Origin of the sequence: Kitasatospora sp. NPDC088548, from assembly GCF_044753005.1 — a bacterium.
In the GTDB taxonomy this organism is placed as follows: Bacteria; Actinomycetota; Actinomycetes; order Streptomycetales; family Streptomycetaceae; genus Kitasatospora.
The window spans coordinates 111081-153239 of the sequence record NZ_JBIVMI010000020.1; the positions used below are offsets into that span (position 1 = coordinate 111081).

At 71.8% G+C, this 42159-nt stretch carries 44 protein-coding genes and 2 pseudogenes; 30 read left to right on the forward strand and 16 right to left on the reverse strand.

What is annotated here, in order from left to right; translation table 11 throughout:
- Positions 1–82: 82 nt before the first annotated feature.
- Positions 83–307: a hypothetical protein gene (locus tag ACIP82_RS24625; RefSeq protein ID WP_400656252.1), complete on the reverse strand. Its 225-nt coding sequence runs from the start codon at positions 305–307 to the stop codon at positions 83–85.
- Between the two features lie 149 nt (positions 308–456).
- Between ACIP82_RS24625 and ACIP82_RS24630 the strand changes: the two genes are divergently transcribed.
- On the forward strand, positions 457–738 hold the full coding sequence (locus ACIP82_RS24630) for a hypothetical protein (RefSeq protein WP_400656255.1): 282 nt from the start codon (positions 457–459) through the stop codon (positions 736–738).
- A 155-nt stretch (positions 739–893) separates the two neighbouring features.
- Positions 894–1688 carry a hypothetical protein gene (locus ACIP82_RS24635; RefSeq protein WP_400656257.1) on the forward strand — a complete coding sequence of 265 codons (795 nt, stop codon included), beginning with the start codon at positions 894–896 and terminating at the stop codon, positions 1686–1688.
- A gap of 264 nt (positions 1689–1952) precedes the next feature.
- Here ACIP82_RS24635 and ACIP82_RS24640 read toward each other — a convergent pair whose 3' ends face one another.
- Positions 1953–2546, reverse strand: coding sequence for a hypothetical protein (locus ACIP82_RS24640; RefSeq protein WP_400656258.1), 594 nt, complete (start codon positions 2544–2546; stop codon positions 1953–1955).
- 74 nt (positions 2547–2620) lie between these two features.
- Here ACIP82_RS24640 and ACIP82_RS24645 point away from each other — a divergent pair, with 74 nt between their 5' ends.
- Positions 2621–3256: a Tn3 family transposase gene (locus ACIP82_RS24645; RefSeq protein ID WP_400656259.1), complete on the forward strand. Its 636-nt coding sequence runs from the start codon at positions 2621–2623 to the stop codon at positions 3254–3256.
- A gap of 30 nt (positions 3257–3286) precedes the next feature.
- Here the strand turns inward: ACIP82_RS24645 and ACIP82_RS24650 are convergent, their stop codons facing one another.
- The gene (locus ACIP82_RS24650) at positions 3287–4450 is read right to left on the reverse strand and encodes a hypothetical protein (protein ID WP_400656261.1); all 1164 of its coding nucleotides are present in this window, start codon (positions 4448–4450) and stop codon (positions 3287–3289) included.
- A 227-nt stretch (positions 4451–4677) separates the two neighbouring features.
- On the opposite strand from ACIP82_RS24650, the gene rfbB reads away from it, so the two are divergent.
- The 3 genes from rfbB to ACIP82_RS24665 are packed head-to-tail and all read left to right on the forward strand — an operon-like array spanning position 4678 to position 8019.
- Positions 4678–5667: a dTDP-glucose 4,6-dehydratase gene (rfbB, locus tag ACIP82_RS24655; protein WP_400656264.1), complete on the forward strand. Its 990-nt coding sequence runs from the start codon at positions 4678–4680 to the stop codon at positions 5665–5667.
- A complete protein-coding gene (locus ACIP82_RS24660) occupies positions 5660–6886 on the forward strand; it encodes an ATP-grasp domain-containing protein (protein WP_400656266.1) in 1227 nt (408 codons plus the stop codon). Before rfbB ends, ACIP82_RS24660 begins: the two co-directional genes overlap by 8 nt.
- Positions 6883–8019: a DegT/DnrJ/EryC1/StrS family aminotransferase gene (locus ACIP82_RS24665; protein WP_400656268.1), complete on the forward strand. Its 1137-nt coding sequence runs from the start codon at positions 6883–6885 to the stop codon at positions 8017–8019. Before ACIP82_RS24660 ends, ACIP82_RS24665 begins: the two co-directional genes overlap by 4 nt.
- A gap of 30 nt (positions 8020–8049) precedes the next feature.
- On the opposite strand, the pseudogene ACIP82_RS24670 reads toward ACIP82_RS24665, so the two are convergent.
- From ACIP82_RS24670 to ACIP82_RS24680, 3 genes and pseudogenes are all read right to left on the reverse strand, one after another.
- A pseudogene (locus ACIP82_RS24670) lies at positions 8050–8355 on the reverse strand (glycosyltransferase); the annotation flags it as partial.
- A gap of 157 nt (positions 8356–8512) precedes the next feature.
- Positions 8513–9703: a UDP-N-acetylglucosamine--N-acetylmuramyl-(pentapeptide) pyrophosphoryl-undecaprenol N-acetylglucosamine transferase gene (locus ACIP82_RS24675; protein ID WP_400656270.1), complete on the reverse strand. Its 1191-nt coding sequence runs from the start codon at positions 9701–9703 to the stop codon at positions 8513–8515.
- A gap of 185 nt (positions 9704–9888) precedes the next feature.
- Entirely contained in the window at positions 9889–10134 is a 246-nt protein-coding gene (locus tag ACIP82_RS24680) for a hypothetical protein (RefSeq protein ID WP_400656272.1), read from the reverse strand.
- A 346-nt stretch (positions 10135–10480) separates the two neighbouring features.
- On the opposite strand from ACIP82_RS24680, the gene ACIP82_RS24685 reads away from it, so the two are divergent.
- Positions 10481–10846, forward strand: a complete 366-nt coding sequence (locus ACIP82_RS24685) for a hypothetical protein (protein ID WP_400656274.1) — start codon at positions 10481–10483, stop codon at positions 10844–10846.
- Positions 10847–10946: 100 nt separating this feature from the next.
- On the opposite strand, the gene ACIP82_RS24690 is transcribed toward ACIP82_RS24685, so the two are convergent.
- Complete coding sequence (locus ACIP82_RS24690; protein WP_400656276.1) at positions 10947–11828, reverse strand: hypothetical protein; 882 nt, start codon at positions 11826–11828, stop codon at positions 10947–10949.
- A 756-nt stretch (positions 11829–12584) separates the two neighbouring features.
- On the opposite strand from ACIP82_RS24690, the gene ACIP82_RS24695 reads away from it, so the two are divergent.
- Positions 12585–13259: a hypothetical protein gene (locus tag ACIP82_RS24695; protein WP_400656278.1), complete on the forward strand. Its 675-nt coding sequence runs from the start codon at positions 12585–12587 to the stop codon at positions 13257–13259.
- Between the two features lie 352 nt (positions 13260–13611).
- Here ACIP82_RS24695 and ACIP82_RS24700 read toward each other — a convergent pair whose 3' ends face one another.
- The 7 genes and pseudogenes from ACIP82_RS24700 to ACIP82_RS24730 form a co-directional block, all read right to left on the reverse strand.
- Positions 13612–14412 (reverse strand): hypothetical protein, encoded by an 801-nt coding sequence (locus ACIP82_RS24700; protein WP_400656349.1) that lies wholly within the window; start codon positions 14410–14412, stop codon positions 13612–13614.
- Positions 14413–14661: 249 nt separating this feature from the next.
- Positions 14662–14787: pseudogene (locus ACIP82_RS24705) on the reverse strand (helix-turn-helix domain-containing protein); the annotation flags it as partial.
- Between the two features lie 80 nt (positions 14788–14867).
- Positions 14868–17504 (reverse strand): hypothetical protein, encoded by a 2637-nt coding sequence (locus ACIP82_RS24710; RefSeq protein ID WP_400656280.1) that lies wholly within the window; start codon positions 17502–17504, stop codon positions 14868–14870.
- A gap of 1032 nt (positions 17505–18536) precedes the next feature.
- Positions 18537–19421: an FAD-dependent oxidoreductase gene (locus ACIP82_RS24715; protein WP_400656282.1), complete on the reverse strand. Its 885-nt coding sequence runs from the start codon at positions 19419–19421 to the stop codon at positions 18537–18539.
- Positions 19418–19999: a cysteine hydrolase gene (locus ACIP82_RS24720; protein WP_400656284.1), complete on the reverse strand. Its 582-nt coding sequence runs from the start codon at positions 19997–19999 to the stop codon at positions 19418–19420. Before ACIP82_RS24720 ends, ACIP82_RS24715 begins: the two co-directional genes overlap by 4 nt.
- Positions 19996–21159 (reverse strand): XRE family transcriptional regulator, encoded by a 1164-nt coding sequence (locus ACIP82_RS24725; RefSeq protein ID WP_400656287.1) that lies wholly within the window; start codon positions 21157–21159, stop codon positions 19996–19998. Before ACIP82_RS24725 ends, ACIP82_RS24720 begins: the two co-directional genes overlap by 4 nt.
- Positions 21160–21364: 205 nt before the next feature.
- Positions 21365–22114, reverse strand: a complete 750-nt coding sequence (locus ACIP82_RS24730; RefSeq protein WP_400656289.1) for a GntR family transcriptional regulator — start codon at positions 22112–22114, stop codon at positions 21365–21367.
- Between the two features lie 346 nt (positions 22115–22460).
- Here ACIP82_RS24730 and ACIP82_RS24735 point away from each other — a divergent pair, with 346 nt between their 5' ends.
- The 22 genes from ACIP82_RS24735 to ACIP82_RS24840 all read left to right on the forward strand — a co-directional run bounded on the left by ACIP82_RS24735 (position 22461) and on the right by ACIP82_RS24840 (position 40553).
- A complete protein-coding gene (locus ACIP82_RS24735) occupies positions 22461–22847 on the forward strand; it encodes a hypothetical protein (RefSeq protein WP_400656291.1) in 387 nt (128 codons plus the stop codon).
- Complete coding sequence (locus ACIP82_RS24740; RefSeq protein ID WP_400656294.1) at positions 22844–23008, forward strand: hypothetical protein; 165 nt, start codon at positions 22844–22846, stop codon at positions 23006–23008. Before ACIP82_RS24735 ends, ACIP82_RS24740 begins: the two co-directional genes overlap by 4 nt.
- Positions 23009–23978: 970 nt before the next feature.
- Positions 23979–24230 carry a hypothetical protein gene (locus ACIP82_RS24745; RefSeq protein ID WP_400656296.1) on the forward strand — a complete coding sequence of 84 codons (252 nt, stop codon included), beginning with the start codon at positions 23979–23981 and terminating at the stop codon, positions 24228–24230.
- 206 nt (positions 24231–24436) lie between these two features.
- A complete protein-coding gene (locus ACIP82_RS24750) occupies positions 24437–24715 on the forward strand; it encodes a WhiB family transcriptional regulator (protein WP_400656347.1) in 279 nt (92 codons plus the stop codon).
- 36 nt (positions 24716–24751) lie between these two features.
- A complete protein-coding gene (locus ACIP82_RS24755; protein ID WP_400656298.1) occupies positions 24752–25327 on the forward strand; it encodes a hypothetical protein in 576 nt (191 codons plus the stop codon).
- A gap of 447 nt (positions 25328–25774) precedes the next feature.
- A complete protein-coding gene (locus tag ACIP82_RS24760; protein ID WP_400656301.1) occupies positions 25775–26194 on the forward strand; it encodes a hypothetical protein in 420 nt (139 codons plus the stop codon).
- A complete protein-coding gene (locus ACIP82_RS24765; RefSeq protein ID WP_400656304.1) occupies positions 26191–27975 on the forward strand; it encodes a DUF2637 domain-containing protein in 1785 nt (594 codons plus the stop codon). The genes ACIP82_RS24760 and ACIP82_RS24765 overlap by 4 nt, the downstream gene beginning before the upstream one ends.
- A gap of 189 nt (positions 27976–28164) precedes the next feature.
- Positions 28165–28665, forward strand: coding sequence for a hypothetical protein (locus ACIP82_RS24770; protein ID WP_400656307.1), 501 nt, complete (start codon positions 28165–28167; stop codon positions 28663–28665).
- Positions 28662–28967 (forward strand): hypothetical protein, encoded by a 306-nt coding sequence (locus tag ACIP82_RS24775; protein ID WP_400656309.1) that lies wholly within the window; start codon positions 28662–28664, stop codon positions 28965–28967. The genes ACIP82_RS24770 and ACIP82_RS24775 overlap by 4 nt, the downstream gene beginning before the upstream one ends.
- A 133-nt stretch (positions 28968–29100) precedes the next feature.
- A complete protein-coding gene (locus tag ACIP82_RS24780) occupies positions 29101–31656 on the forward strand; it encodes a hypothetical protein (protein ID WP_400656312.1) in 2556 nt (851 codons plus the stop codon).
- A gap of 22 nt (positions 31657–31678) precedes the next feature.
- Positions 31679–32212: a conjugal transfer protein TraB gene (locus ACIP82_RS24785; RefSeq protein ID WP_400656314.1), complete on the forward strand. Its 534-nt coding sequence runs from the start codon at positions 31679–31681 to the stop codon at positions 32210–32212.
- A 77-nt stretch (positions 32213–32289) separates the two neighbouring features.
- Entirely contained in the window at positions 32290–34419 is a 2130-nt protein-coding gene (locus ACIP82_RS24790; RefSeq protein ID WP_400656316.1) for a chromosome segregation protein ParM, read from the forward strand.
- Between the two features lie 192 nt (positions 34420–34611).
- Positions 34612–34806: a hypothetical protein gene (locus ACIP82_RS24795; RefSeq protein WP_400656318.1), complete on the forward strand. Its 195-nt coding sequence runs from the start codon at positions 34612–34614 to the stop codon at positions 34804–34806.
- A gap of 161 nt (positions 34807–34967) precedes the next feature.
- Positions 34968–35711 carry a hypothetical protein gene (locus ACIP82_RS24800; protein WP_400656320.1) on the forward strand — a complete coding sequence of 248 codons (744 nt, stop codon included), beginning with the start codon at positions 34968–34970 and terminating at the stop codon, positions 35709–35711.
- A 56-nt stretch (positions 35712–35767) separates the two neighbouring features.
- Entirely contained in the window at positions 35768–36094 is a 327-nt protein-coding gene (locus ACIP82_RS24805; protein ID WP_400656322.1) for a hypothetical protein, read from the forward strand.
- Positions 36095–36216: 122 nt separating this feature from the next.
- On the forward strand, positions 36217–36894 hold the full coding sequence (locus tag ACIP82_RS24810; protein ID WP_400656324.1) for a hypothetical protein: 678 nt from the start codon (positions 36217–36219) through the stop codon (positions 36892–36894).
- Positions 36861–36986: a hypothetical protein gene (locus ACIP82_RS24815; protein WP_400656326.1), complete on the forward strand. Its 126-nt coding sequence runs from the start codon at positions 36861–36863 to the stop codon at positions 36984–36986. Before ACIP82_RS24810 ends, ACIP82_RS24815 begins: the two co-directional genes overlap by 34 nt.
- A gap of 121 nt (positions 36987–37107) precedes the next feature.
- Positions 37108–37383, forward strand: a complete 276-nt coding sequence (locus tag ACIP82_RS24820; RefSeq protein ID WP_400656328.1) for a hypothetical protein — start codon at positions 37108–37110, stop codon at positions 37381–37383.
- A 2-nt stretch (positions 37384–37385) separates the two neighbouring features.
- A complete protein-coding gene (locus ACIP82_RS24825) occupies positions 37386–38189 on the forward strand; it encodes a DUF6919 domain-containing protein (protein ID WP_400656330.1) in 804 nt (267 codons plus the stop codon).
- 87 nt (positions 38190–38276) lie between these two features.
- Complete coding sequence (locus ACIP82_RS24830; protein WP_400656332.1) at positions 38277–38939, forward strand: hypothetical protein; 663 nt, start codon at positions 38277–38279, stop codon at positions 38937–38939.
- Between the two features lie 97 nt (positions 38940–39036).
- Positions 39037–39747, forward strand: coding sequence for a hypothetical protein (locus ACIP82_RS24835; RefSeq protein WP_400656334.1), 711 nt, complete (start codon positions 39037–39039; stop codon positions 39745–39747).
- 545 nt (positions 39748–40292) lie between these two features.
- Positions 40293–40553 carry a hypothetical protein gene (locus ACIP82_RS24840; protein WP_400656336.1) on the forward strand — a complete coding sequence of 87 codons (261 nt, stop codon included), beginning with the start codon at positions 40293–40295 and terminating at the stop codon, positions 40551–40553.
- A gap of 188 nt (positions 40554–40741) precedes the next feature.
- Here the strand turns inward: ACIP82_RS24840 and ACIP82_RS24845 are convergent, their stop codons facing one another.
- Positions 40742–41239, reverse strand: coding sequence for a hypothetical protein (locus tag ACIP82_RS24845; RefSeq protein WP_400656338.1), 498 nt, complete (start codon positions 41237–41239; stop codon positions 40742–40744).
- 63 nt (positions 41240–41302) lie between these two features.
- Entirely contained in the window at positions 41303–41794 is a 492-nt protein-coding gene (locus tag ACIP82_RS24850; protein ID WP_400656340.1) for a hypothetical protein, read from the reverse strand.
- Positions 41795–42159 lie beyond the last annotated feature (365 nt).

Below are 42159 nucleotides of genomic sequence, written 5' to 3' on the forward strand. Positions count from 1 at the left end.
CCGCCGACGCGAACGGCCGGGTGCCCCGCCGTGAGGGTGGGGCACCCGGCCGTTCGTAGTACGGCAGCCTGGCTGGCCGGGCTCAGTACCTGATGGTGGTGTGCACCGTGTACGCGCCGTCGGGTCGGCAGAGCGTCCACTCCGTGCCGCCGGGAGCGGAGACCAGGAAGGGGTCGCGCAGGTCGCCGCACACCCAGAGCGTGCCGATCCCGTCGGTCATCGAATCCCACAGGCCAGGCCGGTGGCGCTGGCCGGGGCTTCCGCCGCCCGGGTGCAGCGCCGCGGTGTCCTTGCCGTCGGAGTCCACCAGCTGCTGGATGTAGGCCGCGAGCGCCCCGGGGCCGCCGCCGCTGTAGCCGACGTTGCAGCCGTTGGCGCGGTGCTGGGGGAGGAGGGACAGGACATCGCGGCTGGTCCTGGTCCAGAAGGTGCCGCGGATTCGACGACGGCCTCGGGATGGAGAGCTTCCAGGGGGTGCTCCACACCCCCTCCATCGGCTGGATCGCGGTCGACTGCCCGAACCCGGAGGACGAGGAGGAGGAACTCCCCGAGCCGCAGATGTGGACGTCGCCGACCCTGGCCGGCCTGGTCGCGGCCGTCGGCGAGGGCCTGGCCGGGCTGCGCCCAGGCCCGGAGGACGCGGGCGACGACGGGTTCGGGTGCCGCTGGATCAGCGACTACCTGCGCGGCGCGCTGGCGGTGTGGCCCGGCTTCGGACAGGGCGTCGGACCTCGCTAACGGGCGCCGGGGACGAAGGGGCCCCGGCACGGCCCGGCCTGAGAGGCGGGTCGGTGTGGTCTGCATCATGGTCGTACTGCCCAGTGCTGGGCAGCACGCGGCACGCGGAAGCGGCACGATCTGGGTTCCACCGACTCGGGAGGACCCCCATGGCCATGACGCTGCGCCAGCTCACCACCTGCTCCTCGCCCGCGACCCACGTCCTCGAACGCCGCGGCCGGCGCCGCGACCGTACGTACGACTACGTCGTGCACGCGTGCGCACGCCACCGCTGGCTGACCGACAGCTGGAAGGGCAGCCGCAGGGTGGTGGAAGAGGGGCAGCTGCGCTGCGGGGTGGTGTTCGAGCACCGGGACTACGCGGAAGTGCTGCGCTCGCACAGCTGGGAGTGGGTGGGACGCCTGACGTTCCACGACCTGGAGGACGACCACCAGGGCGACGTCGTCGGGTGGCTGCGGGCGGCGTTCGCCGAGCTCTCCGCGCCGGGGCGCTCGGCGCACGAGGGCGTGCGGGTCGCGCTCGGCCACGCGGTCCTAGCGGCCACGGTGGAGCAGGACCCGGCGGTCACCGAGGCCGCAGTGCTCACCGCTCTGGCGGTCGCGGAGACCGCCCGTTCTGCCACCGGTGGTGACCTGCCCCGGCCTCTGGCGGATGGGCACAGCGCGAAGGCCCGGACCGGTTTCGGTCCGGGCCTTCGCGCTGTCGGCGCTCCGGGGGCTGCGGTCCGGCGCGCGGTGGCGCCTTCGGTGTTCCGACCGGCACGGCTGGGTGCTGCCGGCTCTGCCTGGGCGATTCCCCGGGGCGCCGCCGGGCCGGCTCAGCGCTGCGGGGCCTGCGGGCCCGGCACGGGGGCGCGGCGCCGATCGGCGATCCCCTGCAGCATCCGCGCGGATTCCGCGCGGGCCAGGGCCGGGGCGAGTTCCAGGGCCTGGGCCTCGGTGAAGCGGTAGGCCTGCCGGGCGCCGACGTCGCCGAGGTACTGCCAGCGGCTGCCGGTCCAAACGTTCTCGCCGCCTTCGGGCCAGACCGGGTTGACGATGCACCAGGCGTCACGGTGGTCGCTGTGGCGGCGGCGCAGGATCAGGGCGGCGTGGTCGCCGAGCGGGTGGCCGGGGCAGGGGATGCGGTACTCGGTGGGCATCGGGCGCCCGGTGGCGCCGGCCGGGGCAGTGTTCTCGTCGGCCGGGAGGTCGTCGGGGGTGAGGGCGGGGGTTTCAGGCACGGTGGTCTCCTGGCCGGTCGGGCTGGCGGACGTGGCGGGCGGTGCTGCGGGAGGTGCGGATCTGGTCGCGTATGCGGGCGGCCATCCGCTGCTGGTGTTCGGGGGTGGACGGCGGGGCGAGGGCGGGGGCGAGCGTGACCTCGATGCGGCGGCGCCGGCAGCGCGGGCAGCCGCCCGCGGCGTCGTCCTGGTCGAGCAGCCAGCCGTCCTCGCAACGGGGGTCGGGGCAGCCGGGGGCCGCAACCAGGGCGAGGGCGATGTCGTCCGCCCGCTCGGCGACCGCGCCCGCGGGCAGGTGGCCGAAGTCCGCCCACCAGCGCCGCTCGATCCTCTCCCGCAGGGCGGCGGGGGAGCGATACCGGAGCTGGTCGAGGACGGCTTCGCGTACCGCGACGGGGATGCCCCCGCGCCGTCCGAGCGCGGCCGCCAGGACCGGCGGGTAGGCCTGGGTGACCCAGACTCCGGGGTGCAGGCCCTGCGGGCCCGCCGCAGGCCTGCCGTTCGCGGCTGGCTGCCCTCCCTGGGCGCCGGGGCCGGCCGCGGGCACGGACCGGCTCCGGACGTGGTTCGCCCGCACGTCCGTCATGGCGTTCTCCTTGCGATGGGTTCGATGGAGCAGCGCGGGGCGGACCGCCCCGCGCTGCTGAGTCCGGCGTTGCCGTGGGTCTCGGTGGTCAGGACGGTGCGCGAGCGCGCGGCCTCAACGCGGGAGGTCGGCTCCTGGGCCCGGACGGCGGCGACGGCGCCGTCGGTCACCTGCTCCGGGGGGACGCCGACGGGGCCGAGCAGGTTCTTCGGCGGTTCACCAAGGGCGGCCCCAAGCACCCGACCTACCAGGCCATCGAGGAGCTGGGGCGGGTCGTGCGCACTGCCTTCATCTGCGACTACCTCAGCGATGAGGAGATCCGCAAGGAGATCCACGAGGGCCTGCAGGTCGTCGAGAACTGGAACTCGGCCAACGCGGACTTCTTCTACGGCAAGGACGGCGACCTGACCGGCGACGACAAGGAGAGCCAGGAGGTCTCCATGCTCGCCCTGCACCTCCTGCAGAGCAGTCTCGTCCACGTCAACACCCTGTTGATGCAGCAGGTCCTGGCCGAGCCGAAGTGGGCCGACCTGCTCACCGAGGCCGACCGGCGGGCCCTGTCCCCGCTGTGGTGGACCCATGTGAACCCGTATGGCCGATTCGAACTCGACATGACACGTCGCCTGGACCTCGGCCTGGCCTCAACCGCCGCCGATGAGGCTGCGGCGGCAGGTGGGGCGGGGTTCGCCGAAGAGGTGCCCACCGGGTGAGGGGAGGCCCCGGCGGATCGGCTCTGACACTCACCGTTCCCCCATCTCGCCTCTCCTCGCATTCCGCATTTCAACAAGAGCGGATTGCAGACGAGCAGAGCGGACGGTCGTGGCGGCTTCGGCTGCGGCGGCAGCCCAGTGATCGGCCTCATCACGTTCTCCCCGGCGGTAGAGAACCGTCGCGGCGCGGGCGGCCCCCAGCGCCCTGGCGCGGGGCTGGCGGGTGGCGAGAGTCTCGGCGGCGGTGCGCAGCTGGGAGAGGAGCTGGGGGGCGTAGCGGTCGGTGGCGTTGGCGTGGAGGTACAGCGCGAAGCCGATGTCGCTGGTGAGCTTGCCGGGGTTGATGGTGCGCATCCAGTCGGGGCCGTCTTCCAGGTCGGTGACGCGGGCGTAGAGGGCTTCGGCGTCGTGGATGCAGCGCAGCATCTGCGGCTCCTCGCCCTTGAGGGCGTGGGCCTGGGCGCGGATGGCGGAGATCACCGCGAGGGCCTGGTTGGGCAGGGTGCCCTGGGCGGCGACTTCGGTCAGCGCCAGGGCGGGTTCGGGGTTGCGCTGGTTGATCTCCTGGCGGGCGAGGTTCGTGGCGAGGTGGCACAGGGCGGAGGGGTCCTGGGCTTCGCGGGCGGCTTGCATGCCGAGCTGGAACAGCGGCCGGGACTCCTTGGTCTTCCCGGCGTCGAACGAGGACCACGCGGCGAGGTCGGCCAGCTCGGCGATGGCGCCGTGGAGACGCGCGCGCACCTGCGGGCCCATGGACGCCTCCGTGAGCTGGACGACAGCGCGCAGTTCCGTGAGGGCGAAGTGGCGGGCGGCGGCGCCGCCGTTGTAGCGGTCGAGGTCTTCCAGGACGCGGATGCGCTCGGTGACCTCTCCGAGGTAGCCGAGGGTCAGGCGCCGGGGCGGCCCGGCGATCTGCGGCGGCAGGGCGGCGGCGAGGGATGCGGTCATGAGGGTTCGGCGGCGCGAGGGACTCAACTCCTGGGTCGTCGGGCGGACCTTCTTGCAGTGCAGGCCGATCTCGGCGGGGACTTCCACGCCGAACACCCAGCAGAGAGCTTCCCGGTAGTCCTGGCCGGGCCATGTGACAGCCCCGCGCTCAAGGCGCCCCACGGCGCGCCCGTCTATCGAGGTATCACGCCCGTGCTGCTCCTTGATCCGCTTCCGTACGGCCTCCGCTATCTGTTCGTGCGTCATTCCCGACGCCAGCCTCAGCTGGCGAAACGCTTCGTTGCCCATACCCGCCCCTCCATCGTGAGGCATCTACTGCCGGGGCCGGCAATCCTAAACCGCCGCGTCGCCAACCGCCGCGTCGCCAACTTGCCCCCCAAATTGGCCTGTTACGCGCAGATCAGCGGCGGTTTGCTTGTCGTCCACCCGCCAGTAGGCGGGTCGCACGATCGAGTGAAACCAGGAGGTTGAGCATGGGTGCTCAACGTGGTCAGGTGCTTGTCACGGGTGGGGCCGGGTTCATCGGCTCGCACTTCGTCCGGCGGCTGCTCAAGGCCGACGACGTGGCCGGGGTGACGGTGCTCGACGCCCTCACCTATGCCGGGAACATCAAGAACCTCAGTGACGCGGTGCTGTCCCCGAAGCTGTCGTTCGTGCCGGGGAACATCCTCGACAAGCAGCTGGTCGATGACCTCGTGCAGGCGCACAGCTCGGTCGTCCACTTCGCGGCGGAGTCGCACGTGGACCGTTCGCTCTCCAATGCCGGGGCGTTCCTGGAGACGAACGTGCTCGGCACGCAGAACCTGCTCGACGCCGCGCGGCGCTACGGCGTCAGCAAGTTCGTCCACATCTCCACGGACGAGGTGTACGGGCCGCTGGAGAGCGGCAGGGCGGATGAAGACGCCACACTGCGGCCGACTGTCCCGTACGCGGCGAGCAAGGCCGCGAGCGACATGGTGGCGCTGTCGCACTTCCACACGTTCGGCGTGCCGGTGTGCGTGACCCGGTCCTCGAACAACTACGGCCCCCGCCAGCACGCGGAGAAGATCATCCCGCTGTTCGTCACCCGGCTCCTCAAGGGCCACGCGCTGACGCTGCACGGCCAGGGCCAGCACGTGCGCAACTGGCTGCACGTCGAGGACAACTGCCAGGCGGTCGAGCTGGTCCTGCGCGACGGCGTCCCCGGCGAGGTCTACAACATCGGCGGCGGCACCGACCTGACCAGCAAGGACCTGACGGCGGTCCTGCTGCGGATCTTCGGTGCGGACTGGGACTGCGTGCAGTACATCCCGGACCGCACCTCCAACGACATCCGCTACGCCATGGACTGGTCGAAGGTCGCGGCGCTGGGCTTCCGGCCGGCGCGCGACCTGGAGGAGGGCCTGGCGGAGACCGTCGACTGGTACCGCAGCAACCCCGACCGCTGGGCGCCCCTCCCACGCAAGGAGATGCAGCATGCCTGAGAACTGGCCGCAGACCGCGCTGCTCGTGCTCGGCGCATCAGAGGAGCACATCCCTCTCTACCGGGAGGCGCGAAGCCGAGGAATCCCGACCATCGCCGTCGATATGCGTTCGGACGCCTCCGCGTTCCCCTTCGCCGATGCGGCCATGAAGGTCTCCACCCGGGACGCGGGCGCCATCGCCGAAGCGCTGGGCGACACGCGGCCCGCAGGGATCGTGGTCGGTGCGACCGACGCCGCGCTGCCCACCTGGCGTGTCCTGGGCCTGCGCTACGGGATGCCCTACGTGTACCCGGAGGCGGCGTTGGCGGCTCTGGACAAGGGCGCCTTTCACAGCGTCGTCGCTTCCTGCGGCATCCCCGGGTACGGGTGGGCCGCATCAGAGGACCCGGGCGAGGTCGCCGCGAAGGCGGCAGGGCTGCGTTTCCCGCTCATGGTCAAGCCGGTGGACGGGTCGGGCAGCAAGGGTGTCACCCGGGTCACCCGCCCTGACGGCCTCCCTGCCGCCATCGCCCGTGCGCGCGCCTACTCCGCCTCTGGGACCGTGATCGCCGAGGAATTCCTCCACGGGCGGCAGCTGACCATCGACCTCTTCCTCCGCAACGGCAAGTCGGTCATGACCTACATCAAGGACCAGCGCCTTGTGGCCGGGAGGAGCGTCGTCAGGCGCATCAGCACGGCGCAACTCTCCCCGCCGGAGCACCGCCACCTTGAGGAAGTAGCTGAGCGACTGTGCGGCGCGCTGGGCATCGTCAACGGGCCCGCGAACTTCGACCTCGTCCTTGGCGAGGATGGCCAGGGCCGCATCGTCGAAGCCAACCCGCGCCTGAGCGGAGACAGCATCCCGCGCCTGCACGAGGCCGCCTACGGCGTCAACGTCGTGGGCGCGCTCATCGCACTCGCGCTCGGTGAGCCGTTCGACGCTTATCTGACGCCGACGCGCAACGCGCACGCGGCAGTGGAACTGCTCGGCTCCCCCCTTGACGTGGAAGGCGAACTGGCCACGTGGGAGGGAGTCGCCGAAGCCCGCAACGTCCCCGGCGTCACCGGCATCGAGCTGTATGCCCAGCCCGGAGACCCGGTGCACCCGCATGACCAGTCCGGCCACAAGATCGGCATGATCACCGCCGCCGGACCGTCGCCCGCAGATGTGTCCCTGGCCCTGGACAGGGCCGTCTCACTGCTCCGACCGATCATCCGACCGACCCGGGAGGTATCGTGACCACCCCTTCGCGGCCCGACGCCGCACGCAACGCCAGCCCGTTCCTGTTCGGCGGGGAGGCCGAAGCGGTGGCCGGCGCACTGCTCAGCGGCCAGTACGGGCACACCGACGTGACGGAGACCTTCGAAAAGGGCGTCGCGGCGTTCCTCGGGGTGCCGGAGACCGTCGCCGTGACCACCGGCACCGCCGCCCTGCACATCGCGCTGGTCGCGGCGGGCGTCGGCCCGGGGTGCGAGGTCGTCGTGCCGTCGCTGACGTTCTGCGCGACGATCCAGGCGATCCTCGCGTGCGGGGCGAACCCGCGCTTCGTGGACGTGAACCCCGACACCCTGTGCGTGGAGCCGGAGGAGATCCTCGGGGCTCTCACCCGCGCTACCACCGCCGTCATGCCGGTGCTGTTCGGCGGCCGGGCCATCGACCTGTCCGGCATCGCCGACACGCTCCAGGAGCGCGGAATCGCGGTGATCGAGGACGCCGCGCACGCCTTCGGCTCCTTCGACGGGGACGTGCGGGTCGGCGCGACGGGCGCCCTGACGTGTTTCAGCTTCGGGCCGATCAAGAACCTGACGTGCGGCCAGGGCGGCATGATCGTGCCGCGCAACGCCCAGGAGGCGCAGCTGGCGCGGAGCCTGCGCGGGTTGGGGATTGTGGAGTCGCAGGCCCGGCGCGCGGTGACTACGTCGTACTCCGTGGAGCGGTTCGGGTTCCGCCAGCAGCTGTCGTCCATCAACGCGGCGATCGGTAACGTGCAGCTGGCGAACTTCGACCGGGCGCAGGCCGGCCGCAAGAAGCTGTGGCGGGCGTACCGGGCGGCGCTGGCCGGTCTGAGCAGCGTGAAGCTGGTCGACGTGGACGTGGACAACTCCGTGCCGCACCTGTGCGTGGTGCGGGTGCCGTACCGGGATGCGGTGTTCGAGGAGATGCGTGCCCGGGGGATCGGCGTGGGGGTGCACTACCCACCCAACCACCAGCAGCGGGCGTTCTCGTCCTGGCACCGCAAGCTGCCCGTGACGGAGCGGATCGCGGGGGAGATCATGAGCCTGCCGTTCCACCCGCACATGAGCGAGGACGAGGCCGTGAGCGTGGTGGAGGCCCTCAAGGAGTCGCTGGCGGTCGCGGGGACTCAGCGGTGAGGGGCGCGGCCACCGGCGGCTGAGTTTCAGTCAGGGATGCCCGGCAGCTGCCAGCAGGACCACATCCGTCAGCCGCCGGGCAGCGTCGTGGTGGCCCTGGGAACGAGCGGCCTGGGCCATCATGGCGCGCAGTTCGGGTTGGGACAGCAGTGGCCCCACAGCGGTGCGCAGCGCTTCGGGATTCGCTGCCTCCAGCATGACGGCAGCACCGCGGGTGTGCAGATGGCGGGCGTTGTGGGTCTGCTCATTTCCTGCGGAACTGGCCAACGGGACAAGGACGGAAGCCTTGCCCAGGGCAGTCAGTTCGGCGATGGTCCCGGCACCTGAGCGGGAGACTGGCCTGGCTGCTCGCCCAGGCCAACATCATCCACCAGTGCGGACCAGCGAACCTGGCACGTCTGCGCGAACGCTCCCAGGAACTTCCCGCGCAACGCCTGAGCGGTGAAACCGTTGAAGCCCGAGGCGTACCCGCGCCTTGGGCTTCAACCCGTGCTCAGCGGCTGGCAGCGGCCGCGTCCAGGACGACGTCCACGAGCCGCTCGGCTGCATCCGGGCGACCGTACACCCGGGCCCGCTCGGCCGTCGCGGCGCGCCGGATGGGATCCGTCAGCAGCGGCTCGACCGCCTGCCGCAGACCTTCAGCCGTCACCTCGCCCAGCAGCGCCACCGCGGCGCCGGCGTCCGCGAGGTGACGGGCATTGTGGGCCTGCTCGTTGCCCGCCGAGGAGGCGAGGGGAACGAACACGGCCGCCTTGCCCAGCGCCGTCAGCTCGGCGATCGTGCCCGCGCCGCTGCGCGAGAGCACCACGTCGGCCAGCGCCAGGACGTCGGGCAGCTCCGGCCCGACGTAGCCGGTCAGCAGGTAGCGGGCCGCCAGCGCACCGGGCAGCGCCCAGGCAGTTGGCTCCAGCCCTGCCACGTTGGCCGGTCCGCACTGGTGGACCACGTTCGCCCGCTCCAGCAGCCACGGCAGGATGTCCCGCACCAGGGTGTTGATCTGCGCCGAGCCCTGCGCGCCACCGGTGACGTAGACCGTCGGGAGGGAGCGGTCGAAGCCGTGAAGCCCGAGCGTCTGGATCGCCTTTTCGGGGTGTCCCGTCAGCACCTCCGGCCGCACCGGGTTACCCGTGACCACCGTTACCGCGCGGACCGACTCCGTCAGCAGCGACAACGTCGACTCCGACGACACCGCGAATCGCGTCGCGTGGCGAGCGAGCTGCCGATTCGCCAGGCCCAGACGCACCGTCTGCTCATGAATCACCAGCGGACGATGGCACAACCGGGCCGCAAGGCTCACTGGCACCGCCACATAGCCGCCGGTCGCCAGCACAGCGTCCGGGGCAAAGTCGGCGACGATCTTGCGGGCCTGCACCGCACCGAGCGGAACCCGTCCCATGTCCCGAATGTTGGCGGCGGAGACCATTTTCAGCGGATTGCTGGACCGCCGGATCTTGCCGGTCGCCACCTCGGCGAACCTGATCCCCTCGCTCGCAGCGACCCGGGCCTCCAGGCCGTCGGCAGTACCGACCCACAGAACGTCCAGGCCCCTGCCCGACGCTGCGAGCCTGGTCTGCAGCGCGCGGACCGCGGTGAGAGCCGGGTACGTGTGGCCACCGGTCCCGCCGCCCGTGACGATCAGTCGAAAGACCCGTTCCGGAAGGCGGTTGACGGCGTCGCTGTTCACAGAGGAGCTCCCGATCTGGCTACGCCGGGGATGACTCAACCCCGGGCCTGGGGATAGCGGAACACTGCGGACGATAGTAGGGCACAACGCCCGAACCGAGGTGACCACAGTGGTAGGACTCCGTCCAGACCCGGCTTAAGGCCACCTCTTACCGGTAGTGCTGGCGCGGTAGCTGGCACGGGCTCTCAGCCGTTTCCCCAGATCGCGCACTCGGTCTGGTGAACCGTGGTGATCACTACGGTGCCGCCGATCGAAATCCGCCTCGTGCGGGTGGCCGTGCAGCACTTCGGCATGGGCTCGGGCGGCGCAGGGCGCGGGACCTCTGCGGAGGACTGGAACACCAGGGCGTCCTCCGCCAGCGCGCGCGGCCTGATGCCGAGCGCGACCGCGAGGGTGCGGCGCCGGCTCCTTCGGGGTCCTCGTCGGTTCATCGCTTCAGGATGCCCGCCCCGGTATCCGTGCGGGGCGAGCTTTCACCCGCTCGCGCGTACGGCTTTCACCAAGGTGTCGCTCCTGCGGATATCCGGCTCGATGCAGCGCCCGCTGACCCCGATAGACGGACACGTTGCTGTAGGGATGCAGGTAGGGATCTACGTAGGGATGGGCAGGCGCTTCTCTGCGGCCATCCGCAGGCTGCAGCTCAAGAGAATGCCCGGCGGTCGCGATGCTGAACGAGAGGTCCGCTTCGGCAGAGCGTGCGTCCGAGTGAGCCCGAGGAACAGCTGAACCCCGGAGTCGTTGGCGCCATCCGTCACGGGCGGCCGGGCGGGGCTGGGGATGTCGTCGACCACGCCAGTGAACTACCTGGCATTCGTCGGCTCCCCCGACGGCTTCGCGGGCCTGGCGTTCATGGTGGAGGCCTGGGCCGCGCCGATGGACTCGGTCACGCCGGAGGAGGAAGCCCGCCGGGCGGCGGGTGAGCGCACCTTCCTCCAAGCCGACCGTGAAGGCCGGCGCGAGGCGCGCATGTTCACAGCCGTGGACATCAATGGCCACGCCTACATCCTCAGGCGGCTACAGGGTGAGCCGGCGCCGCGCCTGGGGATGACCGGCGCGGACAAGGACCACCGGCGAAGTCCCCCTTATCTGGGGTTCCTGGGAGCCGTTAGCCACGTGAGGGACAGTGCTCGTAGGCTCGTGTGACTTACGGGTATCGGCCGTTCGTGAGGCACGTACGGCACCGCTGGCAACAGTGAAGGCCAGCCCCGCGGCGGGGCTGGCCTTCACTGCGATCGTGTCCGGGCTACGCGTCCAGGTCCTCGCCGGGGTCGTCCAGGTTGGCGCGGTCCATCACGTAGTAGGTGCCCATCGGCAGCATCCCCCGCAGGCTCTCCAGCATCCAGGTGACAGTGTCCAGACCCATGGAGCGGCCCCATGCCTCGGCCAGGGCGGCGGAGGTCTCGGGCTCGGAACCCTCGGCCTCGGCGTAGGCATGGCCGGCTGCAAGTTTCTCGGCGGCCAGGTGCTCGACGGCGGCGGTCAGGGCCTTGCGCATCGTGCTCTCGAAGTGGTGGTAGCCGGTTCCGCAGAAAACCCGCTTCTCGACAGCTTCGCGCGGGTCGGTGGCGGTGTCCTTGTAGCCGTCCAGGTACTCGTCCGCCTCGCGCAGGACACGACGCAGGTCCTGGTCGTCCGCGAGGGCCTGGTACGGCGGGTGCTGCCAGCCGCGGGCGATGAGGGTCCGCAGCAGTTCCGCGCGGGTCACGCCCTTGCCCTTGGCCTGATCGTCGATCGCGGCCAGGACCTTGTCCGGGAGCCGCACCTCCGACTTCTTCTCACCGATCTTGGGCCGACCGCCGAGGTTCGGCCCGGCTTCCTCCTCCAGCTCGCCGAAGTACCGCGCGACGTGCTCGTGGTGCTTGTTGCGGATGAGCCAGTCACGGGCCTGCTCGTCGGTGACGAACTCGTACCTCTCCTCGACGCCCTGGCGCTGCGAGTAGGTGTTGCGCACCCACCGGCCGCCCTTCGTGCGGTACAGCACCACGGGGGTGTCGGAGATTCGGTTACTGCCGTCCCACTCGCCCGCCTCTCGGAAGAACACGGCGGAGTCATCGTCAAACCATCCCGCGAGCTTGGGCTCCTCCACGTCGTCGTTGCCGTAGTCGAACACGTTGATGCGCGTCACGGGGTGCCTCCCGAGGTCGGGCCACTCTGCGGAGGTTTCCGCATGCGACAACCGTAGCAAGGTTTCCGCATGTGGAAACTCAAACCGAGGTTTTCGCATGCGAAAACTGGTGTTCGATGGCCTGTAGAGGGCTGCCGGGGCGGCTGCTGGCAGCATGTCAGCGAGTGGGCGGGGATTCGGTGGTGCTCTGCGGGCCGCCTCGCTGACGGCGAGCGCATGAAAGCAGCAGAAAGCGGGGTCGGTGGCCGTGGTCGGGCCGATGGTGACCCGGCTTCCGGCCGGCGGGCGAGCTCACCCGGCCTGACACCCCCAATGATGCCACCACATTGGTGGCCACACAAGTAGTGGCCACCAATGTGGTGGCCGCACTGTGACGGCCCCAACAGGATGCCAACGGCAGCCGACGCCGTCAGCATCCCGCCTCCCGGCCTGCCCGCCGAGCAGCCACAGCGGCCCGGGCCCGGTTCCCGCCCAGGACGATCGGGTCCGCCGAAACCGCCGTACCACGCTGCCCCTGACGCGCGGCAACACGGGCCAGGTGCTGCTCCACCGCCACCAGCCGGCGCCGCAGCAGCCACTCGGCAGCCCGCTTCCGGGTCTCCTCCGACGACTCCGCCGCGCACTTGGGGGCCGCGGCCGCCGAGACGGTGCGCCAGGCCGTCCGCACCCGCCGGACCGGCGTCACCTGGATGGGCCAAACGCGGGAAACGCTGGCGGGTACCGCTTCGCGCGCTACCAGTCCGCCGTTCTCCTGGCATGGAGCTCGCCACCGAAGAAGCCGCCGTCACCATCCAGGTCCTGTCCGTCAACGGCAAGCGGATGCCCAAGACGATCTACAGCCAGCTGCAGCACCGGAGCCTGCTGGACGACGACTGCACGCTGCGCGGCAAGCCCTGGGGGTACGTCGTCGACCCGAAGTGCTGCCACCGGTCGTCCGTACAGCCGCACTGGCACGTCCTGTACGAACTCGACGGGGAGTTGTGCGTCTGGGTCGTACCGAAGAGCCTCGACGATGCCGAGTCCCGTCTCCGCGACGTGGTTTACGAAGCCCGGGCTGCGGGCGCCGCGTTCCTCGACGCGTGCGTGCTGGAGAACCGCCGGGGCCGCGACGACTTCTTCCAGGGCCAGGTCCTGGGCCTCGTCCGCAACGACGAAGTGCGGGCCACCATCGAGGACCTGCAGGTCCGCCTGCCCTGCTCCCATGAAGCCGCAGAACTGCTCCGGGTGACCAAGGCCAGCTGGTCGACCAGGAGCGCCCTCGAAGCGGCGGAGGGCGCGCTCAGCGCGAAGTGCCAGGCCCGGGGCAAGGACGCCCGCCAGCTGTACGACGAGCTGGTCACCGACATCCGCTCGGTGAAGCAGGCCCGGACGAACTACAAGTCGGCACTGGAGGTGGTCGGCCAACTTCCTCAGCTCTTCCTCGGCGCATGACCTGCCGCGGACCGCGCCCCACGGGATGCGGGCACAGCCCGACGGCCGGCGCACGACGGCGGGGAGCCCCGCGCTGAGAGGGCGTCCGCGAACGCCTCGCCCACCGGAGCCGACGGTGGCCGTCCTCCCCGCCGCCACGGAAACGGCCTCGGTCAGGTCAGGACAACCGTGAGAACCGCCGCAGCGCTGAACGCGCAGCCGACGTACAGAAGCCGCTCGACGATGCCGTCCACCGTCGCCGGGGGCTGCGCCATGGTCCGTTCCCCGCGCTCTCTCGTCACGTGCTGTCGGGACCCGCTCCCGCTCCGCGGGGAGGGCCGGCGGGCATCCCGGGCGGGAACCTGGCGCGGGTTCAGGGTGTGGGGGCGCAGCGGCCGCAGGTCTTGTAGGAGCGCCCGCCCTTCGGGCCGGTGCGCTCGGCCATCCAGGCGCGGGTCTCGGCGGCCGTCATCGCCTTCCAGTGCGGGTAGCTTCGGTCGTACTCCAGATCGGAGTGGCCGCTGTGAGGGTCGACCGAGTGCGCGTACCGGCGTAGTTCGGTGGTGTAGGTGTCCCCGGCCGGGCGGGCGTAGGCCTGCGGCATCTCTCGCCGGACGACCGAACAGGTCACTTCGTGCAGGCCGCTACGGCCGGCAATGAAGGGGTACGCCTCCGGCTTCGAGTATCGGGCCCACAGGTCGTCCGCGGCATCGAGCTCGCCCTCGAACCAGTCGCGGTGCGCTCGGCAGACGGGGCAGTCGCGGGGGTCCTGCTGGCAGCGGGCCTCCAGGTCGCCCTCGTCCTCGAAGGCGTAGGCCTCGAAGGGGACGTACAGCTCGCGGGCCGCGCGCAGGAGCAGCTCCCGTGCCTGCGCGGGGTCGGCCCGTCCGTCCCTGACCAGGTCCAGGAGGTCAAGGACGGCCGGCAGTTCGATGCCGTAGCCCCACCCGTCGCGCACGTCGCGTTCCCGTTCCCGGGGGAACCCCTTCGCGAAGTCGAACATCACGCCGGGGAGAGACACTCCAGTGCCGAGGTTGACGTCGACCCGTCCGTGACCCAGGAGGGCGATGCCCGCCTCGACGGCCTGGCGCGGCACCGTGACCGCACCTGGGGCGCCGTCGCGCAGGGAGGGGTTGCCGCTGCGCCGCTGCCCGGTCTTCCTCTTGCTGCCCATGAAGCCTTCCTGCGCGTCGTGGCGCCCGCGGTCGTGCTGGCGGGAGCCATCCGGATGGGTGTTCGTTGCAGCGGATCGTACGGGCCGAGGAGCCCGCACGGCATCGACTCTGATCCGGCGTTGGCTGCGGACGCCTCCGGACGCGGGACGGCCCGTGGGCGGCACCTTCACCTGCTTTCGCGCCGCCTCCAGCCTGGTACCCGAGTTGACAAGCGCGTCGACCTGGGACCGCCACTCCTGGTGCGCGGCGACCTTCGCCGCCAGCGCGTGGTTGAACGCCCACCGAGCCGCGCCCGCATACCGTGCGAGCTCCGCGAGCTGACGCTCGGTCGGGTCCAGGGCGAACCGGAACGCCCTCAAGATCTCCTGCTGCAAGGGCCCAGCTTACCCCCCACTCCGTGTGCACTCGGCTACGTTCAGCAATACCGTAGCCGCCCCCACCGACAACCAACACCTCAGCTCCAAAGCGACGTACCCGCCCGTACGACCCCATCACCGTCAACACCCACCCGACGGGCCGCCTGCCGGGCGGCCACGGCGGCCCGGGCACGGTTCCTACCCGCGACGTTAGGGTCCACCACAACCGCCGCCGCACGGCCCTGCTGCTGACGCGCCGCAACGCGGGCCAGGTGCTGCTCCACCGCCGCCAGCCGGCGCCGCAGCAGCCACTCGGCAGCGCGCGCCCGGGCCTCCTCCGCCCGCTCCGCCGCGCGCTTCCGGGCCGCGGCCTCGCTCGGGAACCGGTGCCGCGCACGCCACACGGCCTTGTAGGCCGCCACCGCCTCCTCGCACGCCGCCTCCGACCTGGCGAACACCCGCAGCGCCGACACCCGGTACACGTCCAGCGCGTGCTGCACGGCCACCACCTCCGACGCCCCGCCGATCACCTCGTCCGCAGCCCCCAGCCGCGCCTCCTGCCGAGCCTGGCGCACCTCAAACCTGGTCAACTCCCAGGTCCGCCGGACACTGGAGTAGTTGCCCAGGTCGGCGTACGCCGCCAGCGCCATCGTGATGCAGGCCTGCGTGCCCTGCCGGATTTCCCGGCCCTGCGCACACCCACGGCACAGCCCGGCCGCCTGCCCGGCCCCGCAGTCCGCGCACGGCACCGCCAACCGCTCCCGCTCCGCCTCGGCAGCCGCCGCCTCCCGCTCGGGGCGCTGCGCCTCCCACAGCGCCTGGGCCTCGGCCGCCCGGCGTGCGGCATCGGCCTGGGCCTCAGCCCGCACCAGGGCATGGCTGCGCAGCCCGTCCTCGATCGCCTCCCGGCGCTGCTCGAACGTCGCCTCCGGCAGCCGGCGGACCACCTGCCCGATGATGGCGCGCCGGGTGGAGCGCCGGTCCTCCAGCCGCAGGTCGCAGGTGACGCAGTCCTTGTCGGTGTCCAGCCGGACGCCGTTGTCACACGCCGCGTGTTTGCACTCCTGCTCCTGCGGCAGGCCGCGGTCCAGCATCCAGGCGACGACGTCGTCGATGTGCGGGTTGCCCTGGCGGCGCTGGCGCTTGACGCGGAAGGCCAGCCTGTCGGCCAGCACCTCGGGGGCGTCCGTCGGGCCGGTCCACGCGGCGATGCCGGCCAGCGCGCGCCGGACGCGCTTCAGCAGGAAACCTCGGGTCGACGGTCGCTCCAGTCGCTGCCAGAGGTCCTCCACCGGCGCCAGGGCGCAGGCCAGCGCCGCGTCCCGGGGCAGGGGGACGAACGGCGTCGCCCTGACCTCGGGCTGCCCCTGGTGGTGGTTGTGCTGATCGTCGTGGTCGGGCTGTTCCCCGCGAAGCGGGTCAGCGGCCCCGACGAGCCGGAGGGCTGGCACATGCGGAGAAGCCGCGTCCTCGCGCGCGCCCGCGCGTTCCGGCCGACGGTGGGTCACCCCAACGGCGCAAGCGCCGGAAAGGCCATCTACCTCGTCAGCACAACCACCCACCTCAGCCACCGGAGAGTGGATAGCGTGAAGGGGGGTAGAAGCTGCCAGGTCTGCAGTTCCGGCCTCCCCGCCCTCTTCCACCGCGCTGACCAGCGCCACTTCGGCAGCCAAAGGCACGGTTCCGCCGGGGGTAGCAGCGGCAGGGGCCCCGACGAAGGACGAGCCCTCCTCGAACGCCTCCTCCAGGTCCACGGCCGGGTCCGCCACCGGCGGCTCCTCGATCTCAGGCTCGCCACATGTCTCCCACCACCGGTCCTCAGCCGGCTGCTCGTCAACGGGAACGGCGGCGGGCACCGCCGTCGGGACGATCGAGCTGTCGCCCGCAGGCATGGTCGGCTTCGGGACAGACTGGAGGGTCGGCGCCGCGCCGCTGACCGTCTGCGCGTCGGTGGAGTTCGCCTTGTACGCGGCTGCCACCGAGGGGATCACCAGTCGGGCGCGCGAGCGCAGACCGGCCGCGCCACGGCGCGGCCGGGTCAGCACGCCGGCTTCCTCCAGCCGGGCCAGGACGTGCGCGGCACCGTCGGGGGAGCAGCCCAGCATCCGGGCCAGCGTCACGGCCGGGCGGCCGACGTGGGTGTCCACCCGGCCGCCGCACATCCGCACGCGACCCCGGGAGGATGCGGAGAGCACCAGCAGGAGGAGGGCGAGGCGGTCGGTCGCGGCACCGCGACCGGTCCGGGAAGCCAGCAGCCCGACCATGGAGTCCCGGCCCCAACCCGGCGCGAACAGGTACTCGACCAGGTGGAAGAGCACCTTGAGCTCGCGCTGGTCCAGGGCTAGCGGGTTGCGCTCGCCCGTCTCCGGGCAGCGCCCTGCCGGGCCGCTGGAGGTGGTCATCGCCTCCCACAGCGGCAGGACCCGCAGGCTCAGCGAGTCGGCGGAGTGCTCGGAACCGTCCTCGGTGGCATCGGCCACCGTGGCTTGGACGCCCTCAGGCAGACCGGTCCCCCGCAGGGTCCGCGTCACCACCTTCATGAAGTTACGGCTCGATCCGCACCAGCGACCCAGCTCGCCCTTCCGGATCGTCACCACCCCGCTGTCAAAGGGGGTGCGGGCCATCAGCACCACGGCCGCGAACCGCACGGCGTCGCTCTGACCCACCAGGCCCGGCGAAGCCAGTAGCGCCCGCACGGCGGCACTCAGCCGGGCCCGCATCACCGACGACAGCACCAGCGGGTGGGGTGCCGGTGTCGACAGCGGTCCCAGGGACGGGACAGCACGAAGCCGCTGCCGTCCCGCCGCCGGACGAGGCCGGGAAGCGGGCGGACGGGACGCCAAAATCGCGTTCGCGCTCACCGGCCGCCCCAAGGGGCCGTCGACGGCACAACGCGAACGGCCCGCACGGCTGAGGCGGCCGAAAACGAGCGGTTTCGCCAGCGTGCGGGCACGCCGAAGTGGATTTGGGCAGCGCGATGCTGCATCATGGCCTTGCTTCTCCTACATGGCCTGGGAGGGCGCGCAAAGGCCCCTCACGGGCCGGAAGCGGTTCCTGCGAAAGAACCGAATGCAGTACTGAGTCGACAAGCCCCGGCAAGGGCGGTCACTCACGAGGACGATCTGGGAACGTCACCGGCGGACACCGGTCGAGCTCCCGGGCGGCGCCACCGCCGAACCTCCCGGCAAGGAGGTCAAGCGGAATCGGGCGCCGCCACAGAGGGCCTAGGTCATCCCCACCCCCACGTCACGCCGACCGCGCTCAGCGGCCACGGCGGACACCACGCTCCTGAGGTAGCGGAGCGCAGCGGAACCCGATCGGATCAAGCCCAGAATGCGGGCGATACACCTTCGGGCGAACCCCACCCGGCGGAAACCGCCGTCGAGCAGGGAAAACTTAGACATGGACGGGCTCGAAGCAGCCGGGCGCGGCTTGGGGCCGCGCGACATCGGCCGGGCGCTGTTGCGCCCTCGGGCTGTCCAACGGGTACGCTGATTCACAGCGCGGCACCTCCTTCATAGGTGTCCAGCTTTAGCCGGTGAAGATGGCCCGGCTGTTCGGCCCCGGGGTGACCGAGTCCGGCGGGAATCTTCCACCCCGCCGCGGTTACGACGGGGCCGAGCCTTTTTCGTAGACCTTGCACCGTTCAGCGGGGCTTCCACCTCCCGCAGGCCAGTGACGGTCCGCATCTGATCCTAAGCCCAGAGAGACCCCCTTGCGCCACGCCATTGCACTCCTCGCGCGCATGTGTCGGCCTTGACCGTTCATCACACCGCCTGCCGACGGAAACGGGCCTGAAGGGCCAATGGGGCGCCTGCTCCCGCCCCAACGGCGGTGGCCACCCGCTGGCCGACCCGAGCGGTCAGATCGCCGGCCGTTAGGACGCGAGGATGCTGAGCGGCGGGCGGGCAGAAACCGTCAGGGTCGACCCCGAGTCCCGGGATAGAGGAGGCGACGTTGCCGACGTTGGCGAGCACTGAGTCGGCCTCCGCCACCTCGTGGGTGCCGTCGGCCAAGACGAAGAGCACCTCGAAGGGCCCGTCCCCCGTGACCGTGACCCGTCGGACCTGGAGCAACTTCACGCGCTCGTCGTGCCGGACTTCGTCGACCTTGTAGGCCTCACCTGCGGTGTGACAGACAGTCAGTTTCTGGCCAGCTTCCGGGTGGGTCCGAAGCCAGGTTCCCAACGGCCGGTCTCCGCCGAGGACGACGGTTCGCGCGCCCAGATCGTCGGGCGTCGAGGAGGTGAGGGTGGGGAAGTCGTGGTTGCAAGTGATCCACCCGACTTCATGCGCCTTTGCCGGGCGAGTTCCGGTTGAGGCGATGAGCAGCTCACCCACGAGGCTCGTGCCGTCGGCGAGGACGGCACGAACGTGATCCTCAGCTGCTTCGATTCGAACCACAGTTGCCCGAACGTGCGTGCAGTACCCGTCGATTCGGGCGAGGGCCTCGCGGAGGACTTGGGCGTAGCTGGGGCCGTCCGAGCAGCCGGGGAAGTTGGTGAGGTTGCCGATGCGCCAGAGCGTCCCACCGGGGGTGGCCGCAGGGTCGATCAACAACGAGTTCATCCCCATGCTGGCCGCCATGGTGGCGGCGTTGCAGCCGGCGGGGCCGGCTCCGACGATCAGGATCTGGGCGTCGGTCGTGGTCACTGAGACCCCCCTTGAGTGAGCGTGCGGTGCAGGTCGGAGCTGGTGAGGAGGAGGTGCTGGCCGAAGTTGCGGCTGGCGAGCAGGAGAGCGGCCTGGTGGAACTGGTGGCCACCGGAGGATGCGCAGGCGTCGACTACGAGCCAGGGCGTGATGCCGTACTGGTAGGCGTCGGACGCGCTGTCCAGGACGCAGCTGTCGGTGTCGATCCCGGTGAAGACCGCGTCTGTCCATCCCCTCGCCTTGAAGGTATCCAGGACTCCGGGCACCTTGAACAAGCTTGAGGTCGTCTTCACGATCCGCTTTGTGGCCTCCTCGGCCAGCGGGGCCAGGTCGGGGTCGAGGGCCTGCTCCTCGGGCGTGCGCAGCTTCTTCCAGCCGCTGATCTTCTCGTACTGCGAGCCGGGAGGGTTGGTGAATGTGGCGACGACGGTGGCACCTCCTGCCCTCTGCCAAGCTCGCATCAGGTCCACGATCACCGGAACGGCGTGCCGGCTGGACTCCTTCACGAACCCGGCCTGGACGTCGACCGCCACCAGAACTGCCGATTCCAGCCGTGGTCCGATCGGCGCGGTGCTCAAGAGGACTCCTTCAGTGCCGTCCAGGCGTCCTGTAGGCGCTGGGGCAGGTCGCTCGTGCCGATGATCGCGGCCCGCATCAACCGGTCGTGAACCGTCTCCGTCGGCCTGGCCGCTGTCAGGCGGAAGTGCGCGCCCCTTAGCCACCGCCAGTCGAGATGACCGGGCAGCGTCGGGTCGAAACCCGCCTCGATCTGGCCCAGGAGATGGGCCGACAGGGCCCACAAGGCCTGAGTGTCGAGCTCCATCGCCACGATGCTGCCGACCGGAAGGGCCCGTTCATCGGGAGCGGGGTGGTAGGCCACGCCCGACCAGCTGGCCACGCCACGTGACATCTCCCTTCCTCCGGAGAACGTGACCGCCTCTCCATCACGCCAGCCAGCGGAGAGCCGCTCTTCCTCGATGCCGAGCGGCAACGGGTTCTCCCCGTCGGCAGAGCGGTCGACCAATGCCCCAGGGGTTGCCAGCAGCTGGAGCGCGGCGTCCAAGACCTCGTCCTTCCACGGGTGCTGGTGCAGCTCGTAGAGCGAGAGCACGTAGTCCGGCACGGGCACGCCCGCCCCCTCACCCAGAAGCCCGGTCACCAAGACGGATACCACCTGCTGCGCCCAGGCACGATTAGCGAAGTACGAGGGATATCGCCACAGTGCCAGGTCGGTGACCGAATCCAGGCGGAGAGGCTGCCGTATGTGGAGGACGGCGACATGGAAGTCGTAGACGTACAGGGTCCCGTCTCGGCTTCCGTCGGTTGCCAACCGCAGCATCCGGCGATCGAGGCCGGCCGGCCCGGGCGGGCAGGGCGCAGCGGCGGCGCGCAGGGCGTCCGCAGTGGGTCCAAGGTGGAGAGGGATGAACTGGTGGGACGTCAGGCTGAACTCGCCCACCAGCGTGGGCGGTAGATCGACGAGTTCGAACTCGGCCCCGTGCTCGATCAGCAGCGCGCGAAACGCTTCCTCTTCGACTGGGCTCAACCGGTCGACCATTCGATCGAGCAGCTGACTGGTGCTTGTCTTGCACGCCAACTTCTCCCCTCCCCTGCGCCAGTTCTTCACTGAGGTGGGCGACATGCCCAGGCGCTCGGCGAGTTCCAGGTTGGTCATTCGCAGCGCCTCCTTCAGGCACATGGCCTCGCGGCCGGTCCAACGCCTGATGCGGATGCTCACGATTGCACTCCCTCCCTGAACTGCAACGCCGAACTTGCCCAACTGCCCCGCTAGTGACCCGCAACTGGCCCGTAACTGCCCCCGCCATGCCTCCCCGCCCCCCGATCGTCTGGCCATGCTTGATCCGCAGCGGCCGCCAGGCCCTGACGGCAAGGGGAAAGAGTCCATGGGTGAGTGCCAAGCGCCAGCGATTGACGGGACATCGTCAGGCAAGCTTCTTGAAGTCGAGCCCGTCGAAGACGAACTCGACCTGGTCGGGAAGTGCGGCGACCTGGAGGAGCTCCAGCGGATGTCCGTCCTCGTCGACGAGCAGCCGTTCGACGCGGGCCACGAATCCACCTGGCGCGAGCTTCAGAACGCCCACTTCGGCGTCGGTGGCTCGCTGGAAACTGATGCGTTCTGTACCGAACCCGAGACGGTACTCAGCGGCAAGCACCGGCAGAGTGCCGCCTTCCACTCCCCCCTTGCGGTCGAGGCCGCACCGGCGAGCCACGTCGACGGGGTACGAGGCGAGCTGGATCTGGAGCACTTTGTCATCGATCATCGCGTGCCTCGTGCGCCGGGTCACCTGGAAGCTCGTGGCCTCGGTCAGGCCCAGCTTGGCCGCCACGCTGACCGTCGCCTCAACGGTCGCGACCTCGATCAAGGCCATGGTCCCGTTCAGCCCTTGGGCCCTCGTGGCTGTCTCCCAAGGGTCCAGGCCGTCGGCGCCGGACTGTCCGTAGCGACTCCAGGGGATTGCTACGACGCTCCTGTCCCGCACGATGTAGCCGGTCCCAGGAACGCCTCTGACCAGCCCGAGTCGCATGAGCTCGTTGTACGCGTTCCCCACGGTCGTCCGAGAACCGCGCCCCTGGGCGATCAGCTCTGTGGTGCTTGGAAGCACGCCTCCCGGTCCGAGCTGGGCGCACAGCTGCGTCAACTCGTCCGCGAGGGCTTCCCACTTGCGGGACATCCAGGTCCTCCCCTCTGTGTGACCCAGTTCCTCAGTGTCGGAAGACATAGTGAACCACATGTGCAGCTATACCGGCATAGGGAAAGTGAGCGCAGCTGTACCGGAATAGCGTTGACTATGTCGCTGATGGTGTGTCATTCTTGTCTCGCCGCCAGGCGGAACGGCCTCGCAAGCCGAAAGCCGCAGGTGGCAGACCAGATCGCTGTGTCGGACCCGGGATTCGCACCCCGGAAAAGGCACTGCGGGCCCGGGACTCGCAATCCCGGACCCGCAGCTGGTGCGGCACGCCTGCCGCACCTGATGGCGATCACCTTCAACCTCAATGCATCTGAGGGAGTAACTCGCCGTGAGCAGTTTGCCGCAGGTCGGACTGTCCGACCACACCGACCCCACCATGAACGACTCGGCCGTCGCGCCGGTGCTGGAGTTCCGCACCGCGCCGGCCACGAGCAGGACCGCCGAGCTCCTGGCGGCCGGGCTGTCCGAGGAGGACATCGCCGAGGACCGCTTCGCTGCGATGTTCACGCTCCTGGGGCTCGCCGTCGAGCTCGGCGCCGCGGGCACCCTCGACCTGGGGGTCGTCTCGCCGGTCGGCTTCGAGTCCATCGTGTGCGCCCTGGAGTCCAAGGACGTCAGCCACACCGGTGACATCGCCACCGTCGCCACCATGACCGCCAAGGGCCGCTTCGCGGTCTCCGTCCGGGTCGACGCGAACGGGCTGGTGGCCGCATGAGTGCCACCGAGCAGCCCCAGGCGCAGCAGGCGCAGTCGGCGCAGTCGGCGGCTCCGGTTCAGCCGGCGTTGACGACTCAGCAGTTCGTCGCCTCGGTTGAGGCGCACGCGGCCCGGGTCAATCTCGCGCTCGCCGACCACCAGGCCGGTGGTCCCCGGTGACGCCGCAGGATCAGGCCCGCCAGCAGGCGGAAGAGGCCCTTCGTCAGGCGCGTGAGCAGCGGGCACGCATCGAGGCCGCGAAGGCCGCGGGCCGGGGCTAGCGCCACCTGGCCGTTCATCACCCTTTGGAGCAGCAGTTCTAGCGACTGCCCATCCTCCGCGAACCACCTCCAGGCGAACTCGTCTGGACGGCGCGGGGGTTGGGGACCTGGCTAGGCCCAGCTCTGCCGCCAAGTGATCACTCTGAGTGCATTAACGGTGGCTCATCGCGAGAGCGGTGGATCGAATGCGCGGAGGCGGACCCCGAGGGGGGACTGAATCCTGCAGCAACCGGACCTTGAGAACTCAACAGCATGTCATGAGCATTGCAATGACGGGACCGGCGCGGAAGCGCCGGCCACGGTTCCGCCGTCCGACCCCTCGGGGACGGACGACGAGCCGCCCGGCCGCAGCTGCTCCTCCTTCGTGCTGGCAGGCACGACACCCCAGGGTGCGGAGGAGCAGCGGGTCCCGAGCTTGAGGGCGAGATGAGACAGATCGCCCCCCGAGGCGGCAGGGGATGCCGTCGGCGAGCAGCACCTTCGGGTGCTGTCGCAGCTGCCAAGCGGTTCGGCTCTGGAGAACACGCCCTGCGGGGTGTGCCACCCGACCGTGCGATTCGCCCTGTTCCAGGTGAGAGACAGAGAGATCGTCACCCGGTCGCCGGCCCCGTCAGGCCGGCCAGTCCCGCCCTTCCGGCGGGCGCGTCCAGCCGCTGCGATCGCGTGACGGCGGGACGCACACCGAGCAGCCCCGTGGCTGCCCTGACCTCCCGGTCATCCGGCCCCCGCGCAAGCGCGGCGGCGCTGGAGGGACGAAGGCCTTCGGGCTGTAAACCTCACGCCCCGCGCACCAGCGGGGGCCGAGGCCGGGAGTGATGGGGAGTTCCGGGACCGACCCGGTCCCCTCCACGAGACACCAAGGAGGCTCCGTGGCCACCAAGGCCCCCAGCCCCAAGATCGGCCCCAAGAAGACCACGAACCGGGGCGACGGCGGGAGCGACCCCCAGCGGCGCACCGCCACCGAGAAGGAGCTGGTCGCGCGGTTCTCGCCGTTCCAGAAGCGCCGCACCGACTCCCGCTTCGTCTGCCGCTCCGGCCGGTACCCGGACGGCAACACCCCCGACAGCCCCGTCCAGGGGCCCACGCGCACGCCGGCCAGGACCACCCCGCTCCACCCCTGACCGCCGGTCCGTCGGCAGCGGCCCGCCCGCAGCGACCGCCAGGCCGCCGCCTGACCGTCGCCGCCCGGCCCGCGAACTGAACCCACCCCGCACCAACCGTCCTTGAAGGAGGACCCCATGTACACCCTCCGCAGCTTCGCCGGCGGCACCGGTACCGGCACCGAGGAGGACAGCAAGTCCGCCACCAAGAAGGGGGACAGCAAGTGATCGCGCTCGACGTCCGCGAGCCCGACCGCCAGTGGCGTGACCGCTCCGCGTGCCGCGAAGAGGACCCGGAGCTGTTCTTCCCGTCCGGGAACACCGGCACCGCCCTCCTGCAGATCGAGGAGGCGAAGGCGGTGTGCACCCGCTGCCCGGTGATGGAGACCTGCCTGCGGTGGGCGCTGGAGACCGGTCAGGACGACGGTGTCTGGGGCGCCAGGAGCGCCGACGAGCGGCGCGCGCTGAAGCGCCGCGCGGCCCGCAACCGCTCCCGCACCGCCTGACCGACCGACCACCAACACCGAGAGGAACACCAGACCATGGCCCTTCCCCAGTGGCTCGAAGACCGCCTCGACGCCGACGACCCGATCGGCGACCTGCGCGGGCTCGGCCGGTGGCTGGACAGCGACGACAACAGGTCGGACTGGCACAGCATCCGCCTCGCCCGCGAGACCGCCGAGGGCGCGATCGACCAGACGATCCGCGAGCGCCTGGGCGGCTTCACCGCCGAGGAGGTCGCCCTCCTGCGCCAGCGGAGCACCGAGGCCCACGCCCGCCTCAGCCTGGCCGAGCTCGCCCTCGACCTCGCCGAGATGAGCCGGCTGCGCATCGCGACGACGCTGCGCAGCGCGCCCGACAATGCCGACGAGAAGCGGGTCCGCTGGCAGGTCGGGCGGATCGGGACCGGGATCCGGGCGCTCCTGGTGCTGCTGACCGAGGCGCCCTTCCGCTACCCGGTGGAGACCGTCCGTACGGCCGGCGCCCTCCTGGAGCCCCTGACCAACACCTACGACGCCCGCACCGCGACGCGCTCCGTCGAGGACCTGGAGCGCTGGGCCGACGCCGTGACCACCGCGGTCGACATCCTCAACGGCGCCCCGTCCGCCAGGGCCTGACCGCACCCCGTTGTTGCCCTGATCCCAGGGAGTCCGTCTCGTGGCGGCCCCTGGGCGATGGGGAGCGCCGGGGTGCGGTCAGGCCTCCGCAGGAGGCAGATCATGACGAACCACCAGAACAGCGCCAAGGTCACCGGCACCCCCGCGAAGGCCCGCACGGCGGCCGCCCCGAGCGGCAGCACCCCCGCGAAGGCCGACGGGGCAGCAAGGCCACGCCGCCCGTCATCGTCCGCACCGTCACCGACGGATACGGCACCCGGAGCGTCATGCCGCTTGACCTGGTCTGACCCCCGCCCTGCCCGGCGGCGACCCCGGCGCGCGGACCTCCGGGTCCCGGGTGCCGGGTCCGTCCGCCGGCTGCCCGGTCCGCCCGGCCCGCCTCCCCCGAGGTGCGCCGGGCGGACCGGGGAGCCGGAAGGACCGGCCAGCACAACAGCGGAGGCACTGATGCCCGTTCCGCCCGTACCGACCGCGCTCGCGCTCCTGCCCGTGCTGCTGCTGATCGCCACGGCGGAACTGGCCAGGGCCCGGCGCACCCGGCACGAACCCGACGTCTACGAGCCTGGCGACCAGCTCAGCCCGGCCGAGGCGGCGGACATCGAGGCCGCCGGCTTCGAGCCGGTCTACCTCCCCGACCACCCCGGGACCGACAAGGCCCGGGCCGCCGAGGCCCTCCAGGCCGAGGCCCTCGCCGCCGAGGCACAGCTGGCTGCCAGGTCGCAGGCCCTGGACGAGCGTTGGGTCCAGCTGGCCCGGATCGACCGGCAGCTGGGCACCGACGGCCCCCCGAACCCGCCGCGCGCACCCCGCCCGGTGCCCGCCACCTCTTCCCCCGCTTCCCCCCGAAAGGAGCAGACGGCGCCGTGACCGTCCCCACCATCGAGAAGGCGAACGGCCACCCCCCGGGCCTCCTGCCCACCCAGCCGACGCCGATCACCAAGCAGTCGCCCGCCCCGTCGGACGACGAGGCCGACAGTATCTACGACCACGACCTCCAGGCGCAGCCCGACGGCGGGCAGCAGGAGAAGGAAGGCGACGGCTTCCTGACCGCCCTGGCGGCGGGCGCGGTGGTCATGGGCGGGGTGGTCGCCGGCATCGGCTTCGCCGGCTCCTACGGCACCCTGCGCAAGCTCGCCCTGGACAAGGGCTTCGGGGACTTCTCCTACGCGTTCCCCATCGGCATCGACGCGGGCATCATCGCCCTGCAGGCCATCGACCTCTACCTGGTCCACAAGCGGGTCAAGTTCCCGCTCCTGCGCTGGATCGCCCTGGGCCTGACCCTGGCGACCATCGCCTTCAACGCTGCCGCCTCGGGCCCGATCCTCAAGGACCCGCTCGCCGCCGCGATGCACGGCATCATCCCCATCCTCTACATCGCGGCCGTCGAGGCGGCCCGCCACTACATCGGCCGCCGGAGCCAGCTGCTCCACGGCGCCGCCGACCTCGGGGCGCCGCCGCTCAGTCGATGGCTCCTCTCGCCCTTCAAGACCGCCGGCCACTCGCGCCGCATGGTGCTGTGGAACAAGCCCTACGCCGTCGTCGTGACCATGGCCCACGACTTGGCGGTGTACGAGGAGCGCCTGCGCCAGAAGCACGGCAAGGACTGGAAGACCAAGGCGACGCCGGACGAGCTGCTGCCCTTCAAGATGGCCAACGCCGGCTACAGCGTCGACCGGGCCCTTGCCATCCCCTTCGAGGAAGAGATGAAGGCCGCGCGCCGGGCCGGGGAGGCGGCCCTTCAACGAGCGGCGGCCAAGGTTCAACAGATCCACGCCGACCTTCAAATCCGCGAGGAGCGACTCGAAGCGGAGGCCGCCGGGATCCGTGCGGACGGCCAGCTTCAGCTGGCGGAGATCGAGACCAAGGCCAAGATCGAAAACGAGCTTCAACTGCAGAAGGTCAAGCTTCAGCGGCAGGCCGCCGACCTTCAGGCCGAGCTGCAGAGGGTTCAGGACGAGGCGGCGGCCGAGATCCAGGCCATCAAGGACGCGACCGCCAACCGGCGCTTCCTGGCCGACCTCGACCGCAAGAACCAGCAGCTCAAGGCCGAGACGGAGGAGAAGCGCCTCCTGGCCGAGGCGGACCGGCAGAACCAGCAGGTCGAGCTTGAAGCCGCCCAGCACGCGGCCAGGATGGGGGCACTGAGCCGGCTGGCCGACTCGCAGGAGCTCCTGACCGCCCAGCAGAACGAGCTGGACGCCGCTGAAGCCGCTCGCAAGGCCGTTGAAACCCGCCAGGCCGCCGTTGAAGCCGACCGCAAGGCCGCTGAAGACGAGCGCCTGGCGGAGGAAACCCGCGCCGAAACGGCGGAGCTGCGGGCCCGGACCGCCGAGAACACCGAACGGGCCGTTGAAGCCGAGCGGCGCGCGACCGAAGGCCGGGCGCGCGTGGCCGAGGCCGCCGCTCGCGAGCGCCTGGGCCAGGTCGACTCCGACGTGATCCGGATCATGGGCCTGCTGGTGTCCGCCGAGGACGAGAGCACGGTCACCAACGACGTGATCATGCGCGAACTCGGCTGCTCTGTCGGCACGGCGTCGAGCCGCCGGGGGCTCGCCAAGGAGCACCTGGAGAACCCCGACAGCGGGCTGCAGGACCTGTTCTGGAGCGCTTACCGCGCCAAGGCGGGCAGCGAGCTCCTGGAGGCCTGAGAGGCCCTGTACGACCGGATCCCGGCCTCTCCGTCGGCCACCGGGGCGATCCCCTCGCTCCGGTGACCGGCGAAGGCGTTGCGGCGCCGAGCACCACCCACGACCCGGCCGACCGGCCGGAGCCCGGGTCGACGAACACCACCCCAGGTCGCGGCACCGCCGAGGCCGACCCGCTTCCCCGGAGAGATCATGACCAGAATCGAGAACCCCGACGCCAGCCCGCCGCAGGTCCGTGAGGCGATGGCGGCCCTGGCCGCCGACCCGGAGGAGTTCGACAAGTACCTCGCCGACGTGCAGCGCCGCATCCTGGGCCTCACCGCGGCGCTCACGGCGCTCGCCCAAGCGGCCCAGATCGAGCTGCGCGGAACCTATGTCAAGGGCGACCGCTTTTACCACGCCCGGGCCCGGGCGCTGCCCGTCGAGCGTCAGCTGAAAGCGCTCGTCAATTCGCTGAACAACGCCGCCGCGGCTGCGGAAAAGGTCGCATTTCAGCGGCGCAGGCACGACGAAAAGGTTGCCGCGCTTCCCGGCCTGCGGTCCGCGAAGGCCCTGGAAAAGGCGAACAAGCGCCGTCCTTCCCAGGCCCTTCCGGTCAACAGGACCGCCGAGCAGGTTCCGCCGCCCGCGAAAAGCGGCTACAGTGATGAACCCCGGTCGATTTTCGATCTGGGTGACAGGCGGTCGGCATGACGCGGCCGCAGACCAGCATCGAACGAAGCCAGGAGCGCCGGCGCCAGTTCTATATCGAGGGTGAGAACCAGGCAATCGAGCGGCGCGGTGACAGAAAAGGCGGAGCGGAATCCTGGCTCCGCGTCACCCGCACATGGGTGGCGCAGCAGGCCAAGGTCCACCCGGACACCTTCGTCGGCTGGGCCAACGTGCTCAGGCTGTTCCTGGTCGCGATGCAGCGGCGGGCCGCCGGCGATCCGCGGGTCTGGGACGACCTCCAGGTCTACGCGACGACCGTCACCGCCCAGATCCCTCCGCAGTAACCGTGCGTCACCACGAGGGCCCCGCCGCAGTGCCGGCGGGGCCCTCGCGCGCGCATAACGCGTGCACCCGTGCACGCGTGCACGCGTGCACGAGGACCCCACCCTCTGTCAAGTCCCCTCGAAGGGAGCGAGCGTGTCCGACGACTCCAACGGGCGGGTGATCACCTTCCCGGGCGGCGGCGACCAGCCGTACGCCGCACCCCCGATTCCGCGCTACGGGGACACCCCGCGGAAGCCGGAGGCCCCCGCGCCGGACCTCCCGGTGGCCCCCGACCTGACGCCGGACATCCCGGTAGTCCCCGAGCCGCCCCGGGCGGCCTATTCGCGGTCCGAGGGAATTCCCGCCCGGCAGGCCGCCGAGCCCGAAGCGGAGGAATACGAGGAATCCGGGGAGGAGGAATACGGCGAATACTACGAGCGCCGTTCCCTTGCCGATGTGGTCGCCGACTGGATTCAATTCAAGGTCGACAGTGCTCGTGCCGAAAGGGAAGAGCACGCGCCTTTCCGGGAAGCGGAGGTCGCCGATAAAGTCGCCCGCCTCAACGCGCAGACCGAGCGCGAAATGTCGCTGATGGCGCAGCACAACGAATTGCAGAAGGCCCAGGTCGACGCCCGCACCGCGATGACGGCGGCGCGGGGAAAGGGCGCGGCCTCCGGAATCAGCGGCGCGGACCCGGGAAAGGGGTCCCACAAAAGCGGGCCGCGCGGCTCGGGCGGTTCGGGCGGCGGCTCCGGGGGCAGGGGCCCGGGCGGGTCCGGAGGGCCGGGCGGCGGGTCGACGAACCGGAGTCCGAGCGGACCTGGGCCCGGGCCGACCAGCCGGAGCCAGGGCGGCGGGCGCGACACCGGCCGGCCGCAGGGCGGACACCACGACCGTGGCGGTGACCGGGGGTCAGGCTCCAGTGGCGGCAAGAAGGGCCCTGGAGGCGCTTCTGGCGGCTCCAGCGGATCCGACAGGCCTCCGAAGTCGTCCGGAACCTCCGGCGGGCGCCAGAGCGGCCCTGGAGGAGGCCGGGGCGGTAGCGGCGGCGGTTCGACGGACGGCGGCACCCGCTCGCCCGCCACCAGCCCCGCCGCGGAGCGCTCCCGTGCCCGCCAGGAGCGGCAGTCCACCCGGCAGGCCGCCGACCTGGGCGACCGTACCGCCGACCGCGAGCAGCGGCGCAAGAACAAGCAGCGGGTCTGGGACGACAAGTACGGGGACCGCCGCGAGGGCCGGGAGGAGCGGAAGGCGCGCCGCCAGGCCGCGAGCGAGGGCGAGGCCCCCCGCACGCTCGCCGGCGCCGTCTCCGAACGCCTCCGAGGGCGGCGGAAGTCCTTCGACGCCAAGGAGAACGACGACAAGGCGACGGCGAAGGCCGCCGAGGAGACGTCGAAGCCGGACAAGGAAGCCGTGAAGGCCGACGGCCCGGAGCTGAAGCCGGACGGCAAGGCGTCGAAGGCCGACGACAAGGAGGTGAAGGACGACGGCGAGACGTCGAAGCCCGACGAAGAGGCCGTGAAGGCCGGCGACTCGGAGCTGAAGCCGGACGCCGAGGTGTCGAAGCCCGATGAGGCGTCGTTGACGCCGGACGACCCGTCGTTGAAGGTCGACGACCCGTCGTTGAAGGTCGAGCTGACGAAGGACCCGAAGGACGGGGACACCGCCGAAGGGCCGACGGCCGATGGCCCCGGACCCGATGCGGAACCCGGACCCGGGCGTGACGGTGCGGCGGGCACCGGTGAAGAGGTCCCGCCTCCGGGTGAGACCACCGGCAACCCCTGGATCTCATTCTTGAAGGAGGTGTTCGACAACGCGCCGCCCGGCGGGGGAGTGCGGCAGCCCGACCCGGAACCGGAGACGGTCGCCGCGGGCAGGGCCGAGCAGGGTCCCGCCGGAGCGGCGGGAGCGGGCCTCGACGAAGACGACATCCCCGATGCCGTGATCGTGGAGGACACCGAGCCGGCCGAGCCCGCCGAACCGCCGGCGGCGCCCGCACCGGCACCCGCGCCCGCCGCGGACATGGACAAGGACGGCATCCCCGACGCGGTGATCGTGGAAGAGACCGAGCCGGCCGTCGCGCCGGTGCCCGCGCCGGGCCCCGTGCCCGTCGCGGGAGTGACCAATCCGGCGTCCGGTGGCGCGGGCCTCGACAAGGCCGGCATCACCGACGCGGTGATCGTGGAAGAGGGGGTGAGCGTGGGGAGCACCGAGTCGGCCCCCGCGCCGGTGCCCGCGGCTCAGCCGGGGCCGGACACCGAGCAGTCGCTGGTGGTCCGGCCGGACCGCACGCGACGGGCCCGCAGGCGCAAGCGCCGGGAGATGGCGCGTCAGCACCGCACCGACATCACCCTCGACGAGTTCGTCGTCCTGATGACCAACATCGCGGTGAACTCGGACCAGGACTACCAGATGGTGATGCAGGCGGTGCAGCACCTGCAGGACCTCGCGGTGATGCTCCGGGAGATGAGCGGCGACCTGACCGGCAGCCACAACATCGACCGCAGGGTGACCCGGCTGCTGGCGGACCTGGCCGACCTCTCGGACATCACCGCCCACGAGGCCAAGGTCCTGTCCAAGGAAGCCGAGACCGCCGCGACCGTGTCCGCCGCGGCCGCCCACGCGGTCGCGAAGGTCTACGGCGAGGACCGTGCCGCCATGGACGAGACGGGCCTGGACATGGCATCCGCCGCCGTGCACCACGACTAGGAGAAGAGAGGAAGCCGTACCCATGAGCGACCAGGCGGACAACCTTCCGGCCGTCCCCGACCCCGGCGGCGCCATCGCCCCCGTCGACAGCGGCGGACCCCAGGACGCCGAGGCATCTCTCGCGCCCCGCAAGAAGCCCAGGGCCCGCCGTCGCCGCAAGCGCCGACAGGTCCTGGGCGGCCTCGCCGACGGCGACCACAGCTTCGAAGGCGTCCAGCACAAGCTGACAGTGGTGATCGAGGCGATGAGCGCCGCCGTCGACAACCTGGAGGGCCTGGACCGCCGGGCCCGCGCCACGGCCAAGGAGGCCTCCAGCGCGGCCGGCGCCATCGCCAGCGCCGATCTCGACGAGACGTTCGTCGGGATGACCAACGAGGTGGCGACCGCCCAGATGGAGGCGGCCAAGGCCGTGCGCAAGATGCTCCGCGCCGCGCAGCGGGCCAAGAAGGACGCCTACGCGGTCCGGCGCGCTCACGCCAGGCTCTACGGCGCCCTGCACCGCGTCCGCAAGGGCCGCCGGTACCGCACCCCGAAGCCGGGCTTCTTCCAGCGGTAGCCCACCGCACCATCCCCCCGAGGGTGGGCACGCCGACGACGGCGTGCCCACCCTGCTCCGTGAAAGGACTTCCCCCGGTGGCCTTCGCCGTCAAGCTGGAACGCTTCCTCTACCTGGCGGCCGCCCCGTTTCTCGGCGCGGCCGCGAACCTGCCCGACCACCCCGCCATCGGCGCCACCGTCGCCTCCGCCGGCGGCATCGGCGTCGCCGCCTCCCTCATCGTGGTGTGCACGGAGAAGGACAGCGCCGGCCGCTGGCTGGTGCGGCTGTCGCCGCTGACCCTGGCCGCCGCCGTCGACTACGCCGCCTACCACATCCCCGGCTGGGGATGGGACGCGGCACTGGCCCTCGGCTGGGGGGCACTGTGCTGCGCGGTCGTGCCGATCGCCAAGACCACCGGCCGCCACCGGCGCCGCCGCAAGGTCCTGGCCGCCGTCCCGGAGGCGCCGGTGCTCACCGCCGCCCCGGAGGCCGCACCGGAGCCGGTCGTCGACGACGGCGCGGACCCCTTCACCCAGGGCGTGAGGCTGCTGTGGAAGCGGGCCGGCGATCCGGCCCGGACCCACGTCGTGGTGGCCACACCGCACCCGGGCAAGCCCAACGACTTCACACTGCTGCTGCGGGCCAACGAGCCGGGACGCCCGATCAGCGGACTGCACAGGGCCGACGTCGCCGCCGCCTGCGGCGTCCACGAGGACGACGTCAAGTTCGTCTCGACCGCCCAGATGGCCGGCCGTCAGGACGGGCCCGGCTGGCAGGAGGCCGAGGTGATCCCCGACGAGCGCATCCGGCGCCGCACCAAGCCCACCGACGCCGAGTGGTGGCAGGACGGGATCGGCGAGGACGCGATCCCCGGCTCCAAGTACACCAACAAGGTCCGTAACGACGAGCGGGGCGTCACCTACTGGATGGCGCAGCTGCCCGACTCCGCCGGCGAGCCGCGCATCGACAGCGTGGCGCTGGCCCGAGCGCTGGGAGCCCGGCACGAGGAGGGCCGGGTGTTCGTCACGTTCGAGGGCCGGCACGTCCTGGTGGCGGTGTGGGACGAGTCGCCGCTCGCCAAGTTCTACCCGGCCACCCGCGAGCTGCTGACTCCGGACAAGGACGGCTGGTACACCACCGGGATCCTGGCCAACGGTCAGCCGGCCCGCAACCGGGTGCACACCACCCGAGGTGCGGCCCACGGCCTGTACGTCGCCCCGTCCGGCGGCGGCAAGACCCAGCTGATGGCGCTGGCGGTGTGCGCGCAGGCCAACTGGGGCGCCGTGATCTGGCTGGTCACCGAGGCACCGGATGAGAAGACCGCCGCGCTGGGCGCGCACGTCAACCGGTACGGCGTCGGCGCGCTGTACATGGTGCGCGCGCTGCGGGCCATCGACGCGCTCATGGAGATCCGCGGCACGATGCCGTGGGCCGACGGAAAGGTCCACGACTGGGAGGCCGGGAAGCCCGGCTGCCCGTACCGGCCACTGACCGTGTTCTGGGACGAGTTCCTGTCGGCGGCGAGGAACGAGGAGTACGGCGCGGAGATCATGGACCGGGCCGAGTCCGGCACGGTGAAGGGCCGCAAGTACGGGATCGGCGAGCACGTCGCAGGGCAGAGCGTTTTCGTCCAGGACGGGTTCACGCAGCTGCTGCTGGAGAACATCCGCGAGAACTCGCCCGCCCCGGTGGTCCTCAAGGTGGCCGCGAAGAAGGTCCTGGAGATGTTCAAGACCCTCGGGGTCGCGCCCGACGACATCCCGGAGCCGCTGCCGCGGTCGTTCTCCCCGGAGGCGGAGGGCCGGATCGACCGGATCCTCAGCGGCGAAGCGGAGCCTCCCAGTGACGACAACACCGGCGGCGTCGGCTGGATCGTCCCGCGCTCCAAGCCGGAGGTCCTGCGCACCCTCTTCATGAACTTCAACGAGCCCATCGCCCATCTGTTCCCCGACGAGGTCTTCGGCCTCACCCCCCACGAGATCGCCGAACTCGAAAAGCGCGACCTCTGGTTCGACTGGAACGAGCCGCCCCGCCCCGGCGAGTTCGGCGACGACGAAGACCCGGACGAGGACGACGCCTGGATCGACGACGAGCCCAAGCCCGCACGCAAGAGCGGCCCCAAGACGGGCGGCAAGGGCGGCGGCAAGGAGCGCGCGATCCCCGGGCGCAGCAACGTCCGCTCCCCCGACGAGGCCCTGGCCGCGCTCCACAAGCTCGGCCGCTGACCCCCACGGGGGGGGGGGGGGGGGGCCCCCCCCCCCCCCCCCCCCCCCCCCCCCCCCCCCCCCCCCCCCCCGCCGCCCGCCCCCCCCCCCCGCGCGCCCCCGCCCCCCCCCCCGGGGGGCCGCCCCCCCCCCCCCCCCCCCCCCCCCCCGCCGACTGCCATCCGCCCCCGCTTGCGTTCCTGGAGTCCCGCCGTGATCGTCTCCGTCTCCCTCGTCGCCGTCACCGGTGCCCTCGCCGGCTACCAGCTCTGGTGCCACCAGGTCCCGTACTGGAAGGCCGTCACCTTCACCGTCTTCGGCTTCTGCCTGGCCCAGACCGCCATGGCGCCGTCCATCGCCGACGCCCTCCACTCCGTCACCGGCTTCTTCACCAGCCTGGCCGCCTGACCGGCGCGCCCCACGACCAGCCCCGGGGGCGCCCCGCGAGACGGGCGCCCCCGGGCACCGAAGGCCCGCGCCAACCGGCCGGCGCCGACAACCGAACACCCCGCGCAGGGCGCGTCGGCACCGGCCGGCGCGCCCTGCACCATCCTCTGGAAGGACAACCCGTGCACACCGACCCCTCCGTTGACTCGCTCGCCACCGACCGCCTCGCCGCGTGGCAGTCCCTGTCGGCTCGACCGAGCACCGAGACGCTGTTCGACGCCGACGCGGGCACCGTCGCGATCGGCCGCCACCCGGAAGGCAACGACGCCGTCCTGGAGCTGTACAGCTCCGAGGGCGCCACCCACGCCACCATCACCGGCCGTCCCGGGATCGGGGTCGGCACGCTGTGGGACGCCGAGGAGGCCACCGCCCTGGTCGAGCCGTGGGCGGTGGACCCGGGAGGCGCCCACACCGCGCACCGCCCGCTGCTGCGGTGCGCGGACACCGCAGAGCGCGCCGTCGAGCTGCTGGCCGAGGCCCGCGAGCTGGTCCTCTCCCGCGTCCACGGCGGCCTTCTCCAGCTCACCCTGAAGGGATACCGGCCGACGGACGGTCAGCCGCTGGTCACCCTCACGGTGGTCGGCCTGGCCGACCTGGTCCAGCAGGACCGGCGGATCGGGCGGGAGCTGGAGGTCATCGCCCGTTGGGCCCGCCGCGGCGGCCTGAGCCTGCGCTCGGTGGACCGCCCCGGCGCGGCGGTGCCCGGCCTGCTGGGCCAGATCCTGGCCGGCGGCAGCCGGATCGAGCTCCTTGCCGGGGCCGGGAGCGGCGGCGAGGACCAGGTCCTGCCCGGCACGGGGCTGCTGACCCTGCCGTTCGGCGAGCCGGTCCCATTCCGGGCCTGGCCGCCGGTGCCCGGCGCGTGAACCCCGCCTTGCCGCACTCCACCCGACCCGCCCGCCACCGAGGACAGGAGCCGCTCATGCGACCCGACCCCACCACCCTGCAGGACACCGACACCGATACCGACGACCCGGCCACGGACCTGACCGAAGTCACCCTCACGCTCACCGACGACGTCTCCGACCTCCGGGAACGGCGCGAGCTCACCCAGGCGCAGCTGACCGTCCTGCTGCTCGCCTTCGACGACTGCGAGGACGGCTCCGGGGGCGACGGCGAGCAGGTCGAGGTGTCGCTGGAGTACAAGCCGGCCGAGTACGGCGGGCGCCGCTGGAACGAGACCCGCAGCTTCGCCCTGCGGGAGGCGGCCGCGGTGCTGGGGGCCTTCGAGGCCGGCCCCCTGGTCTGACCGGACGTCGGGACCAGCCGACCCCCGCCCGGGGCGGGGCCCGCCGACCGCTTCACCGCGGCGGCCGAGGGCCCCGCCCCGCCGACCCCTCACCCCCTTGACCCGCCCTGAAGGAGTCCTCCGTGTCCACCACCAGCGGCAGCCCCGAGAACGTCCGTCTCCTCGACCCGGCCCGGGTCGTCCTCCTGGAGCCCGGCTACACGGCCGTGCAGATGGACGAACGGATCGTCGCCATGACGGTCGGCCGAGACAGCGGCGACACCACCGAGTTCGTGTCCGCGATCGTCGACGGCCAGGCCGCGGCCGTGCCCGTCCTCGACGTGACCGCCTTCCTCGACTCCGCCGAAGAGCGCCTGGCCGGCCACCGCAAGGCAGTCGATGCGATGGCCCCCGTGGCCCCGACCGCCCCGGCCGCGCCGGTCGCCGACCCCGGCCTGCCGCGGGCGGTGCGCCAGTACATCCTCTACGGCTCGATCGCCTCGCTGGCGGCCGGCGGGGCGGTGTGGATGCTCGGCGCCGCCGTCGCCGAGGTCGCCCCGCACGCCGACAAGCTCGGCGAGCTCCTGAAGTGGGCCGCAGTCCTCGTCGGCGCCGTCGTCCTCGGCGTGGCCGGCCTGCTCGGCAAGCTCCGCTCCGTCACCACCAAGGCGGCCTCCGGCACCACGCCCTCCGCGACGGCCAGCGGAGAGGGAGCCACCGCGGCCGGCACCGTGCTGGCACTCGTGCACCGCACCCACACCACCACCATCGGCCGCCAGTCCGCCGGATGGCGCGGATCGATCACCAACAACAACGGCTGAAGGAGAACCCCGCCATGCGCTTCGTCTACCTGCTCGGCATCTTCGGGCCCGTCCTCCTCGGGATCTTCCTCCTCGCCCAGCACCTGCGCTGACCGGCCACCCGGCTTCGCCCCCGGCCCCGCGCCGCCGGCCCGCACACCAGCGCGGCAGGCGGCGCGCCCCTCGGGGGCGTTGCCGGCCGACCGGCCGACCGGATGCTCTGGAGGAGATCCCGTGACCACCATCGCCTTGCCCGTCCCCGCCCGCGCCGAGGCCGCCCCGGCCGCAGTCGGCCCCGACGGCGAGTCCGCGACCGCCTGCGGCGACTGCGGCGCCGAGATCGACCCCGGCCCCGCCACCCAGTGCGGCACCAGCACCCGCGACGGCGCCGTGGACGGCTGCGGCCAGCACTTCTGCAGCGACCACCTCTGGCTGGACGGCGTCCTGACGCCGCAGCCCCAGAACTGCTCGCCCTGCCTCGACCGGCGCGCCCTGCGAACGGCGGCCTGACCATGGCCAAGCAGCACCTGTGGATGTCCCGCTCCGAGCGGCGCACCTGGAAGTCCGCCACCTCCCTGGCCGACCTCGGGCAGCTGACCGCCCGGTGGTTGGAGGGCAAACTCGCCTCCCAGCCCGGGTACGTGCCGAACTGGGGCCCGGACGAGGAGACCACCCAGACCCCCGGACTGGTGAGGGTCCTGGCCCTGTGCAACAGGTCCGGGTACGTCACCGAGTGCTCCCAGCCCGGCCTGTCCGAGCCCGACCGCTTCCAGGACTGGTGGACGCAGCGCGAGGCCGTCTCCGGGATCACCGACGACCCGGACGTCCTCGCCGCCCTACGCCAGGCCGCCGCCCGGCACGACCTCCTCTACATCGAGCACGGCCCCGACACCCCGGCCGGCCCCCGGCCCGAGCGCATCGCCGTGACCACGTGCAACGGCGAGGCGTACACCTGGTTCGGCGGCTGGAGGGCGCCGGAGGATGTCCGCTTCCGCTGGAAGGGCGCGGGCGGGCAGGCGGTCGCCGCCGCCGAGCGGGCCTGGCAGGTCACCCTCGCCAACCCGGACCCCGGCCCGAGCCGCCTCCTGCTCACCGTCCTCGTCGAGGCCTTCGCCGACCCGGCCGAGGCCCGGTGCGTGTGCTGCGGCTGCACCGAGGACGACCCGTGCCCGGGCGGCTGCGCGTGGGTGCCGGAGCTGCTGCTGCTGGAGGACCTGTGCAGCAACTGCGCCGTGGACCACCTCGCCGAGCAGGCCGCCGCCGACGACGGCCAGGACCCCGCCGACACCGCCGGGCCCGGCTCGGCCGCCCCGTAGCCCCGGTTCCTGAACCGCCACCACTACCACCGGCAGGGACGGGCGCCGCCCGCCCCTGCCGCCCCGTGACCCGAGGAGAACCGCCCGATGAAGCCCTGGAACACCGACTGCCACCGCATCGCCGACAGCGACCACGCCACCGTCACCTTCACCGGAGGCGCCGAGCTCGTCCTCGCCGACTGGGAGACCACCGAGGCCGCCCCCGACCGGGACGGCCGCGTCTACGCCACCCTCCGCGGCTGGATCGCCAACGCCGAGGGCAGCGGCACCCACACGGACCCCTACACCCTGCCCGTCGATGCCGGCCGGGCGCAGCTGGCCGTCGCCGCCCTGCGCGGCCGCGAGCCGCTGCGGGACCTGGCCGTCCACGTCGACATCGACCAGCCCGGCAAGCCGAACCCGAACAGCTGGGACCACGCCGGCTACCTGTGCTCCCTCACCTGGTCGGCCCGTCGCGTCGACGCCGACGGGAACCCCGTGCTGGAGACGGAGATCGGCTCCACCCGGTGGACCGATCCCGAAAGCGGCCGCGAGTACGACCTGATCGCCGCCTACCTGCCCAAGGGCGAGCCGTACAACCCGCTCGGCTTCGTGTGGCGCCACTACGACTGCTGGAGCAGGGGAGTGCCGGAGCTCCTCCCCTTCTACAGCGACAAGCGCGTCCCGGCCTACGGAGCCGGCTCCGCCCTCCTGCTCACCGACGGCCCGTGGGTCGAGGTCGCCGAAGCGCCCGCGCCCACGACCCGCTGAACCACCGGCACCTTCGCCCCCGAGCGGGCCCGGCCGTCCCCGGCCGGGCCCGCTTCGCACACCGAGCCACCAATCGACCCGGATCCGGGAGCAGACCATGACCACCACCACCCCGCCCTTCACCGAGCCCGGCCCGGCCGCAGGGCCCGCCCGCCGTACCCTCAGGACGGCCACCCGTGACCGCTGGGCCCGGGCGACCGCGCCCGGCGCGTTCCTCGACCGCCGCCGCCAGGACGTGCGCGATGCGCTCGACCACGGCTGGCGCGCCGGCGCCCGCTGGGTCCGCCTTGGCACCGGCCTGCTGATCCTTCTCGGCACTACTGCCGGAGCCGTCGTCCTCTGCTCCGCGGTCCGGCAGATCCTTGCCGCCAGCGGGGCGGATGCCTGGCTGACCGCGATCACCCACACCGTCACCGGGCCCGTGCGCCACTACCTCGCCGAGCACACCGTCGGCCTCCCGCTGAGCGCCGCCGACGCCTACCGGCTTTGGGTGGCCACCGGCCTGACGGCCGCTCTGCTGTCGTGCGTCCTGCGGTCCACCGTCGCTCGGATCGCCTGGACCAGCTGGTCGGCGGGCACCCTGGCGGCCGTCTGGCAGGCCAGCCCGGACGCCAGCCGCACCGTCGCCGCCGCGCTCACCGCCGCCGTCCTCGCCGCCGTGTCCCTCCCGGCCCTGCGCGGCCTCGCCTTCTCCCTGCGCCCGCACATCACGATCCACCGCACCGTCCGGGTGGCCGCCCGGGTCACCGTCGCCGTGTGGTCCCACCCGGCGGTTCCGGCGCCCCGGCGCCCGCTCGACCAGCCCTGACCCCTCGGCGCCTCGGGGCCGGCGACCGCCCGGCCCCGGGACAACCCTCAGCCCAGGAGGCCACCCTGATGAACCCCCTGCTCATCCGTGCCATCGACCTCGCCCGTGTCGACTCCCCGTCCGCTCGGACGACCTGGACGGCGGCTGGCGGATCGTGGTGTTCACCGCGAGGGCCAGCGAGCACCACGAGGCCGTCGCGTACTACCTGGGCCACCACCTCGACCGCAAGGTCATCGTGCTGCCCAGCGCGGAGACCGCCTACTGGGAAATCGAGCACCAGATTTGGTCACGAACGTCAAGCCCGGCGCCTTCGTGTACCTGGACGACAAGGGCGAGGAATTCACCGGTTGGCCCACGGCACTCGTCGGCCTGCCCGACTCGCCGGACGACCTGCCCCAGGACGCCTTCCCGGCCCGGCGCCGGCCCGGCCGACTGGGCACGCGGCGCGGGCAAACTGGTGATGGTTCAACCCTGCAAGGCGGGCCTGCCGTCCCGGGCCGTTGCCTTGCCACCTTCGACGACCGGCGCCTCTGGAGGCCTCCCACATGACCACCCACCAGTTCCCCGTCAATCAACTTGCTGACGAGGTCGTGCAGGCCCGCACCCTCGCCGAATCCGTGGAAGGCCTGCTCACGCAATACCGCGAGGAGGGCCAGGACGGCACCGAGGCGTTCGCATTGCTCGGCTCCCTGCACGACGCGCTCATGGCGTTCGTAGACGCCCCCGCCGACCATGGCGTACGCGCCGAGGCGGAGCGACTGGGAGCCTGGTTCGTCGATCTGGTCGGCAAGTCGAAGGCAAGGTGAGCAGGCAGACTCTCGGCCTGCGGAGACAACCTGCTGACCTAGGGTTCGGTGCGACGGGACAATCCTGTCCCGTGACAGCGAGCCTGGACCGGTTGACCGAAGTTGGACTGAACGCAGTTCGTGACAGCGAAGATGGACTGCCCCTGGTCAGAGCAGGCGCTCCCGGCCACCGTCGGGCGAGCCGGCGGTCAGGAGTCGGTGAGGGTGTGCTCGTTGTCCTCTCGCCACAGGAGGGTGATGTGGCGAGAGGGCCCGTTGTTGGAGATGTCCGCGCTGGCGGAGGTCACCGCCACGTCGGGAAGGCCGGGTACTTGGACACGGTGGAAGACCGCGCGCTCTAGGGGCACCCAGGCGTTCCGGGTCGCGAACCCGTCGAGCCGCACCAGGCCGTCCTGGCGGCGCAGCTTCGGGTCGACGAGGACGACGGCCGTTCCGTCGGGGAGGGTGAGGATGGCGGGCTCGGTGGGGGTGCCGGGCTCGTAGTGGGCGATCTTGCCGTGCTGGTGGAGCCACAGCTCGGCGTCGGCCGGGGCGAACTCGGGGCTGGTGTCGGTGCCGCCCACCGGCTGGGGGAAGTCGGGGCTCAGGCGACGCCAGTTCGCCACGGCGGCCCGGCCGACGCCGGCGACCTGGCCGATGCGGGACAGGGTCGCGGTCGGCTCGGGCCAGATGAGCGCGTCGGTCACAGTGGTCTCCAGGGTCGGTGACCGAAACCAGAGGCGTCCTGATCCCGGCCGACAGGGTGAGGGTCAGCGGCGGCCGGGGTGGGGAGCGGGCTGGTCGAGCACGCTCGCCAGTCCGGCCAGCAGGCGGCCGGCGGCGGCCTCGGCCGCGATCTGCTCGGCGGCGAGGTCGCGGTGCTCGGAGTGCAGCACTTCGCCCTGGCATTGGGCGCCGATGCTGGGCAGGGTGTTGGGCTTCAGCAAGGCGAACATCACCCGGCCCCGGGCGGCCGCCTGCTCCCAGTTGGGCGTGACGTCCGGCGGCGGGAACGCGAGGATGCGCGTGCGGCCGGTGTGGAGCTGGGTGAGGTAGCCGTCCTCCACCGTGACCGAGCAGCTGGTGAGCGGGAGCAGCGCGCGGTCCCACTCCCGGTCCCTGGTGCGCTTCAACCCGGCCTGCGTGAGGCGGGCGGCTAGCGCGTCGTACTGGGCGTCGTCGGCGGCCTGCGCGACCACGACCGCCCACCGGTCCCCGTCGACGAGATCCACCACCGACAGACCCCACGTTGCTTGCGTCATGCCCGGCACCGTATCGGGTAAGGCGGACTCGGCGTCATCCCCCGATGGGGTGTCAAAGCCGGGGCCTGGCGGTTCAACGGAGGCCGCCACAGGGGGTGGCGGCCGGGTGGTCAGTACCGACACGGCTCCGGGGCCGGGGCGGGGATTGGTCGGCGCAGCGGGTGATCTGGAGGTCCCGGACGCCGTCGGCAGGCGAAGCTGGGCGCTGCGGCTGGTGGACCACCGCCCCGGGGGCCTGGCCTGCGGCGGTCCAACTTCGCTGTCTCAGGAGTGCGCCACGAGGCGCTATGCAATCGAGTGGAGGTGAAAGGCCTTCTCCGCCGGACCGTCGCAGCGGTCTGGTGAAGCTGGGGGCAGCCTGATCC

Excerpts from the sequence above, each read along its gene's own strand:
- ACIP82_RS24630 (WP_400656255.1), top strand. The coding sequence starts at position 457 with ATGGAGAGCTTCCAGGGGGTGCTCCACACCCCCTCCATCGGCTGGATC.
- ACIP82_RS24635 (WP_400656257.1), top strand. The coding sequence starts at position 894 with ATGACGCTGCGCCAGCTCACCACCTGCTCCTCGCCCGCGACCCACGTC.
- ACIP82_RS24640 (WP_400656258.1), bottom strand. The coding sequence starts at position 2,546 with ATGACGGACGTGCGGGCGAACCACGTCCGGAGCCGGTCCGTGCCCGCG.
- ACIP82_RS24650 (WP_400656261.1), bottom strand. The coding sequence starts at position 4,450 with ATGACGCACGAACAGATAGCGGAGGCCGTACGGAAGCGGATCAAGGAG.
- rfbB (WP_400656264.1), top strand. The coding sequence starts at position 4,678 with ATGGGTGCTCAACGTGGTCAGGTGCTTGTCACGGGTGGGGCCGGGTTC.
- ACIP82_RS24660 (WP_400656266.1), top strand. The coding sequence starts at position 5,660 with ATGCCTGAGAACTGGCCGCAGACCGCGCTGCTCGTGCTCGGCGCATCA.
- ACIP82_RS24680 (WP_400656272.1), bottom strand. The coding sequence starts at position 10,134 with ATGAACCGACGAGGACCCCGAAGGAGCCGGCGCCGCACCCTCGCGGTC.
- ACIP82_RS24685 (WP_400656274.1), top strand. The coding sequence starts at position 10,481 with ATGTCGTCGACCACGCCAGTGAACTACCTGGCATTCGTCGGCTCCCCC.
- ACIP82_RS24695 (WP_400656278.1), top strand. The coding sequence starts at position 12,585 with ATGGAGCTCGCCACCGAAGAAGCCGCCGTCACCATCCAGGTCCTGTCC.
- ACIP82_RS24700 (WP_400656349.1), bottom strand. The coding sequence starts at position 14,412 with ATGGGCAGCAAGAGGAAGACCGGGCAGCGGCGCAGCGGCAACCCCTCC.
- ACIP82_RS24730 (WP_400656289.1), bottom strand. The coding sequence starts at position 22,114 with ATGTCCCGCAAGTGGGAAGCCCTCGCGGACGAGTTGACGCAGCTGTGC.
- ACIP82_RS24740 (WP_400656294.1), top strand. The coding sequence starts at position 22,844 with ATGAGTGCCACCGAGCAGCCCCAGGCGCAGCAGGCGCAGTCGGCGCAG.
- ACIP82_RS24755 (WP_400656298.1), top strand. The coding sequence starts at position 24,752 with ATGGCCCTTCCCCAGTGGCTCGAAGACCGCCTCGACGCCGACGACCCG.
- ACIP82_RS24760 (WP_400656301.1), top strand. The coding sequence starts at position 25,775 with ATGCCCGTTCCGCCCGTACCGACCGCGCTCGCGCTCCTGCCCGTGCTG.
- ACIP82_RS24770 (WP_400656307.1), top strand. The coding sequence starts at position 28,165 with ATGACCAGAATCGAGAACCCCGACGCCAGCCCGCCGCAGGTCCGTGAG.
- ACIP82_RS24775 (WP_400656309.1), top strand. The coding sequence starts at position 28,662 with ATGACGCGGCCGCAGACCAGCATCGAACGAAGCCAGGAGCGCCGGCGC.
- ACIP82_RS24785 (WP_400656314.1), top strand. The coding sequence starts at position 31,679 with ATGAGCGACCAGGCGGACAACCTTCCGGCCGTCCCCGACCCCGGCGGC.
- ACIP82_RS24805 (WP_400656322.1), top strand. The coding sequence starts at position 35,768 with ATGCGACCCGACCCCACCACCCTGCAGGACACCGACACCGATACCGAC.
- ACIP82_RS24815 (WP_400656326.1), top strand. The coding sequence starts at position 36,861 with ATGGCGCGGATCGATCACCAACAACAACGGCTGAAGGAGAACCCCGCC.
- ACIP82_RS24825 (WP_400656330.1), top strand. The coding sequence starts at position 37,386 with ATGGCCAAGCAGCACCTGTGGATGTCCCGCTCCGAGCGGCGCACCTGG.
- ACIP82_RS24830 (WP_400656332.1), top strand. The coding sequence starts at position 38,277 with ATGAAGCCCTGGAACACCGACTGCCACCGCATCGCCGACAGCGACCAC.
- ACIP82_RS24835 (WP_400656334.1), top strand. The coding sequence starts at position 39,037 with ATGACCACCACCACCCCGCCCTTCACCGAGCCCGGCCCGGCCGCAGGG.
- ACIP82_RS24840 (WP_400656336.1), top strand. The coding sequence starts at position 40,293 with ATGACCACCCACCAGTTCCCCGTCAATCAACTTGCTGACGAGGTCGTG.
- ACIP82_RS24850 (WP_400656340.1), bottom strand. The coding sequence starts at position 41,794 with ATGACGCAAGCAACGTGGGGTCTGTCGGTGGTGGATCTCGTCGACGGG.